This window comes from Streptomyces roseus, assembly GCF_001044425.1.
Lineage (GTDB): Bacteria > Actinomycetota > Actinomycetes > Streptomycetales > Streptomycetaceae > Streptomyces > Streptomyces roseus.
The window spans coordinates 1-55,645 of the sequence record NZ_LFML01000046.1; the positions used below are offsets into that span (position 1 = coordinate 1).

Consider the following 55,645-nt stretch of genomic DNA (forward strand, 5'->3'; position numbering starts at 1 on the left):
CAGCCGCCGTCGCTCGCGCAGTCGACCGTGTCGAACGAGCCTTCGGCCAGGGGCTTCCACGTCCTGCCGGCGTCCGTCGTCACGTCCGTGCCCGTCGGGCCGACCGCCAGGGCCGCGGTGCGCAGGTGCGGGAGCCAGGCCGCGCCCGAGCGGTACGCCGGGGGCGGGGTGGACGCGGGACGCCAGGTGCGGCCCGCGTCCGCCGATACGGCGGCGGCCCGCGGGGAGGCCTCGCCGGTGCGGTAGTCGCCGCCGACCGCCAGCCCCGTCGTACGGTCGCGGAAGGCCAGGGCGAAGACCCCCTTGGCCGGGTCGCCCGCCGGGATGCCCGACTCGGCGACCCGCCAGGTGCGGCCGCGGTCCGGCGAGTGCAGGATCCGGCCGGCCGCGCCGCCGCCCGTGGCCAGCCAGACGTCGCGCGGCCCCGCACTGACCAGGCACTGGCCGCTGGCCGCGAACCCCGCCTCGCCCGCCAGGGCGTCCGGCATCCCCGTGCGCGGCAGCACCGCCCAGTTCCGGCCGCCGTCGTCCGTCGACAGGATCCGGAACTTGCCGTCCACCGGGTCGCTCACCGCCAGGCCGTGCCGGGGGTCGAAGAAGGTGAGGCAGTCGTAGAACGCCCGCGGGTCGGGGTTGCGGAAGGTCTCGGCCCAGGTGGCGCCGCCGTCCTCGGTGCGCAGCACCCGCGAGGCCGCGCCCTCCCCGATGGACAGGGCCACCGCGTGCCGTGCGTCGAAGGCCTCGATGTCGCGCAGTTCCAGGCCCTCCGCGACGGCGCCCGGCGGTGAGACGTCGCGCCAGCTGCGGCCGCCGTCCACCGTGCGCAGCACGGTGCCCTTGGTGCCTGCCACCCAGGCCGTGGACCGGCTGACCGCCGCGAGCCCGCGGAACCGGGCGTCCTTCCCGGTGTCCTTCAGGGCCCAGCCCGCGCCCCGTAACGCCTGCGCGTCCGAATTGTCCTGCGCGTGCGCGGGGGCGGCGAGCAGGCCCACCGCCAGAGCCGCCGCGCACGTGCCAACTCCCAGAAGTCTCATGGCGCCGGAAGCTAATGCACGCCGGATTCGGCGTCCAGGGTGCGTCCGTGCCGCCGCGTTCCTACGCTGTGGCCATGCCATCCAGGGAACCCAAGGCCTACGAAGGCAAGCGCATCACCGTCACTTACGACACCGGGCGGTGTCTGCACGCCGCCGAATGCGTGGGCGGGCTCCCCGAGGTGTTCGACTCGGGGAAGCGCCCGTGGGTACAGCCGGACGGCGCCGAGCCGGAGCGCGTCGCCGAGGTGATCCGCCGGTGCCCCTCGGGTGCGCTGCAGTACCGGCCCGCCGGGGACGGGCCGGCCGAGGAGCCGGACCGGCCGACGACGGTCGTGCGCTCGTCCGCCGGGCAGCTCGTGATGCGCGGCGATCTGCGGGTGGCGACCCCCGACGGGACCTTCCGGAGGGAGACCAGGGCGATGCTTTGCGCTTGTGGAGTGAGCGGGAACCAGCCGTTTTGCGACCACTCCGGGGCATGCGGCCGCGACTGACAGCCCTTCGCTCACCCGACTCCCGCCGTCACTCTGTGCGATCAAACGGACGCGTTCCAGCCAATCGGTGACACAGCTCACGTCAGTTCGCATGCACGGATTTGCCGATTCCGGCGTCTATCCGGTTGTCGGGCTTCACCCCATGCCCGGCAGCAGATCCGCCGCAAGGGAGCGAGCCTTGATCACCGTTATCGAGCAGGCCGTGCAGGCCCGTCTGGTCGCCACCGCCCCGAAGGTCGAGACCGTGCCCGTCACGCTCTGCTACGACCGTGCGGATCCCTTCGCCGTGCGCATGGCCTTCCCCGCTCCCGCCACCCTGGAGGGCGTGGAGGTTTCGTGGACCTTCGCCCGCGAGCTCCTGGAATCGGGGCTGGACCGCCCGACGGGGTGGGGTGACGTGCGGGTGCGCCCGTACGACGTCGACCGGACCACGATCGAGTTCCACGCGCCCGAGGGAGTGGCGATCGTGCTGATGCTGACGGTCGAGCTGCACCGGTTCCTGGAGCGGGCCGCGACGATCGTGCCGCCGGGCCTGGAGCACCTGTACCTCGACATGGACCACAGCCTGGCCGAGCTGATGCGCGACCCGCGCTGAGACCGGTCCGCCACCCGTCCCGGCGCCCGCCCCCCGGGGCCGCTCCGTACCCGCACCCGCGGCCGCATTTAAATCGTTTGCGGGCGGCTCCCGGCCGCCCGTAGCTTCGTAGACGCCCCATTGCCGTCGAAACGGAGCAGGACGTTGCTCTTCTGAGGTCCGAGACACCGACCGATCCCGCCGTACCGACCCGTTCCGCGTCGGATCCGACCGTCGGCTGTCTCCCCGCGTTGCACGCACACTCACGCAACCTGGAGGCCTCCATGAGCCACGCCCCTGCATTCATCACCTGTTCCGCCCTGTCCTTCGACTGGCCCGACGGGACCCCCGTCTTCGACGACTTCCACTGGGCCGTCGGCCCCGGCCGTACCGGCCTCATCGGCCTCAACGGCTGCGGGAAGTCCACCCTGCTCAAGCTGATCGCCGGTGAACTGACCCCGACCGACGGGCAGTTGTCCGTAGCCGGCACCGTCGGGTACCTCCCGCAGAGCGTCACCCTCGACACCGCCCTGCGCGTGGACGAGGCGCTCGGCATCCACACCGCCCGCGCCGCCCTGCACGCCATCGAGGCGGGCGAGGCGAGCGAGGCGAACTTCGCCGCGGTCGGCGACGACTGGGACGTCGAGGAGCGGGCCCTGGCCACCCTCGACGAGCTCGGCCTCGCCCGGATCGGCCTGGACCGCACGGTCGGCGAACTGTCGGGCGGCGAGTGCGTGTTGCTGCGCCTGGCCGCGCTGCTGCTCGCCCGCCCCGACGTCCTGCTGCTCGACGAGCCGACGAACAACCTGGACCTGCGGGCCCGACGCCGCCTGTACGCGGCGGTCGAGTCCTGGTCCGGGGTCCTCCTCCTGGTCAGCCACGACCGGGAGCTGCTGGAGCGGGTCGACCAGATCGCCGACCTGCACGACGGCGAAGTCCGCTGGTACGGGGGCAACTTCTCGGCGTACGAGGAACAGCTGGCCGCCGAGCAGGACGCGGCCGAGCGGATGGTCCGGGTCGCGGAGGCCGACGTGCAGCGGCAGAAGCGGGAACTGTCCGACGCCCACATGAAGTTGGCGCGGCGCAAGCGGTACGGCCAGAAGATGAACGACTCGAAGCGCGAGCCGAAGATCGTCATGGGCGCCCGCAAGCGCGCGGCCCAGGAGTCGGCCGGCAAGCACCGGATCCTGCACACCGAGAAGCTGGCCCAGGCGAAGGAGCGGCTGGACCAGGCGGCGGAGGCGGTGCGTGACGACGACGAGATCCGGATCAAGCTGCCGGCCACGCAGGTCCCGCCGGGCCGCCGGGTCCTGACCTTGAGCGACGTCCACCTGGCGTACGGGGCCCGGGTCGCGGGCGAGTGGGAGCTGCGCGGTCCGGAGCGGATCGCACTGGTGGGCCGCAACGGCTCGGGCAAGACGACCCTGCTGCGCACGATCGCGGGGGCGCTCCCGCCGGTGTCCGGTGAGGCGATCACGCACGTGCCGACGCGGTTCCTGCCGCAGCGGCTGGACGTGCTCGACGAGAGCCGGTCGGTGGTGGAGAACGTGGCCCGGTTCGCCCCGCAGGCCTCGAACAACCTGGTCCGGGCGCGGCTCGCGCACTTCCTGTTCCGGGGCGCCCGGGCGGACCGGCCGGCCGGCACCCTGTCGGGCGGCGAGCGGTTCCGGGCGGCCCTGGCGGCGCTGCTGCTGGCGGAGCCGGCTCCGCAGCTGCTGATGCTGGACGAGCCGACGAACAACCTGGACCTGGCGAGCGTCCGGCAGCTCACGCAGGCGCTGGAGTCGTACGAGGGCGCCCTGCTGGTGGCCAGCCACGACGTGCCGTTCCTGGAGTCGGTGGGGATCACCCGCTGGCTGCTGCTGGACGGCGAGCTGAAGGCGACGACGGCCGAGGAGGTGCGCGAGGCCCTCTGGCACGAGTGAGCCCGGGCGGGTCCGCCGCGCGGTCGTCGGCCGGCCGGCGCCGAAGGGGCGGCCGACTCCGCAGCCGTAATGCCCGTCTTGGCGGTGACCGACGTCAAGGCGGGTGTCACGGGCCACCTGCCGGGGCGACTTTTGCTCCGCCGGGCGCTTCACGCGCGCCCTCAAACTGCGCAGATAACCGGACGTAACCGGTCATATGAACGCCTGGGGCTTGGCTGGCTCTCACGCTCCGCTTAACCTACGGGTTCGTAGGCTACGGAACCGTAGGTATTTCGCTTTGTCCTCAGGAGCACCCGTGACACTCACCTCTCCCCACCTCGGCAGCTCGGAGGCGTGGACCGACGCCAAGCTGCTGTACGCGCTGGAAGAGGTGGTCGAGAAGGAACTCAACCGCCATCTGAAGGTCACCAAGGACTGGATGCCCCACGAGTACGTCCCGTGGAGCGACGGCCGGAACTTCCCTGGCTTCTTCGAGGACGGCGAGGCCTGGGACCCGCAGCAGTCCAAGGTCACCGACATCGGCAAGATCGCGCTGGTCGTGAACCTGCTGACCGAGGACAACCTCCCCAGCTACCACCACGAGATCGCCACGCTCTTCGGCCGCAACGGCGCCTGGGGCACGTGGGTGCACCGCTGGACGGCCGAGGAGGGCCGCCACGGCATCGTGATGCGCGACTACCTGCTGGCCTCGCGCGCCGTGGACCCGGACAAGCTGGAAGCGTTCCGCATGCAGCACATGTCGGAGGGGTTCGAGTCCGACAACCGGCACTCGATGCTGCACTCCGTGGCGTACGTGGCCTTCCAGGAACTGGCGACCCGCATCTCGCACCGCAACACCGGCCACCAGTCCGGTGACCCGGTCTGCGACCGGATGCTGGCCCGCATCGCGCAGGACGAGAACCTGCACATGATCTTCTACCGCAACCTGCTGGGTGCGGCCTTCGAGATCGCCCCGGACCTGACGATGCAGGCCGTGCGGGACGTCGTGGTCAACTTCCGGATGCCCGGACACGGCATGCCCGGCTTCGAGCGGATGGCCGCGCAGATGGCGATCGGCGGGGTCTACAACCTGCGGATCCACCACGACGACGTGCTGAGCCCGGTGATCCGCTTCCTGAAGATCATGGACATCGACGGTCTAGGCCCCGAGGGACAGCAGGCCCAGGAGGAGCTCGGGCTCTTCATGGGCGGCCTGGACTCCGAGGCCCGCAAGTTCGACGAGCGGCTGGCCGCCCGCGCGGCGCGCATCGCGGCCCGCAAGGCCTGACCGGCACGACGGGCCTGACCGGCCCTACCGGCACGCAACGCCTCGAACCCTGGCATGGCCCCCGCCCTGCCAGGGTTTCGCGTTGTCGTACGTGGGTGGCCCGGCGGCGCCGGGCCCGGTCAGCCGCGCGGGCGCAGCGCGAGGCGCTCGGACTCCGAGAGGCCGCCCCAGACACCGAAGCGCTCGTCGTTGGCCAGGGCGTACTCCAGGCATGCCGCGCGGCCCTCGCACGCCCCGCACAGCCGCTTGGCGTCCCGCAGGGAGGAGCCGGGCTCCGGGAAGAAGAAGCCGGGGCCCGTCTGGGCGCAGAGGGCGAGGTCGTACCAGGCGGGCGCGGCGGTGGTGGAGGTGTTCATCGACATGCCGCAGATCCTCACCGCCGCCGATGGACGTCCGATCAACGCCTGATCAACACCGGGCTCCTCAGGACCGGTACGGGCTCCTCAGACCCCCGGTGCCGCGGCGCTGGCGATGACGGCGAACCGGGCGCCGTAGGGGTCGGCCAGCTTCGCGAAACGGCCCACGCCCTCCATGAAGACCGGCGACAAGCGGACCTTGCCGCCCGACTCCTCCGCAGCGGCCGCCGTCACATCGCAGTCGGCGACCTCGAAGTACGGTGTCCAGTAGGGGCGTTCGGCGTCCTCCACCGGATCGCTCCCGATCGGGACGATGCCGCCGAAGGCCGCCTCGTCCGGCGTGCCCGCGGCCTTGACCGCGGTGTACGAGCCGCCCTCGAAGGGCATCTCGACGATCTCCCAGCCGAAGACCGCCCCGTAGAAGGACGCGGCCGCCCGCACATCGCCCGTGTAGAGCTCGGTCCAGCACAGGGTGCCGACCTCGGTCACGGCGCCCAGCCCCTCGATCCTGCCCGGCTGCCAGATCGAGAACGTGACTCCCGCGGGGTCGGCGAAGATCGCCATCCGGCCGAGGCCCATGACGTCCCGGGGCGCGACGGCGACCGTGCCGCCCGCCGCGACCACGGCGGCCGCGGTGGCGTCCGCGTCGGAGCTGCGGAAGTACAGCGTCCACGCCGACCGGACTTCGCCCGGTGCGACGGCCATGGCGCCCGCCACCGTCCTGCCGCCGAGCTGGAACATCGCGTATCCGCCGACTTCCTCGCCGCCCGGCCGGTAGTCCCAGCCGAACAGTGCGGTGTAGAACCCGGCGGCGCCGTCGAGGTGGGGCGTGCCGAGGTCGACCCAGTTCGGGGAGCCGTCCTTGTAGTCCGTGGTGAGCATGACCCGTACTCCTTCCGTCCTCCCTGCGGGCACGGCACCCGCCGCCGGCCGCGCGCTCAGCCCTCGCCCTTCGCGTCCTCGCCCTTCGCGTCCTCGCCCGTGCCCTTGCCGTCCTCGTGCTTCGCCCGGCTCGGCTGGACGCGCTTGGGCTCGCCGGGCATCTTCGGATAGTCCGGCGGGTACGGCATGTCGCCGAGGCCGTGGTCGTGTTCGTGGCGCTCGGCCAGTTCGAGGGCGGCGTCCAGGGTGAAGGCGTGCTCGTCCATGTCCGCGTGCAGGTCTCCGAGCTCCGCGTACCGCGCCGGCATCGTGGTGATGTCGAAGTCCCGGGGCTCGGCGGAGTCGATCTCGTCCCAGCGCAGCGGGGCCGAGACCGGGGCGTGCGGGCGCGGGCGGACGGAGTACGCGGAGGCGATCGTGCGGTCGCGGGCCGTTTGGTTGTAGTCGACGAAGATCCGCTCGCCGCGCTCCTCCTTCCACCACGCCGTGGTCACCTTGCCGGGCATCCGCTGTTCCAGTTCGCGGCCGATCGCGATCGCGCAGCGCCGGACCTCGGTGAACGTCCAGCGCGGCTCGATCGGGACGAAGACGTGCAGACCCCGGCCGCCCGAGGTCTTGGGCCAGCCGCGCAGCCCGAGGTCCTCCAGTACGTCGCGCAGCTCGTGGGCGCAGATCACCGCGTGGTGGTAGTCGGTGCCCGGCTGCGGGTCCAGGTCGATGCGCAGTTCGTCGGGGCGGTCGGTGTCCTCGCGCCGCACCGGCCAGGGGTGGAAGGTCAGGCAGCCCAGGTTGGCGGCCCACAGCACCGCGGCCGGTTCGGTCGGGCAGATCTCGTCGGCCGTGCGCCCGCTGGGGAACTCGATGTGGGCGGTCGGGATCCAGTCGGGCAGGTTCTTCGGGGCGCGCTTTTGGAAGAAGGACTCGCCCTCCACCCCTTCGGGGTAGCGCTCCAGGGTGGTGGGCCGGTTGCGCAGGGCCCGCGTGATCCCGTCGGCCACGGACAGGTAGTACCGCGCCACGTCCAGCTTGGTCAGGCCCCGCTCGGGGAAGTAGACCTTGTCCGGGCTGGACAGCCGCACGGTCCTCCCGCCCGCTTCCAGCTCGATGGCATTCCCGGATGCACCCATGTGCGCCACGGTAGGCGGCCCCCGCCAGGTGCGCATACCGGGCGACCGGGGACGTACCGCCGCAGAATCTAAGACATGGATCTGCCCGTGATGCCGCCCGTGAAGCCGATGCTCGCCAAATCGGTGTCCAAGATCCCTCCGGGTATGCAGTACGAGGCCAAATGGGACGGCTTCCGCGCGATCGTGCACCGCGACGGCGACGAGGTGGAGATCGGCAGCCGCACCGGGAAGAGCCTGAGCCGCTACTTCCCCGAGCTGGTGACCGCCCTGAAGGAGAACCTGCCGGCCCGCTGCGTCGTGGACGGCGAGATCATCATCGTTCACGGCGGGCGACTGGACTTCGACCGCCTGACCGAGCGCATCCATCCCGCGCGGTCCCGTGTCGACATGCTGGCCCAGAAGACCCCCGCCAGCTTCGTCGCCTTCGATCTGCTCGCGCTCGGGGGCGAAGCCTTCCTCGACACCCCGCTCGCCGACCGCCGCACCGCCCTCACCGACGCCCTGTCCACTGCCCGGCCCCCCGTTCATCTCGCGCCCGCGACCACCGACCCCGCGCTCGCGCAGGACTGGTTCGAGCGGTTCGAAGGCGCCGGGCTCGACGGGGTGATCGCCAAACCGCTCGATCTGCCCTACCGGCCCGATGCCCGCCTCATGTTCAAGATCAAGCACGAGCGTACGGCGGACGTCGTCATCGCGGGTTTCCGTTTCCACAAGAGCGGTCCGATTGTCGGATCGCTGCTCCTGGGCCTGCACGACGCCCACGGCGCCCTCCAGCACGTCGGGGTCTGCGCCGCCTTCCCGATGAAGCGCCGGGCCGAGCTGGTGGAGGAACTCGCGCCCCTGCGGATGGACGACCCGACCGGGCATCCGTGGGCCGCCTGGGCCGAGGAGTCCGCGCACGAGAGCGCCCGGCTGCCCGGCGCCCAGAGCCGCTGGACCGGCAAGAAGGACCTCTCCTGGGTCCCGCTGCGCCCCGAGCGCGTCTGCGAGGTGGCGTACGACCACATGGAGGGCGACCGCTTCCGGCACACCGCCCAGTTCCGCCGCTGGCGGCCCGACCGCGATCCGCAGAGCTGTACGTACGCCCAACTGGAGGAGGTCGTCGGCTACGACCTCGCCGAGGTGCTCGGCGAGGTCGCGGGGTCGGGGTCGTAGACCAGCCGCTCCCACTCCTGCCGGTCCGGCCCCACCGCGTGCGGCGCGTACCCGGGCCGGGCCGCCAGCCAGCGCTCCACCCGCGCCCGCACCCGCGGGTCCGCGTACGCCCGCTCCGGCGGTTCCACCAGGTGCCGCACGCGGGCCCGGGCCCGCATCACCTCGGGGTCCTCCAGCGCGCACTCGAACAGCGCGGCCACCGCGCGCGCCGAATCCCCGCGCCCCGCCCGCGTCGCGAACCGCTCCCCGATGGCCGCGTCGGCCACCACCTGGAAGTCGAACCAGGGCTTCAGGGTCCGTACGGCCCACGCGTGGTACGCGGCGGCGAACCGCACCGCCCCCGGATCCTGGTGCGCCGTACGGGCCACCCTGCACGCGGCCCACAGCGCCAGCGAGATGCCCTGCCCCAGCGTCGGGTTGGTGTGCGTGAGCGCGTCCCCGATCGGCACCAGACCCGTGGCCACCGGCCCCCGCTCGTCGACCAGCGCGCTCCACCGGTTGTCCAGGCCGCCCGCGGCCAGCACCCCGGACAGCGGTTCGGCGCCCAGCTCCAGCCAGGCCGCACCGGGCGGAAAGGCCCGCGCGGCGGCCTCGAACACGGCGGGGTCGCGCAGCGCGGCGCGGGTGGTGTCCCGGGTGTGGACGAACAGGGTCACCGCGAACACCCGGTTGTCGGCCGGGAAGACGGCGCACCCCGCGAAGGCGTTGCCGGTCACCGCCCACGGCCGGCGGGGCCCCTCCTCCCTCCCCTCCGGCAGCCGGTACCAGCGGCAGAAGTACGCCAGCCCCGTCCGGTGCCGTTCCACCACCGCCGGCCGGCAGCCCGCAGCGGGCAGCAGGCGCTCGACGCCCCCGCGCCGCCCGCCCGCGTCCACGACCAGGTCCCCCGCGTACGCACCGGCCGGCGTGGTCACGCCCCTCACCCGTACGGCGGAGCCCCGCGGTTCGGCCACCAGCCCGGTCACCGGCTCGCCGTGGCGCATGACGGCCCCCGGCTCGGCGCGCAGCGCCGTGGTCAGGGCGCTCTCCAGGACGATGCGCCGGGCCTGGAGCATGACCAGGTCCTCGTCGCCGGGCTGCGCGGGCGGGCGTACGTCGAACCAGTCCAGCTCGTGCCGCTCGCGGGCTCCGAGCCGCAGCATCTCCGCGTGGACGTCGGGCAGTTCCCGCCGCAGGACGGTGCGGGCCGCGCCCAGCAGGGCGTGCGGTTGCGCGGCCTGCGGGACGCCCGGCCGGTGCCAGCCGAAGAAGTCCCGGTCGAGCGCGGCTCCGGGGGCGCGCCCATCGCGTTCGAAGAGCTCGGCGGTGTGCCCGTACCGCGCCGCGAGCAGCGCGGTCGCCAGCCCCGCGACACCTCCGCCGATGACCAGCACGTGTGCCATTGCGAGCCCCCCGGGCCTCTGAGCCGACGAACGGTACGAAGATCAGACTTGTCCAGAGCCTGCACGATCCCGTCCCGGCCGAAACCCGCACATCCGTCCGACGGACCAGGCCATCCGCGCCGGCGCGGGATCCGGGCAGTGATCCCGCGGCCTGCCGACCGGGCCGCGCACCGCAGACGGTTCGGCCGTCCCGACGGCAGGCGAGCGACCTGATGCGACGTCAGCGCGCTGTGGTTCGGCGGTGGATCGGCCTGTGCGGGTTCAGGGGAGTTTGGCGGCCAGGACGTCGATCTTCTGGATGTCGGGGGCGTCGGCGAGCAGGGTGGGGGCGATGTCCATGAGCGCGGCGGCGATCTTGCCGTTCAGGTGGGCCTCGCGCCCGGCTTCGTCCTTGAAGGTGTCGAAGACCCCGAAGCTCGTCGGGCCGAGCCGGAACGAGTACCAGGTCACGGTCTGGGATTCCTGCCGGGCCAGTTCCAGAGCGCTCTCCAGGAGTTCCTGGACCTGGGCGGCGTGCTCGGGCTTGGCCTCGATACGGGCCAGAAGACCGGTGTTGATCATGGATTCTCCAGAGGTCGGGCCGACCGGGGTTCATCGGTCGGGCTGTGAGAGGAGGAGGCCGTTTGCCGTGAAAGGCCGTGGAGCGTCTGCTGCGTTACCCGCCCAGCCAAGGGGTGGTTTCCACCCGGGCCTCGGCTTCCACGCTGGTCGGGACGGGCCTTTCCGGGAAATGCCACTCCGACGGCGGCATGGCCCGCGATTCCGGTCGGCGCCACCGTCGCCCTCACAGCCCGACCGGCTCTGCTCCGTCCGGGTGAATCGACTGCTCTTCCCGGCGTCGTGGCAGGTGACCGCCTCGCGGCGGTCGACTGCGCCGGCAGCGGCAACGACAGCGGCAGCGGGCCTTCGGAGGGATGTCCGCCCGAGATGCACAGGTGCGGGCAGGTGACTAGCCTGGGCAGGAGAGAACCGCAACTGCGGTGATTCAGCGCCTGCGGTATGCGCTACCGCGCAGCTCTCGTATCAAGTGCGAACCAGCCCATGAGGTCCGCGGCCGAAGGCCGCGTCGACGGCGGAGTTGCACTTGGCGCACCCATGCGGGCGTGCGCTTGCCCCGCAGACATCCCTGTGCGAGGCGGCATCGACTGTGTGCCGCTGTGCGGCACGACGTCAAGAAGGGATTTTCCATGAAGGCAATGAGAGCGAAGAGGCTCTTCGCGGTGTCCGCCATCGGTGTTCTGATGGCCGGCGGCGCCGCCGTCGGTGCGGCCGGTACGGCATCGGCCGCGACTCCCACCCAGTCGGTCGCCTACGTCAGCCACGGCGGCTGGGACCACGACGACGACAACGGCTACAACCACGGCTGGTACGACGACGACGATGACTCCGGATGGAACGGAGGCTATGACGACGGCTGCTGACGCAGCCCGGACCAGGGGCGGGCTGCGCATCGCCGCACCGCGATGACAGCCCGGTTCCTCTCAGCCTCGTCTGAACGCCCCCTGAGTTCCGCCCGAGCCGGCGGCGCGGTGGGCTTCGAGGGCCCGCAAGCCCTCCTCCTCGATCAGGTCGCCGTTGATCGCCACGGCCGCCCGCACCCCGGCCGCGGCCGCCCCGGCCAACTGCTCCATGGGCGCGGCCACGTTCCCGGCCGCCCAGACCCCCCGCAGCGCGGTGGCCCCGGTCACCGGGTCCGCCTCCAGGCAGGTGCCGATCTCCGCTCCGGACCGCTCCACCGTGGCCACGGGCAGCCCCAGGCTCGTCGCCACCCCGGCGCGGGCGGTGAAGCGCGGGCCGACCACGAGGGCCGTGCACGCCACGCGCGCGCCACCGGCCAGGGTCACCCCGGCCAGCCGGTCGCCGGTGACCTCCAGGCCGGTCACCTCACCCTCCGCCACCGCGACGCCGAGCGCGGACAGCAGCTCCCGCTCCTCCCCGGCGAGCGGCCGGGTGTGGGTCAGCAGGGTCACGCGGTCGGTCCAGTTGCGCCACATCTGCGCCTGGTGCACGGCGAACGGACCGGTGGCCAGCACCGCGACCGGCTCGTCGCGCACCTCCCAGCCGTGGCAGTACGGGCAGTGCAGCACGTCCCGCCCCCAGCGCTCCCGCAGCCCCGGCAGCTCCGGCAGCTCGTCGACCAGCCCGGTGGCGATCAGCAGCCGTCCGGCCCGTACGACGGAGCCGTCGGCGCACCGGACGGCGAAGCCGCCGCCGGGCAGCCGGTCGGCGGCGAGCGCGGTGCCGGCCGGCCCGGAACGGATCCGGCCCCCGTACCCGGTGACCTCGGCCCGCCCCAGGGCCAGCAGTTCCGCCGGGCTCGCCCCGTCCCGGCCCAGGTAGCCGTGCAGATGGGCGGCGGGGGCGTTGCGGGGGCTGCCGGAGTCGAGCACCAGAACGGAACGACGGGCCCGGGCCAGGGTCAGCGCCCCGGCGAGTCCTGCGGTCCCGCCGCCCACGACCACCACGTCGTAGGAGGCCGACGGCGTGTTGTCCTTCGCGGTGTCCATACCGCCGAGGGTGTGGTCGGCCCGACCGGCTTGACAAACTCCGTTGCCGAACCGGCAAATGGAACGATGATCACACCCCATGACCGGCCCGGACGCCCGGCCCGGGCCGTCCCCCAGCCCAACGCCGTCGTCGGCGTCGGCCTCGTCGTCACCGACGCCGACGGGCGGGTGCTCCTCGGCGAGGCCCACGACGGCCGCTGGGAGCTGCCCGGCGGCAAGGTCGACCCCGGGGAGAGCTTCGAGCAGGCCGCCGCCCGCGAACTGGCCGAGGAGACGGATCTGCGGGCCGCTCCCGAGGACATCCGGATCCTGACCGTCCAGCTCTCACCGGAGGCGGGGATGACCCGCCTGACCGCGGGGGCCGTGACCGGCGCCGCCGAAGGCACCCCGAAGGTCACCGAGCCGCACAAGATCCTGCGCTGGCAGTGGTTCGCCCCGGAGGCGATCCCGCACTCCCTCTACGCACCCTCCGTGACGGTCCTGCGCGCCTGGCGCCCCGAGCTCGGGCCGACCCTGCCGCCCGTCCCCTCGTACGACTACCCGGCGCCGTGATGCCGTCGCCGGGCGCCGCCGGCCTGCTGTGACATCTCCCACCCCCTCTTGCCACATCAAGGAAGGCATACCTAAGTTCGTAGGTATGGACCCCTTCCGCCCCACACCCCCCACCGGTCCCGGAACCCCCGAGCTCGTCGACTTCACCGTCGACCTCACCGCTCAGGAGGTCCTGCGGAGGGCCCAGGTCATGGCCGCCCTCGGCCCGGACTGGGACCCGATCGAGGTTCTGCGCGGTGAGGAGGCGGCGTACGACCTGCTGTACTCCGGCCTCGACGCCGAGCAGCAGCGCATCCACGACGCCCTCGTCGAGGCCGGCGTACTCGCCCCGCGCGGGGACGGCCATGCTGCCGCTTGATCCGCAGGCGGACCCCGGCCGACGCGCCTGGGTGGCCTGCCCGAGCTGCGACGACGCCCGCGGCTGCGCGCCGTGCGAGGAGCGGCGCAGCTGCTCGGCGCACTGGCGCTACCTGCTCACCAACACCGGCAGCCTGCTGCACCTGCAGTGCCCGTCCTGCACCCACGTCTGGGTGCACGAGAGCGGCTTCGGCGCCACGCGCTCGCTGTGGAGCCGCGTCACCAGCGGCCGCGCGGCCGGACGCTGAGCGGCCCGGCGGCGGTCACACCCCCGCCGGGGTCTTCTGCCCGAAGTAGCCCTCGCCCAGGTCCTCCGCCAGCAGCCGCTTGGCGATCGCGTCGGCCGCCGCCCGCAGTTCCTCGCTCCGCGGCCGGCCGCGGTCCTTCTCCAGCTGGTCGCCGAGCCAGTCCCCCCACGCCCTGGACAGGGTCGCCGCCTCCCGCCGCCCCGCCGGGGTGAGAGTGAAGAAGGCGCCCTCGCGGGTCACGTACCCCTCCTGCTCCATCCGGTCGAAGACCGGCACCAGGACCTCGGGCGGCAGGGCGCGGCGCGAGGCGATGAGCCCGAGGCCGGCGTGGCCGACCGTCCGGGTCATGATCTCCACCTGCATCACCGCCCACGCACCCGCGATGTCCAGCCGGGTGTCGGAGTCGTTCACGATCGCCCGCGCCGTCTGCGGGCCCATGTTCCGTACGAGCTTGCCGACCGCCAGCTCCAGCAGTTTGGCCGAGTCCCCGGAGGCCGAGGCCGGTGAGGCGAAGCCGTCGCCCATGTCCGTCGAGGCCGCGCGGGCGGAGTCCCGCAGGGGGACCTGCTTGAGGAAGAGCGCGACGACGAAGCCGATCGCGGCCACCGGCACGGTCCACAGGAAGACGGTGTGCAGGGCCTGCGTGTACGCCTCGACGACGGGCGCGGCCGCCGCCGGGTCGAGGCCGTGCACCCCCTGCGGGCTCTGGGCGGTCTTCGCCAGCTGCGCCGGATCGGTCCCGGTCGCCCGGGCTGCCTCCGCCACCGCCTTCTCCAGTTCGGGGGCGAGGGTGTTGGCGTAGATCGTCCCGAACACGGCGGTGCCGAACGAGCTGCCGAGCGTACGGAAGAACGTGACACCCGATGTGGCCGTGCCGAGGTCGGCGTAGTCCACGGTGTTCTGCACGGCGATCGTCAGGACCTGCATGCACAGGCCGATCCCGGCACCGAGCACGAACATGTACAGCGATTCCAGCCAGGCACCGGTCTGGGAGCCCATCCGCGACAGCAGGTACAGCCCGATGCCCATCACCAGGGATCCGACGATGGGGAAGATCCGGTAGCGCCCGGTCTTGCTGGTCACGTTCCCGCTGAAGACGGACGCGATCAGCAGGCCGATCACCAGCGGCAGGGTCCGTACGCCCGAGACCGTGGCCGAATCCCCGTCCACGAACTGCAGGTACGTCGGCAGGAAGGTCATCGCGCCGAGCATGGCGAAGCCGACCACGAAGCTGAGCACCGAGCAGACGGTGAAGACCGGGTTGCGGAACAGCCGCATCGGCAGCATCGGTTCCGCCGCCCGCGTCTCGACCAGGCAGAACAGGGCGAGGGCGACGACGCCGAGCACGAAGAGCCCGATGATCGTCGCCGAACCCCAGGCGTACTCGTTCCCGCCCCAGCTGGTCGCGAGGATCAGGGCGCTGGAGCCCACCGCGACCAGGGCGATGCCGAGGTAGTCGATCCGGGTGCCGCCGGCCGCCCGTACCGAGGGGATCGTCCGGGCCGCCGCGACCACCACCAGGATCGCGATCGGGACGTTCACGTAGAACGCCCAGCGCCAGCTGAGGTGGTCGGTGAACAGGCCGCCGAGCAGCGGTCCGATGACCGTCGCCACCCCGAAGACGGCGCCGATCGCGCCCTGGTACTTGCCGCGTTCGCGCAGCGGGACCACGTCGGCGATCAGGGCCATGGAGGTGACCATGAGCCCGCCGGCGCCGATGCCCTGGACGCCCCGCCACAGGATCAGCAGGGACATGTTGCTCGCCAGGCCGCACAGGAACGAGCCGGTGATGAAGATGATCGCCGAGATCTGGAAGATGAGTTTCCGGCCGAACAGGTCGCCGAACTTGCCCACCAGCACCGTCGCGACCGTCTCCGCGAGCAGGTACGAGGTCACCACCCAGGACATGTGCTCCCCGCCGCCCAGATCCGCCACGATCGTGGGCAGCGCGGTGCCGACGATCGTCTGGTCCAGGGCCGCGAGCAGCACCCCGAGCATGATCGTCCCGAAGACGACGTTGCGCCGCCGCCGGTCGAGCACGGGAGGCGCCGGGGTGGGGGCTGCGGCCTCGGCGGGGGCAGTGGTCACATCTCGCACTCTCACAGCGCCCCCGCCCCGCCGCATGCGCACTGGGCCGTACGGGCGACCCACGGGCGACCGCGTGACCCGGCCGGGCCGGGATCAGCGCAGGTGGGCGAGGCCGGGATGCGCGGCCGCGTACCCCTCCACCAGCCGCCGGGCCACCGCGACCGAGTCCACCAGCGGGTGCAGCGCGAAGGCCTTGACGGCGTCCGCGCGGGAGCCGCTCGCGGCGGCCGCGAGGACCTCCCGCTCGACCGCCTTGACGGAGGTCACCAGGCCCACCGCGTGCAGCGGCAGCGGGTCCACGGCAACCGGGTGCGCGCCGTTCGCGTCGACCAGGCAGGGCACTTCGATGACCGCCCGCGCGTCCAGCACGGACAGCACGCCGCGGTTTCGGACGTTGAGGATCAGCGTGGCCCGCTCGTCGCGCGCGATGGCCCGCATCAGCGCGAGCGCCACCTTCTCGTAGCCGCCGGACTCCAGATCGCTCGCGTCGCGCTCGCCCGTGCCGGCCGCCTCGCGGTTCTCGGCCATGTACGTGGCCTCCCGCTCGGCCCGGGTGCGGTCCCAGGCGGCCAGCGCCGCTCCGGGCGGCTGCTCCGCGCGGCCCGCCTCGGCGTAGAACCCGCGCTGCTGGTCGCGCAGGAAGGCGCCGCGGGTCTGCTCGGCCTGCGTGTACGCCCGCACGGTGTCGCGGTTGAAGTAGTAGTAGTGCAGGTACTCGTTGGGGATCGCGCCGAGCGAGCGCAGCCACTCGGCCCCGAAGAGCCGGCCCTCCTCGAAGGACTCCAGCGCCGCGGTGTCGGCCAGCAGCCGGGGCAGTTCGTCACGGCCCGCGATGCGCAGCCCGCGGACCCAGCCCAGGTGGTTGAGGCCGACGTAGTCGATCCAGGCCTCCTCGGGCCGGGCGCCCAGCAGTCGGGCGAGGCGCCGGCCGAGCCCCACGGGGGAATCGCAGATGCCGATCACCCGGTCGCCGAGCTCCTCGGCCATGGCCTCGGTGACCAGTCCGGCCGGGTTGGTGAAGTTGATGACCCAGGCCTCGGGGGCGGTACGGGCCACCCTGCGGGCGATCTCCCGGGCGACCGGCACGGTCCGCAGGCCGTACGCGATCCCGCCCGCGCCGACCGTCTCCTGGCCCAGCACGCCCTCGGCCAGCGCGACCCGCTCGTCGGCGGCCCGACCTTCGAGCCCGCCGACGCGGATGGCGGAGAAGACGAAGTCGGCCCCGCGCAGGGCCTCGTCGAGGTCGGCGGTGGCGGTGACAGCCGGGGCGTCGGGCACCCCGGAGGCGGCCGCCTGGTCGGCGAGCACCCGGGCCATGGCACCGAGCCGGGCGGGATCCTCGTCGTACAGGGTCACGTGGGAGACCCGGCCCTCGGCATGGTCGCCGAGGAGTGCGCCGTAGACGAGCGGTACCCGGAATCCGCCCCCGCCGAGGATGGTCAGCCGCACGCCCTACCGCCCTTCGCCCGCGCCACGACCGGTGCCACGATCCGTGACGTCCGGTTCCGCGACACGGGATCGACCCGTGATGGAGGCTCCAGTGTCCCCCGCCGGGCTACTGGTCCAGCGACGGCACGGCGCGCAGCCGGGGTCCCTGGTGGAGGGGTGCGGCCTCGCCGCCGGGGACCGGACCCGTCGCCGCGCCCTGCGGCATGGACAGGATCATCGTGATCCGGGTGAGGCCCATCCCGTCGAGCATCCGGCTGGATTCGGCCACGAGCCGGCAGCGTACGTGCCCCCAGCGCGGGTCCCAGTGGCGGACGGTCCGCACGGCCCCGTCGCGTTCGGCGGCGTCCGCCCCGTGGGTGCTCAGCCAGTGCGGCACCCCGTAGCGGTAGGCCGCCTCCATGAAGGGGTCGCGGGCCACCTCCTGGCGGATGCTGACGAGGCCCTCGTCCTCCGGCGCCGCGGCGAGCGCGGCGGTGAACTGGGCCAACAGGGGTACGCACCAGGACGGTTCGTGGTCCTCCAGCACGGCGGCGGCGTCCGGGTGGAACAGCACGAAGCGCAGGAAGTTGTCGTCCGGCAGCGCGGTCGGGTGGGGGCGCACCGACTGGAAGAGCTTGTCGAAGGCCGAGTTGGTGAGCGCCACGTCCCAGCGGTGGTCCACGAGGAAGCTCGGGTAGGGCACGGCCTCCATGAGCGCCGCGTAGTCGCACAGGTAGTCGCGCTGGGCGGGGTCCTGGGGCAGCCGGCTCTCCTCGGCCGCCCGCCAGGTGGGCGGCGGGTCGCGGTCGACCATGACGCGGAAGAGCCAGAAGCACTGCCGCTCGCCCATCTCCAAGGCCTCGGCCAGGGCGAGCAGTTTGCGGTCCGTCCACTCCTTGACCAGACCGCGTTCCCAGTTGCCGTAGGCGCGGACGCTGATGCGCAGCCGGGCGGCGAGGTCCTCCTGGCTCAGGCCCAGTTCCTCGCGCCGCTGGCGCAAAATCTCCTTGCGTCGCTCCGACCGCACTGCGCCACGTGCGGACTCTTCGCCCGCAAGGCGCTCCTCAACGACTCGGGCGAGTCCGTCGGACGGGCCCACCGCTGCGAGATGTGGCACCGAGAGCTCCCCCTCTTCACGGTCTGGATCTTCAATTACCTCTGGCGATCCTGCTACCGACTTCATTCGAGTGTCAACTATCGTGGCAATTCCAGCCTCCTGACAGCTCATTCCCGCCACAGCTGTGGCAAGTTCTGGCCCTGCGGCAGCTCCTCGGCTAGATTCCAAAAGCCGACCATGTGCCCGAACCGACCCCGCCGCGATCTAGGAGAACCACTGGTGACAGACGGCTTCCCGGCTCCCGTCGCGGTGGCCAACGCGCCCCTGGCAGCCACCGTCACGCGCGTCGCCGAACTCGCGGGCAAGATGGGCCGCGACCTGAACAAGGTCTTCGACCTGCGCCGCCTGTCCGAGGCCTCCGGCGTCCCCACCGACGTGATCCGGGCCCTGCTCGACGGCCGGACCGCCGTCGAACCCTGCCTGCAGACGCGCTTCCTCCAGCGCCTCGACCTGCTCCGGCGCACCCGGCTGAAACCCAACGGGCGCCGCTACACGCAGCAGGAGATCGCGGACGGCGCCGGCATGTCGCGCCAGCAGGCGGGCGCCCTGATCAACGGCGACCGCCGGCCCACCATGGAGCACTGCGACGCCATCCAGCGCTTCTTCGGCGTCCACGCCGGCTTCCTCACCGCGCACGACGCCGAAGCCCTCACCGACGCCCTCCAGCGGACCGAACAGCAGCTGCTCCAGGACTACGCGGTCCGCGCGCGCGAAACCGTACCCGCCCCGGCCGCTTCGACCGGCGATCCGCTGGCAAGACTCCTGCAGAACCACGGTGTCCGCGGCATCGCCTGGCGCGCGGCCCAACTGCCCAGCGACAAACACCGGGACAAGGTGACCGAGTGGCTGGACATGCTTCTCGAAAGCGTCAAACCGAATGAATGATGACCCGGTCGAGAGTCTGGGTCTGATCCTTGAGTCCTGATCCGGATCCGCGCCGACGGGGAGAACGGTGAGCATAGGCAGAGAGCAGCGCCGGTTGTGCGGCGAACTGGTGGCCGGGCTCCGGCTGACCGCGCCCGTGGAACCCGTGGACCTCTACGCCGCCCTCTGCGAGGGCATGAGCAAGCACCGCGGCCGCCGGGTGGACTTCCGGATGGCCTCGTTCCCGCCGGGGACGGCCAGCGGCCTGTGGCTCGACATGGCGGACCGCGATCTGGTGGTCATCGAGGAACGCACGGCACCCGACCACCAGCTGGTCATCCTGGGCCACGAGCTGTGGCACATGAAGGCCGGCCACTGCAGCCACCACGTCGACGGCGCCGCCGTCGCCGCCCGGCTGCTGTCCGACGGGGCCGACCTCGGCGAGACCGTCCGCAGCGTCGCCGCGCGCACGCGCGCCGACGTCTCGGAGGAGACCGAGGCGGAGACGTTCGGTTTACTGCTGGGCAGCAGGTGTCGGACCTGGCTCGCCGGGTCCGGGAGTCATCGGGCGCCCGCACAGCGTGATCAGTTGGCGGGCCGCATCGAGGCCTCGCTCGGATACCGGGGGCACAGGAACGACCGTTGAACGGCCAGGACTACTACATACCGGCAGCCGCCCTGGCGGTCTCACTCGCCTTCAAGCTGCCGGCGCTACGGCACAACTGGCGCGATCCGCTCCTGCGGTCGGTCTGCGCCCTGCTGGTCCTGGCCGGGTCGGTGTTCACCTTCGCCGCCCCGCCCACCATCGAAGCGGTCAACGGGTGGACCGGCGTCACCAACTTCTCCGCCCCGCTCGTCTACTGCCTGATCACCCTCTTCAGCGCCGCCTGCCTGGTCCTGATCGTGAACTGGCGCGGCGGCCCTCCCGAGGAGACCCGGCGCATCTCGCGCCGCTGGATGACCGGCTACGCCGCCGTCGTCGTGGTGCTGGTGGTCCTCTTCGCCCTCGGCGACACCCCCGTCGAACGGCTGCGGGACTTCGACACGTTCTACGCCAACACCCCGTACATCCAGCAGATGATCGCCCTCTACCTGACGGCGCACCTCGTGGCGGCCGTCGTGATGGTGGCCATGTGCTGGCGCTGGTCCCTCCAGGTGCACGGCTGGCTGCGGATCGGCCTGATGATCATCGTCTCGGGCTACGTCTTCAACCTCAGCTACGACGCCACCAAGATCTCCGCGGTCGTCGCCCGCTGGGCCGGCCACGACCTCGACGACCTGAGCACGTACGTCGCCCCGCCGCTCGCCTCCGTCGGCGCGCTGATCAGCGCGATCGGCTTCGTCCTGCCCCTGCTGTGCCAGCGGCTGTCCGACAGCTGGCAGACCTGGACGACGTACCGCCGCCTGGGCGCGCTCTGGCACGAGGTGCAGATCGGCGCCCCCGGCGGTACGCACGTCGTGCGGATGTCCTGGTGGGCCCCGGCGGAACTGCGGGTGATCCAGCGCGAGTCCGACATCCACGACGGATTCCTGCACCTCGGCCCGTACTTCGACCCGGCCCGCCGCGAGGACGCGTACGAGCGGGCCCGCGCGGCGGGGGCGGAGGAGGAGACGGCCCGGGCGGTCGCCGACGCGGCCATGGTCGCGGCCGCCGTCCAGGCCCGCTCGGCGGACCCCGAGGGCGCGGTCATCGGGGCGAGCGAGGAGAGCGTGCTCGACACCCTCGGGGGGCCGCGCGACCTCGTACGCATCTCGCACGCGCTGCGGCATTCGCCCGTGGTGGCGGCCGTCCGCCGGCATGTGGCCCTGTCGGGGAGCGGGCCGGCCTGAGCCGGCCCGCCCGGCCGGTCTGAGCCGGCCCGCCCGCGCTCCGGCGGGTCAGTGCTGGGCCGCGGCCAGCGCCACCTTCGGGAACAGGTCCTGGAACGGGCCGGCGGAGTCGATCCCCTCCCGGCCGTAAGGCGCGTCGAAGCTCCACACCATGAACAGCAGGAACACGATCAGTGCGCTGAACAGCCCCGCCAGCAGCAGCTCCCGCCCGGAACGGCGGATCTGCAGGGTGAAGATCAGCCCCACCGTGACCACCCCGCCGACCAGCAGCCCGAACCACACCACGCCCGGCAGGGTCGACTCGTCGGCCTGCATGCGCGAGTGCCGGGCGTCGTCGGCGGCCGCGATGTGGTCCAGCAGCGGCTGGTAGGCCTGCGCCTGGAGTTCGTTCGCGGGGCTCTGGTGGGTGACGTCGGTGCGCAGCTTGCCGAGCAGGTCGGCACCCTCGGCCGAGGCGCCCCGGCCCGAGGTGAGCAGCGGCCAGTCCACGGCGACGGTGTGGGAGACGTACGCGTCCACCTCGCCGCGGATGCGGTCGCGGACGGGGGCCGGGTAGACGTCGGCGCGCTGGGTGACCTCGTACAGCGACTGGGCCTCGCGGCGCACGCTGTCCTCGGCGGCGCCGCGCGCCTCCCAGACGCCGGCGATGGCCAGGCCGAGCACGATCGCGTAGACCACGCCCACCATCATCGTCATGTACTCGATGACGTCGGGGGTTTCGCTGGTGTCCTCGTCCTCCGCGACCCGGCGGTGCCGGAGCGCGGTGAAGGCGAGGACGAGGGCGCAGACGAGCGCCATGGCGACGGCCAGGACCAGCCATTCGGACACGAGGGTTCTCCCGTTGACGGTTCGGTGGATCAGGTGGATCAGGTCGACCGGTTGGATCAGGTGGACCGGGCGGAACAGGTGGCCCGGGGTGCATCAGGTGGACCGGGTGGGGCGCCGGGGATCAGCCGCGGCCGCTCTTGGAGCGCGGCCGCAGCGCGGCGGCGGCGAGGACGGCCGGGGTGGTGACGACGACCATGAGCATCACGGTGGACATCCCGCCCGGGGTGCGCCGCTCCAGGGCGATCGAGTGGTACGGGCGCACGTGGAAGGAGCCCCCGGGCGCGGCCACGGCTGCGGCCCGGGGCGGGGCGGGCGTCGTGGCCGGCGCGGGCTCCGCGACGACCGCGGGCTCCGGCGCGGGCGGCGCGGGCTCCGCCTCCCCGGCCTCGGCCTTCGCCGTCGGGGCGGGAGCCGCGGGGGCCGCGGCGCCCGGCGCCGGCCCCCGCCCCGGGTGGTGGACGGTCGGCCGCTCGGCGCCCGGCACGGGGATCCGCACCGGGGGCCGCACGGCGGGCGCCGCCGCGGCCGGGGGCACCGCGGCGGCCGGGCGCGGCTGCCCGCCGCGGACACAGACGTCGAGCCGGGCCCCGTGGCCGCGCAGGGGCTCGGGGCCCGTGCCGTCGTCCGCGACCGCCACGTGGCCGTACAGCGGGCAGAGTGCCGCCACCATGCCCGCTCCGGCGAGGTACTGCCAAGCCGTCACCGCGCGTCCTCCCGTTGTGAGGGTTTCGGCTGAAGAAACGATCACAACGGCGCTTCGATACGCCGCAGACGCGTCAAGATCCTCGACGCAGGGGCTACTTCAAGCCACCGGCGCCGAAACCGCGCAGCGCCCGCTCGTGCCATGGATGCCGCACCGGCCGCGCCCCACGGGACCGTTCACCCACCCGGCCCATGCCGCCACCGCACCCGCCGCTCCCCCGCCCCATGATCGGAGCAGTGCAGCCGCGGCTCGGCCGTGCCCGTAAGGGGACCCGGCAGGGGACCGCCCCGGACGAGAGGGAGGTTCTCGGTGACGACGCCGCCCATCGCGCCCCCGGTCCCCGAGAAGGACGACGAGGAGCCACCGCCGGCGAAGAAGTTCGCCTTCCCGAGCGCGCTGACGGTCCTGGCCCTGGTCACCGTCGCGATCTGGGCGCTGGCCTTCCTCATCCCGGCCGGGCGGTACGACCGCGACGCCGACGGCGCGCCCCTCTCCGGCACCTACCACCGGGTCGAGGGGACGCAGAGCTTCACCGACCGCCTGAACGACCTGTTCCTCTCCCCCGTCAACGGCCTGTACGGGATCCAGGACCTCAGGACCCACGAGGTCGGTCCGAGCCTGACCGGGTCCCTCTACGGCAGCGCGGGCGTGTTCCTCTTCGTCCTCGCCATGGGCGCGTTCATCACGGTCGTCTTCGCCACCGGCGCGCTCGACCGCGGCATCGCCCTCCTCGCCCACCGGCTGCGCGACCGGGGCGCGCTGCTGATCGCCGCCGTGATGCTGGCCTTCTCGGTCCTCGGCACCGTGGAGGGCTTCGCGGAGGAGACCCTCGGCTTCTACGGGCTGCTGGTGCCGATGATGCTGGCCCTGGGCTACGACCGGCTGGTCGCCGCCGGCTGCGCGATCCTGGGCGCGGGTATCGGGGTGCTGTGCTCGACGGTGAACCCCTTCGCCACCGGTGTGGCCTCCTCGGCCGCCGGCATCTCGCTGGGCGACGGCATCGCGCTGCGCTTCGCGATGTGGATGGTGCTGACCCCCGTCACGATCCTCTACGTCGTGCGGTACGCGCGGCGCGTGCAGAGGGATCCGGCGAAGTCCCTGTGCGGTTTCCTGCCGGGCGACCGGGAGCGGAAGGCGACCGGGGCGGACGTGGTGGAGCCGGAACTGACCCGCCTGCACAAGACGGTGCTGGTCCTGGTCGCCCTCGTCTTCGCCTTCATGATCTTCTCGGTGGTGCCCTGGTCCAGTGCGCTGACGGGCGAGGCGGACGCCACCCCCTACCCCTGGGAACCGGACTGGTCGTTCCCGCAGCTGGCCGCCCTGTTCATGTGCGCGGCGGTGCTGGTGGGCCTGGTGGCGCGGTTGGGGGAGGCGAAGCTCAGCTCCACGATCATCCAGGGCGCCGCCGACTTCATCTCTCCCGCGCTGGTCATCATGCTGGCGCGCGGGGTCACCGTCATCATGAACAACGCGCAGATCACGGACACGGTCCTGCACTCCATCGAGGGGGCGGTCAAGGGCACCTCCTCCGGGCTGTTCGCGGTGATCGTGTTCCTGGTGAACCTCCCGCTCGCCTTCCTGATCCCCTCCACCTCCGGCCACGCCACGCTGGCCATGCCCATCCTGGCCCCGCTCGCGGACTTCGCGGGGGTCTCACGGGCGGTGGTGGTCACGGCCTGGCAGGCGGCGAGCGGCTGGATGAACCTCTGGGTCCCGACCACGGCCGTGACGATCGGCGGCGTGGCGCTGGCCAAGGTCGGCTACGACACGTACCTGCGCTTCGTCTGGCCGCTGCTGGCCGTCCTGCTGGTCCTGATCTGCGGGTTCCTGGTTCTGGGCGCCACGATCTGACGAAGGGGCGCGACCTGTGGAGGTCGCGCCCCTTCGTACGGCCCGGGTGGGCGGGGATCAGGCGGTCTCGGTGCCGCCGAAGCGCTCGCGGTAGGACTGGAGGTCCTCCTCGGCGATGCGCGCGAAGAGCACCGGCGGCACGGTGAACGCCGTGCCGGCCGGGACCGTGTCCAGGGACCTGGCCTGCTCCGGGCTGATCCACGTCGCGGTGTCGTCGGCCAGCGCGAACGAGGAGCGCATGGTGCGCGCCGAGGCCGGGATGAAGGGTTCCGAGACCACCGAGTAGAGGTGGATCAGGTTCATGGCGGTGCGCAGGGTGAGCGCCGCGCCGTCCAGGTCGGTCTTGACCTCCAGCCAGGGCGCCTTCTCGTCGAGGTAGGCGTTGCCGGCCGACCACAGGGCGCGCAGCGCGGCCGCGGCCTTGCGGTACTGGAGGGAGTCCATGTGGCCCTCGTACTCGGCCAGCAGTCCGGCGATCTGCTCGCCCAGCTTGGCCTCGGCCTCGCCGGCCGGGCTGCCCGCCGGGACCTCGTCGCCGAACTTCTTGCGGGAGAAGGTCAGCACGCGGTTGACGAAGTTGCCGAGGGTGCCGCCGAGGTCCTTGTTGACCGTGGTGGTGAAGTGCTCCCAGGTGAAGGAGGAGTCGTCGGACTCGGGGGCGTTGGCGATGAGGAAGTAGCGCCAGAAGTCGGCGGGGAGGATCTCCAGCGCCTGGTCGGTGAAGACGCCGCGCTTCTGCGAGGTGGAGAACTTGCCGCCGTAGTACGTCAGCCAGTTGAAGGCCTTGACGTAGTCGACCTTCTTCCACGGCTCGCGGGTGCCGATCTCGGTGGCCGGGAACATCACCGTGTGGAACGGGACGTTGTCCTTGGCCATGAACTGCGTGTAGCGCACGTCCTCGGCCTCGTACCACCACGCCTTGTAGTCGCGGTCGGCCGGGGCGGCGTCCGCCCACTCCTTGGTGGAGGCGATGTACTCGATCGGCGCGTCGAACCAGACGTAGAAGACCTTGCCCTCGGCGGCCAGTTCGGGCCAGGTGTCGGCCGGTACCGGCACGCCCCAGTCCAGGTCGCGGGTGATGGCGCGGTCGTGCAGGCCCTCGGTCAGCCACTTGCGGGCGATGGAGGAGGCCAGCTGCGGCCACTCCTCCTCGTGCTCGGCCACCCAGGCCTCCACCTCGACCTGGAGCTTGGACTGGAGGAGGAAGAGGTGCTTGGTCTCGCGGACCTCCAGCTCGGTGGAGCCGGAGATCGCCGAGCGGGGCTCGATCAGGTCCGTGGGGTCCAGGACGCGGGTGCAGTTCTCGCACTGGTCGCCGCGGGCCTTGTCGTAGCCGCAGTGCGGGCAGGTGCCCTCGACGTAGCGGTCCGGCAGGAAGCGGCCGTCGACCGGCGAGTACACCTGCCGGATGGCGCGCTCCTCGATGAACCCGTTGGCCTGGAGCTGACGCGCGAAGTGCTGGGTGATCTCCCGGTTCTGCGCCGAGGAGCTGCGGCCGAAGTGGTCGAACGAGAGCTCGAAGCCGTCGTAGATCGCCTTCTGGGCGTCGTGGGCCTGCGCGCAGAACTCGGCGACCGAGAGGCCGGCCTCCTTCGCGGCGAGCTCGGCGGGGGTGCCGTGCTCGTCGGTGGCGCAGATGTACAGGACGTCGTGGCCGCGCTGGCGGAGGTACCGGGAGTACACATCCGCCGGAAGCATCGACCCGACCATGTTGCCCAGGTGCTTGATCCCGTTGATGTAGGGAAGCGCGCTGGTGATCAGGTGTCGAGCCATCCTCGGATGCTCCATTTCATCTGTGCGGTGACAACGTGCGTGACGGATTGTGATGCGGTTCATCGTATCGAACCGCCGAAAGGCCACGTGCCGCATTTTCGGGGGGTGGACGTCGGTGGGCGTAACGCAAAAGCGAGGGTGGTGACCTCTGCGTCACGGCCCTCGCCAGGGGCCCATGCTACAGCCGGAGCGGATCACCGCGGACACCGGTCCGCCGGGCGTGCGCCGGTGCACGGCGGCCCGGCTTGGCACCGGCATATGCGTACGCAAGGACCGGGCGCGCGCGTGATCGAAGTCGGTCATCCGCCGATCATCACCGAACGTAATCCCTCGACGTCTCCCTTTTGCGCTCCCCCGGTGCGCCCGCGCTGTCAGGCTGTCCGCGCACAGGGGACGAGGTGAGGTGGAACGGTGAGCGATGGCGGACCGGAGGAGCCCGGCAGGGCGGTGGGAATGCCCCTGCCCAGCCGACGGCGGCGGCCGACGCCCATGAGCCAGTGGAACCCGACGGCACGCCTGTCGTACTGGGCCTTCCACGCGGACCGGCGCCCGTCGTACATGCGCTTCGCGTACCTGCAGCTGGGGTCCGACGCGGCGGCCGAGGACGCGGTGGACGCCACCTTCGACTCGATCATGAACGAGTGGTTGCGCATGCTCCACATGGACCGGCTCGACGCCTACGCCTGGACCATCCTCAAGCAGCGCCTGGTCGACCGGCAGCAGCGGCGCGGCGCGGACGACGCCTGGCCGCCCGGTCCCTCCTCACCCCGGCCCGCCGCCCCCGAACCCATGGACATCAGCGCCTTCGAGGCCGCCCTGAGGGAGGCCCGCGCCGATCAGCAGTGCGAGGTGCTGACGGACACGATCCGCTTCTACTCCGCCGTCTCCCGGCTCGCCGAGCGCCAGCGCGACGCCGTGCTGCTGCGCTACGGGCTCCAGTGCACCCCCGGGGAGGCCGCGTCCGTGATGGGCGTGGACGAGGCCACCGTCCGCTCGCAGCTCGGCCAGGCCCACCGGCGGCTCGCGCGCCTGCTCGACGCCTCCGCCGAACCGGCCGACCCGGCGGCCCGCGCCCACCCGGCCGGCCCGGCCCACCCGGCCGCATCACCCGAGTCCGAACCCGAGTCCGAATCACCCGAGTCATGAGGCGCCGCGAGGGCAAGGAGGAACGCGGCGGCGAGGCCGGCCGCCGTTCCCTCGCCGAGTTCCTGACCCGGGCCGGCGTCCGCGACCGCTATCCGCACTACGACCTCGGCGCGGCCGAGGCCCGCCTGCTGCGCGGCTCCCGGGGACGGTCCGCCGCCTCCCCCTCCCGGCGCCGGGCCTCGTACGGGTGGAGCGATCCGGCGCGGGACATCCCGCTCGACTCCGAACGCGCCCGGCGCGACCTCAAGGCCCTCTGCCTGGCCGCCGTCTGCGCCCCGAAGGCGCAGGCACAGCTCACCGCCTTCACCGATCCGGAGGGCGGCCACTCGGACCTGGCCGGGGCCGTGGTCTTCGGCTGCCTGCTGCACCTGGCCGGGCTGCGCGAGGGCGCGCGCTTCTGGTGGCAGTTCGCCGCCGGTTCGGGACGGGCGCGCACCGCTTCGGCCGCGTACTGCCTCTTCCTCGACCACTCCCGGCGCGGCGAACACCACGACGCCCGGTTCTGGGCGCGCGAGCTGGGCCGCCGGGGCTTCCGGCCGGGCGGCCGGCGGGACCTGCGCGAGGTGCGGCTGTGCGCGCAGGCGACCGTGCTGCGGTACGTCGACCAGCTGGACGACGCCGATCTGGGCCCGGTGCCGCTGCCGAGGCCGGGGCTGCCCTCGGTGCTCGCCGCGTTCCGTCCGAAGCCGCCGGCCGCGGCGGAGCCTGAGCCGGCGGCGATCGCGGCGCGGCGGCGCAAGACCCCGGCGGCCGGTGTCGTCCGTCCGCCGGGCACGAGCGAGGCGCTGGCGCAGGCGCGGCGCGCGCTGGCCGTCGTACGGGTACTGGAACGGCATCCGCTGGGGGTGCGGGCCGCCCAGCTGCGGCGGGAGTCCGGCCTGGCCGAAGCGGAGCTGCGGCCGCTGCTGGCGATGCTGTGCGAGGAGGAGTACGCGTACCGGCCCGGCGCGGGCGTCTACGCGCGCGGGCCCGCCCTCGACCGGCTCGGCGCCCCCGGCGGAGGGGGGCTGGCGGGCCAGCTCCAGCGCACCCTGGCCCTGGCCCGCGACAGCGCGGGCGCGGCGGTGTACCTGAGCCGGTACGCCGAGGGGGAGGTCAGGATCACCCAGATGGCGGACGGGCCGGGGGCCCCGCCGGTGCGGGAGTGGGTGGACTTCAAGGCGGCCGCGCACGCCAGCGCGGTCGGCAAGTGCCTGCTGACGCAGCTCGACGCGGACCGGCGCCGCGACCACGTCGCCCGGCACCGGCCGGCCCGGCTCACCCCCCGGACGATCACCGACAGCCGGGCGCTGTTCGACGCCTTGGACGCGGTGGCTCCGGGGGCTCCGGTCTTCGACCTGCGCGAGTACTCCCCCGGCGTGGTCTGCTCGGCGGTGCCGATCGCGGCCGGGGACGCCGCGGGCAGCCTCGCGCTGTCGCTGCCCGCGCGCCACGCCCACCGGCTGCGCGAGGCGACCGGAGCCCTGCGGCGCAAGGCGGTCCCGGTGCTCCTGGCTCTGCTGCTGTCGGGGGCGATCCCGCCGGACGCACCGCCATCCCCGGACGCCGCGGATGCCCCGGACGCTGCGGATATGGCGTCCTCGCCGCGGCCCTCGCGGCTCACCCCGGAGACTTTGCGCCACCTGCGCATGCTGTTCCGCACCCCGCTGGCCCGCTCGACCGCCTCACCGGCCGACCCCCACCTGGTCAGCGACGCCGCGTCGGAGGCGGCGTACTTCTTCGACCCCCTCCCCGAGTCCGAGGAGCCCCGCCTGTCCCTCCCGGTCACCTTCGCCCCGCTGACCCCGGGCACCCTCCCCACGGCGGAGGGTCTGGTGGTTCTGGGCAGGTGAGCGCTTGAGCGCGTGAGCGCCGCCATGCCTGACCCGCCGCACCCGCCCCACTCGCCTCGGCCGGCGGTCAGGCGGGGCGGGTCAGGCGGTCCGCGCCGGAGAGGATCGCCGAGGCCAGGGCTTCCGCGGCCGGAGAGCCGCGTCCGCCGCGCAGCAGCGCGAACTCCACCGGCCCGAGCTCCGGCAACCCTGCCACCCGGACCAGCCCGGGCGGGATGAGCCCCCGGGTGTGGGCCATCACGCCGAGCCCGGCCCGGGCCGCCGCGACCAGCCCGCTCAGGCTGCCGCTCGTACAGGCGATCCGCCAGCCGCGTCCGTCCCGCTCCAGCACCTCCAGCGCCCGGGCCCGGGTGATCCCCGGCGGCGGGAAGACGATCAGCGGCACGGGCCGGTCCGGATCCACCCGCAGCCCCTCCGCCCCGATCCACACCATCCGGTCGCGCCACACCAGCCGGCCCCGCTCGTCCCCCGGCCCGCGCCGCTTGGCCAGCACGAGGTCGAGCCGCCCGGCGTCGAGCCGCTCGTGCAGCGTCCCGGACAGCTCGACCGACAGCTCCAGGTCCACCTCGGGGTGCTCGTGGCGGAAGCCCTCCAGGATCTCCGGCAGCCGGGTCAGCACGAAGTCCTCCGAGGCCCCGAACCGCAGCCGCCCGCGGAGCCGCGTCCCGGTGAAGTAGGCCGCCGCCCTCTCGTGGGCCTCCAGGATGGTCCGGGCGAAGCCCAGCAGCGCCTCGCCGTCCTCCGTCAGCTCCACGCTGTGCGTGTCCCGCAGGAAGAGCGGCCGGCCCGTCGCCTCCTCCAGCCTCCGCACGTGCTGGCTGACCGTGGACTGCCGCACGCCCAGCCGGCCCGCGGCCTGCGTGAAGCTCAGCGTCTGCGCCACGGTGAGGAACGTGCGCAGCTGCACCGGGTCGTACATGGCTCCCATGCCTCCCATGGTGGCACCGTCATCACGCAACGAGATGACAGTCAGTGCGGTGTGCGGGTTTCCCGATGACCGGCCCACCCGTGACGATGAGGGGGCCCCAGCCGCGCCACCCACCACCCACCGACCCACCGACCCACCGACCGGAGAGCTCCGTACATGCGCCGCCCGCAGACACCCGCCCGGCTGCCCCTGGACCCGTGGGTCCTGGCCCTGCTCGCCACCGTGGGCCTCGCCGCCCTGCTCCCGGCGCGCGGTCCGGCCGCCTCCGTCGCCGAGGCGGCGTCCACCGGGGCCGTCGTCCTGCTCTTCTTCCTCTACGGCGCCCGGCTCTCCACCCGGGAGGCGCTGGACGGCCTGCGCCACTGGCGGCTCCACCTCACCGTGCTGGCCTGCACCTTCGTGCTCTTCCCGCTGCTCGGCCTGGCCGCCCGCGGCCTCGTCCCCACGCTGCTTTCGCCCTCGCTCGCGAGCGGACTGCTCTTCATGTGCCTGGTCCCCTCGACCATCCAGTCCTCGATCGCCTTCACCTCGATCGCCCGCGGCAACGTGCCCGCCGCGATCTGCGCGGGCTCCTTCTCCAGCCTCGCCGGGATCGTCCTCACCCCCCTCCTCGCCGCCGTCCTGCTGGGCGCGAGCGCGGGCGGCTTCTCCCCCGACTCGCTCCTGAGGATCGCCCTCCAGCTCCTGCTGCCGTTCCTGCTGGGGCAGGCGCTGCGCCGCTGGGTCGGCGGCTTCCTGGTCCGCAACAAGAGGGTCCTCGGGTACGTCGACCGCGGCTCGATCCTGCTCGTCGTCTACACCGCCTTCGGCGCGGGCATGGTCGCCGGGGTCTGGCACCAGGTCAGCGCCGCGCGGCTGGGCGCGCTGATGGCGGTGGAGGCCGTACTGCTGGCCGTCATGCTGCTGGTCAGCTGGTACGGGGCGAAGCGGCTCGGGTTCGGCCGGGCGGACCGGATCGCGATCCAGTTCGCGGGGTCGAAGAAGAGCCTCGCGGCCGGACTGCCCATGGCCGGCGTGCTGTTCGGGGCCCAGGCGAGCCTCGCGGTGCTGCCGCTGATGCTGTTCCACCAGATGCAGCTGATGGTGTGCGCGGTGCTGGCGCGCCGCCGGGCCGGGGACTCCGAGCCGCGGGCGGGCGCCGAACTGCCCGCCGGGCATGTGGTGGAGGTCTCGTCGGCGCTCCAACACCCGGCGCCGCAGGGCCGGTAACGTGCGTCGGTGACCTGGATACGCCCGCTCGCCGCCCACGCCGAACGCCCCTGCACCCTGGTGGTCTGCCGCGGCTGCTGCTGCGGTGACCCGCGCAAGAACCCCGGCTCGGACCACGCCGGCCAGCTGGCCCGGCTGCGGGAGGCCGCGGCGGCGTCGGAGGGCCGGCTGGCCGTCCGTACGAGCGACTGCCTCGGACCGTGCGCGCAGGCCAACGTGATCGTGGTGCAGCCCACCACCGAGGCCCGCCGCCGGGGCGCCCGGGCGGCCTGGTTCGGCTGGGCATTGGACGACACCGCGACCGACGAGGTCATCGCGTGGGCCCAGTCGGGCGGTCCGGGCGTCACGCCGGTCCCGGCGACCTTGGACCTCCACCGCATCGACCCGCCCAAGCCCGAGGCCGGGACCAAGTCCGCGGCGAAGGCCAAGGGCCGCGGGCGGCGGAGCCGCTGACCCGCTGACCTGCGGCTCGGGCGCCGGTGCCGCAGACCGCGCCGGGCGGACCGCTACAGCGTGATCCGGTCCTCTCCCGCGTAGATGTTCATGTTCGGCCCGCGCAGGAAGCCGACCAGTGTCAGCTCCGACTCCACGGCCAGGTCCACGGCCAGCGAGGACGGGGCCGAGACGGCGGCCAGGACCGGTACGCCCGCCATCACCGCCTTCTGCGCCAGCTCGAACGAGGCCCGGCCCGACACCAGCAGGACCGAGCCCTCCAGCGGCAGGCGCCCCGCCTGGAGCGCCCGGCCCACGATCTTGTCCACGGCATTGTGCCGGCCGACGTCCTCCCGTACGTCCAGCAGGTCCCCCTCCGGCGAGAACAGCCCCGCCGCGTGCAGCCCGCCGGTGCTGTCGAACACCTTCTGCGCCGCCCGGAGCCGATCGGGCAGCTCGCCGAGGAGCCGCGCGGGGATCCGCAGGGTGTCCTCGGCCGCGCTCCGCCGGTTCGGGAAGCGGGTCGCCGTGCGCACCGCGTCCAGGCTGGCCTTTCCGCAGAGGCCGCAGGAGGAGGTGGTGTAGACGTTGCGTTCGAGCGTGATGTCGGGCACGGGGACCCCGGGGGCGAGCTGCACGTTGACCACGTTGTAGGTGTTGGAGCCGTCCTCCGCGGCCCCCTCGCAGTAGGTCACGGCCCGTACGTCCGAGGCGGCGCCGATCACGCCCTCGCTCACGAGGAAGCCCACCGCCAGCGCGAAATCGTCGCCGGGGGTGCGCATCGTGATGGCCAGCGGCTTGCCGTTCAGCCGAATCTCCAGCGGCTCCTCGGCGACCAGCGTGTCGGGGCGGACCCCGGCCGCCCCGTTGCGCACCCGAATGACGCGACGGCGCTCGGTGACCCGTCCCATGGTGATCAGCCCGCCCGCTCTCTCTGTTCTCGTCGCGCACTCCTTCGTGCGGTTGACGAGCCCATTCTCGCGGATCGCCGCCGCACGGCGCTCCCGGCAGGAAGATCCTCCGGAATCTCCAAATTAAGGGGCGGTAATCCTGTTGGGTCACGTGCACCTGTACCCACCGGTAGCAGGTCAAGCTGGGTGATCCTGACTTCCGCAGCAAGGGGGAACCCCGCCCATGACCGGTTCACGCGTGGTGGCGCTAGGGCACTACCAGCCCGCGAAAGTGATCACCAACGAGGACCTCGCGGCGATGGTCGACACCAACGACGAGTGGATCCGCTCCCGGGTCGGCATCAAGACCCGGCACATGGCGGGCCCCGACGAACCGGTGGACGAGCTGGCCTTCCACGCCGCGGGCAAGGCCCTGGCCGGCGCCGGCCTGACCCCCGACGACATCGACCTCGTCCTGGTGGCCACCTCCACCGCGATCGACCGCTCGCCCAACATGGCCGCGCGTGTCGCGGCCAAGCTCGGCATGGGCGGCAGCCCTGCCGTCATGGACCTCAACGTCGTCTGTTCGGGCTTCACCCACGCCCTGGCCACCGCCGACCACGCGATCCGGGCCGGTTCGGCCACCCGCGCCCTGGTCATCGGCGCCGACAAGATGACCGAGATCACCGACTGGACCGACCGCACCACCTGCGTGCTGACCGGCGACGGCGCGGGCGCGGCCGTGGTCGAGGCCTGTGAGGATCCGGGCATCGGCCCGGTCCTGTGGGGTTCGGTCCCGGAGATGGGCCACGCGGTCCGCATCGAGGGCTCCCCGCCGGTCTTCGCGCAGGAGGGCCAGTCCGTCTACCGCTGGACCACCAGCCGGCTCCCGGCGCTCGCGCGCAAGGTGTGCGAGAAGGCCGGGATCACTCCCGAGGAGCTGGCCGCCGTCGTCCTGCACCAGGCGAACCTGCGGATCATCGAGCCGCTCGCCGCCAAGATCGGCGCCGTGAACGCGGTCGTCGCCCGCGATGTCGTGGACTCCGGCAACACCTCGGCCGCCAGCATCCCGATGGCGCTGTCCAAGCTGGTCCAGCGCGGAGAGGTCCCCACCGGCGCCCCGGTCCTCCTCTTCGGCTTCGGCGGCAACCTCTCGTACGCGGGCCAGGTCATCCGCTGCCCGTGACCGCGGCCCGGCACCCCGGGGTCCAGCGGACCTCGGCGCCGAGCGCCCCGAGGAGGACGACGACCAGCGCCACCAGCTGCCAGAGCCCGGCGACACCCGTGCCCACCGGGACGGTCGCCAGGACGAGCACCAGCGCCGCGAGCCGGAACCGGGCCGGCCCGATCCCGAGCACGGCCCGGAAGGCCAGATCGCCGGCGAGGTAGACGGCCACCCCGCCGGCGAGGGCGAACGCGGGCCCGGTGTGGAGGTGCTCGCCCAGGTGGCCGATGGTCTTCTTGACGCCTGCCGCGAAGGCGGCGATCCCGAGCAGCATGGGCAGGAAGGCGTAGTAGTACGCGAGCATCGCCAGTTTGAACCGCTTCTCCGGGGCGGTCTCGGCGAAGACCTCCTCGGCCCGGCCCTCGTCGCGCACGAAGTACATCCACCACAGCGCCGACGCGACGGCCAGCGCGAGGAAGGCGCCGCCGGCGATGCCCGCGGACAGCGGCAGCGAGCCGGTGCCGATGCCGATCGCGATGACGGACTCGCCGAAGACGATGATCAGCAGCAGCCCGTGCCGCTCGACGAGGTGCTCGGCGCTCATGCCGCCGAGCTGGTCGCTGACGGTCGTCACCCCCTCGTCGGGCTCCGCCCGGCTCGCCGCGGCCCGCTGCACCAGCTGGGGCACGACGAACTGGATCAGGAGGGCGAGCGCCCACAGCGCCCACGCGGGCGGCCCGTCGAAGAAACCGGCGGCCAGCACGGCCAGCGCGCACAGCACGTTGGGCAGGGCGAACCACAGCACGCCGGACCCGTGCGCCTGTGTGTAGAGCGCGCTGTGCACGAGGACGACGAACAGGTACCCGAGCCCGAACGCCACCCCGCCGGCACCGAAGGCCGTCGGCACCGCCAGCGCGCAGACCAGGAACGCTCCCATGGCCAGGATCAGCAGCACCCTGCGCACGGTCCGGTCGGGAGGCACCTGGTTGGTCAGGTGCGCGTAGCCGCCGTACATCCAGAAGAGCACGGTGAAGATCACCAGTACCTGGCCGGCGCCCCGGAAGCTGATGTCGTCCGCGAGCAGCACCGTCAGCTGGGTGATGGTGAAGACGAAGACGAGGTCGAAGAAGAGCTCCAACGTGCTGACGCGGTGCGGTGTTTCCATGCGCGACTCCCCCTGGATGCGAACGTGCGGCGCTCATCCGACCGCCTCGCGGCCCCCGGTGTCCAGCGGGTATCGGCATCCGGGTGCCCTCGGGGACGTACGACCTGAGGCGTACGCGGATCCCGCCCGGCGGAAGGACGCGCGGCCGCCGGTCGGGGGCGCAGGATGAGGGCACGCCGTCAGCCGCCGAGGGAAGCGAAAGCCCCATGATCCGCAGGTCCGTCATCCTGATCATCGCCGCAGTCGTCTCGGCCGTGGGGCTCGCGGTCGTCGTCGCCCTCCCGGCGGCGGCGGACCGGTACGGCAACCGCCACCAGGAGTCGGACGCGTACGCGACGGGAGCCGAGGCGAAGTCGGCCCGGGCCTCGGTGCCGCGCTGGCTGGCGGACGAGGCGGACTCGGTGCGGTACTCGATGCGGACGACCGGTGGTGACCGCCTGCTGAAGGCGACCCTGCCGGACGAGCGGCTCCCGGTCGGGTGCACGGCCGAACCGCGGCCGCAGGCGCCGGAGGTCGCGCTCAAGGAGGACTGGTTCCCGGCGGACGCCCGGGGGAAGGCCACCGCCCGCTGCGGGCTCTACTACGCCTACATGGACGGCGCCACCCTCTACGCCTGGCAGGACAACGACGACTGGCTGCGGGCCGAGCGCGGCGAACCGGCCCCCTGACGCGCGAGACGCGGGGTCTCGCCGACGCCCCGGGGACATGCGTGCAGGTCAGCGCGCGGCCCGGCTCGAAATACCTGGTCGGAGGCGCGCCGATCCTTTGCTATTGTTGTCCTTGTCGCCGCGGGAAACCGGGGCCGACCACCTGGTCCGGGTGGCGGAATGGCAGACGCGCTAGCTTGAGGTGCTAGTGCCCTTTATCGGGCGTGGGGGTTCAAGTCCCCCCTCGGACACCAGCAGGAACCCCACTTCGGTGGGGTTCTTTTGCGTTTCCGGCTCCTGTCCGCGGGGGCGGATCCGGCGGTACGGCATCATGGGCGCACGGGGTCGGAGGGGAAACAACGTGTCGCACGACGGGCCGGGCAGCAGCATCGTGATCGCCGGGCGGTACCGACTGGAGAAGCGGTTGGGCCGAGGCGGCATGGGGACCGTCTGGCGGGCCGGCGACGAACTCCTCGGCCGTCCCGTCGCCGTCAAGGAACTCCACGTCGACGGGGGCGCGGAGACCAAGGGCGCCCTGCGGGAGGCGCGGACCGTCGCGCAGGTCCGGCATCCGCACGTGGTGGTGGTGCACGACGTTGTGGAGCACGACGGGCGCCCCCACATCGTCATGGAACTCGTCGAGGGCGGCTCGCTGGCCGACCGGCTCGGCGCCGAGGGCCCGCTGGGGCCCGCCGAGACCGCGCGGACGGGACTGGCCCTGCTCGGCGCCCTGCGCGCGGCGCACGCCCGCGGGGTACTGCACCGGGACGTGAAGCCGGCCAACGTGCTCCTGGAAGCGGACACCGGGCGGGTGGTCCTCACGGACTTCGGCATCGCGAGCGTCGCCGGCGCCACCACCGTCAGCGAGACCGGCGCGTTCGTCGGCTCGCCCGAGTACACCTCGCCGGAGCGCATGCAGGGCGCCGCCGCCGGACCCGAATCCGATCTGTGGTCGCTCGGCGTCCTGATGTGCGCGGCGCTCAGCGGGAAGTCGCCGTTCCACCGCGATTCGCTCGGCGGGGTGCTGCACGCCGTCGTGTTCGCCGAGTTCCGGCCGCCGGCGCAGGCCGGGCCGCTGGCCCCGGTCATCCGCGGCCTGCTGGAGCGCGTCCCGGAGCGGCGGATGGACGCGGCGGAGGCCGAGCGGCTGCTGTCGGCGTACCTGAGCACCGGTAGGGTCCCCGCCCTGGCCGACCGCGGGCCCGGGCCGGATCCGCGGCCCGCGCCAGGGGCCGGGACCGGGACCGGAACCGCGGGTCCCGGCGCGGACGGGGGCGCGGGCGCGAGCGGCCCCGGCTACTCCCCGACCGAGCACGTCGCCCGACCGTCCGGCGCGCCGGCGCGCCGGACCCGGCCGGCCTTGCGGGCCGGGCTGATCGCGGCGCTGTTCGCCGCCGTGGTCGCCGGGGCCGTGGCCGTCACCACGCAGCTCGGCGAGCGGTCGCCGGACGCGGCACGGCGGCCGCCGCAGACCACCGCGTCCGCTGCGGGCCGGGCCACCACTCCTTCCCTCTCCCCCTCCCCCGCCGACGCCAAGCCCGCCCGTACCACGTCGGCGCCCGCGGCCGCGGCCGCCAAGCCCGCGCCCCCCGGGTACCGCTCGGTGTCCGACGCCGAGGGCTTCAGCCTCGCCGTACCGAACGGCTTCCAGCGCAGCACCGACGACCAGCGCGTCTTCTACGTGTCCCCGGACGGGGCCTTCCGCATCGGCGTCAAGGCGAAGCCCGCGGGAGCCGAGGGGCCGGTCACCGTGATGCGGCTCTCGCACGCGAACGGCCCGGCCACCAACCCGGGCTACCGCGACGGCACGGTCGTACCGACCACGCACAACGGACTGCCCGCCGCCCTGTGGGAGTTCACCTGGGACGGCTTCACCGCCGCCGAGGGCGCCCGGCACACCTTCGACGTCTGCTGGCAGGAGGACGGGCACATGTACGACCTCTGGGTGTCCGCGCCCACCGGCCGACTCGCGGAGGCGCGCAGCCACTTCGACGCGGCACTGGACTCCTTCGCTCCGCAGGGCCCGGTGGGGACCTTCGCCCCGGACGCGCCCTGATCCGAGAGGCACGGCCCTGCCGGACGCGCGCCGCCCCCTCCCGCCCCCGCGCGGGATCGGGGCGGCGTTCGGCGTTTCCGGGGCCGCGGACCGGGGAGTTTCCCTTCCGCCGGGCCTCCGCGACCGCCTGGGGAGGTCTTGTGCAGGTCTTCGCTCGGTGATCAACCCCCGTGAGGTGTGGGGTAGCGTCGCCGCGCTGCGCGGAGAGGAGCGGGGCATGCGCGAGATCACCGTCCCACCGGTCGTGGTTGCGGCGCCCGTCGGCGGGCTCGCCGACGCCGTGTTCCACCATGCCCAGGAGGATCCCGGCCGGGTGGTGCTGGGCCGCAAGAGCGACGGGGTGTGGGCGGACGTGACCTCCGCGGAGTTCGCCGCCGAGGTGCTCGCGCTGGCGAAGGGACTGCTGGCCCAGGGGGTCCGGTTCGGGGAACGGGTGGCCGTCATGTCCCGGACCCGCTACGAGTGGACCCTGTTCGACTTCGCCCTGTGGGCGATCGGCGCCCAGCCCGTGCCGGTCTACCCGACCTCCTCCGTGGAGCAGGTGCACTGGATCCTGCAGGACTCCGACTGCACCGCCTGCGTCGTCGAGGACGAGGACCAGGCCATGACCGTCGGGTCCGTCATCGAGCGGCTGCCGCACCTGCGGCGGCTGTGGCAGCTGGACGCCGGAGCCGTCGACGCGCTCGTCGCGGACGGCCGCGGGGTCGCGGAGGACCTGGTGCACCGGCACCGGGCGGCGGTCACGCCCGACGCCGTCGCCACCGTCATCTACACCTCGGGGACCACCGGGCGTCCCAAGGGGTGCGTGCTGACGCACGGCAATTTCATGTACGAGGCCGACACGATGGTGGCCCGCTGGGAGTCGGTCTTCCAGGCCGGGCCCGGGGAGCAGCCCTCCACCCTGCTGTTCCTGCCCCTCGCGCACGTCTTCGGGCGGATGGTGGAGGTGGCGGCCGTACGGGCGCGGGTGAAGCTCGGCCACCAGCCGGTGCTGGCGGCGGCCGAGTTGCTGCCGGACCTCGCCGCCTTCCGGCCGACGTTCGTGCTGGGGGTTCCGTACGTCTTCGAGAAGGTCTTCGCGGCGGCCCGCCGCAAGGCCGAGGCGGAGGGCCGTACGGGCCCCTTCGACCGTGCGGTCGAGACGGCCGTGCGGTACGCGGAAGCGCGCGAGCAGAAGGCGTTCGGGACCGGGCCGGGCCCGTCGGCCGGGCTGCGCATGGAGCACCAACTGTTCGAGAGGCTGGTGTACGGGAAGGTCCGCGAGGCGATGGGCGGCCGGGTGCGGCACGCCATGTCGGGCGGGTCGGCGATGTCGCGCCGCCTCGGGCTGTTCTTCGACGGGGCCGGCATCACGGTGTTCGAGGGCTACGGCCTGACCGAGTCCTGCGCGGCGGCCACCGCGAACCCGCCGGGCGCGACGAAGTACGGCACGGTGGGCCGGCCGATCCCGGGCAGTACGGTGCACATCGCCGAGGACGGGGAGGTGTGGCTGCACGGGGACCACGTGTTCTCCGGGTACCTGAACGACCCGCGCTCCACGGAGGCGGTGCTGCGCGACGGCTGGCTCGCGACGGGGGACCTGGGGCGCCTCGACGAGGACGGGTACCTCACGATCACCGGGCGCAAGAAGGAGATCCTGGTGACCTCCAACGGCAAGAGCGTGTCCCCGACCGCGCTGGAGGAGCGGGTGCGCTCGCATCCGCTGGTCGCGCAGTGCGTGCTGGTCGGCAACGACCGGCCGTACGTGGCCGCCCTGCTCACGCTGGACATGGAGGGGATCGCGCACTGGCTGTCGATGCGCGGGCGCCCGCAGCTGCCGGCGGCGCACCTGGTCCACGACCCGGATCTGACGGCGGAGGTGCGGCGGGCGGTGGTGGCCGCGAACACGCTGGTGTCACAGGCCGAGGCGATCCGCACCTTCCGGGTCCTGGCGGAGCAGTTCACCGAGGAACGGGGGCTGCTGACGCCCTCGCTGAAGCTGAAGCGGCGGGCGATCGAGAAGGCGTACGCGCAGGAGGTGGCGGCCCTCTACCAGCCCTGACGAGCCGCTCCACCAGCCCGGACGGGCCCGTCCGGGGGTATCTGACGCACCGTCATTGCAGCCTGCCCAATAAATTGACGAGTCGTCAGGTCGCCCAGAGAATGCGGGGATTCCGACCGGAGGGGATCCCACACATGCTGCGACCGATCCGCGCCCTGGCCGCCGCGGCGGCGGCGCTCGCGCTCGTCTCCGAACACCGGCCGCGGGACCCCGACCGGGGGCGGATGCTGCTCGACGGGGTGGACATCACCCGCCGCTCCCCGGTCTGGCGGGCCCGCCACGGGATGCGCCGGACGTTCCAGCGGCAGCAGTTGTTCGGGCAGCTCAGCGTGGCCGAGAACCTGCTGGTCGCGCAGGAGTGGCGCGGCGGCGGGGGCGGGTTCGCCGCCGACCTCGCCGGGTCCCCCGCGCGCCGCCGCCGGGAGCGGGAGCGGCGCGAGCGGGGCGAGCGCGTGCTCGCCGACTGCGGGGTCGGCGCGCTGGGCGCCTCGTACGCGGGCGGCCTGCCGGTCGGCCAGGCCCGCATGGCCGAGCCGGCCCGGGCGGTGGCCGATCCGCCGCGCGTACTGCTGCTGGACGAGCCCGCGTCGGGTCTGTCGGCGGCCGAGCGGGAGCGGCTCGCGGCGGTCGTGCGCCGGCTGGCCGGGGAGGAGGGGTGCGCGGTACTGCTGGTGGAGCACGACGTGGCCTTCGTGATGGACCTCTGTACGCGGGTGGTGGTCCTGGACCTCGGCGCGGTCCTCGCCTCGGGCGCGCCCGCCGTCATCAGGGCCGATCCGCGGGTCCGCGAGGCCCATCCGGGCGCGTCCTGACGGTGTGTCCGGTCCGGGCGGGCCGCCTCGGCGGGAATACCCTCGCCAAGGCGGCCGGTTTCCGCCGCCGTCACCCCGTATCCAGGCCCCCGACGAAGGAACCGCACCCGACGTGAACGAAGTCCCCGCCATCCGGCTCAACAACGGCACGCTCATGCCCCAGCTCGGGTACGGCGTCTTCCAGGTCCCGGACTCCGAGGCCGCGCACGCCGTGGGGGCGGCGCTGGAGGCGGGGTACCGGAGCATCGACACGGCGGCCGCCTACCGCAACGAGAGGGGTACCGGCCGGGCGATCGCCGCATCCGGGGTGCCGCGCGAGGAGCTCTTCGTCACCACCAAACTGTGGAACGACCGCTCACGGACCTGGCGGCGCGAGGACGTGCTGGGCGCGCTCGACGACTCCCTAGGCAAGCTGGGCCTGGACCACCTGGACCTGTACCTGATCCACTGGCCGCGCCCGATGCGCGACGACTTCCTCACCATCTGGAAGACCTTCGAGGAGATCGCGGAGAGCGGCCGCGCCCGCGCCGTCGGCGTCTCGAACTTCCGCCCCGCCGATCTGGAACGGCTCGGCGCCGAGAGCCCCCTGGTCCCGGCCGTGAACCAGATCGAACTGCACCCGCTCTTCCCGCAGCCCGAGCTGCGCGCCGTGCACGCGACGCTGGGGATCGCCACGGAGGCCTGGTCCCCGCTCGGCCAGGGCAAGGAGCTCCTGACGCTCCCGGCCGTCACCGAGGTCGCGGACCGGCACGGGCGCTCCCCCGCACAGGTGGTGCTGCGCTGGCACCTGCAGAGGGGCAACGTCGTGATCCCGAAGTCGGTGACCCCGTCGCGGATCCGCGAGAACCTGGACGTGTTCGGTTTCGAGCTGGACGCCGCCGACCTCGCCGCGCTGGACGCGCTGGGACGGGGCCCGTCGGCCGGGCGGATCGGGCCGGACCCGGCCGTCTTCGACGCCTGAGCCACGAATGAGCCCGCCCGACGGGGTCCACCGGGTGGGCCCGGGGCGCCGTCGCCCGCCGCCCGCCCCCACCGCCGGCCGCCCGGCGCAGTGGGGGCGCCTCGAACCCCGCTGCGGGTGACCGCCGTCAGCGCGCCCCGTGGGAGGGGGCGAGGGCCTCGACGCGTTCGGCGAGCGCGAAGTCGGCGCCTGTGACGGCGTCGCCCGCGCTGTGCGTGTTCACGGACACCCGGACCGTGTCGTAGCCGAGGGTCACGTCGGAGTGGTGGTTCAACTCGTCCTGGACACCGGCGATGTGGACGACGAGCGCACTCGCCGCGAAGTGCGTGCCCAGCCGGTAGGTGCGCACGATCCGGTCGTCCTCGAAGGCCCAGCCGGGGAGTTCCCGCAGCCGGTCCTCGATCTCCTTCTGCGAAAGCGGCTCGTTCGCCATCGGCATGCTCCTTCACCGTCCGGTCCGGAATCGTTTCCGACGTGGGGTCAAGGTTCCCACAGCGCACGCCGCGGGGAGCGTGTCGCGCCGTGGTGCGTGCGGGTTCTTCCACGCCTTCCGGGGGAACACCCCGCCGGACGAACGGATGGACACCCCCTATCCTCGCGGGCATGACCTCCACCCCGTCCGTCGGAGCCCTGCTGCGCACCTGGCGGGAGCGGCGCGGCATCAGCCAGCTGGAGCTGGCGGGCCGCGCCGACTCCTCGTCCCGGCACATCAGCTTCATCGAAACCGGCCGGTCCCGGCCGAGCAAGGAGATGGTCCTGCGGCTCGCGGACCACCTCGACGTGCCGGTCCGCGAGCGCAACACGCTGCTGCTGGCGGCGGGTTACGCCCCGCACTACGCGCAGACCCCGCTGGACGATCCCTCGATGGGGACGCTGCGCGAGGGCCTGGAGCGGTTGCTGACCGGCTACGAGCCGTATCCGGCCCTGGTCGTGGACGCCGTGTACGACGTCGTCGCCGCCAACCGCGGCATCGCGATGCTGCTCGACGGGCTGCCCGAGCACCTGCTGCTCCCGCCGCTGAACGCCATGCGCATCACCTTGCACCCGCAGGGCCTGGCCCCGCGGATCCGCAACCTCGGGGAGTGGCGCGGGCATCTGCTGGCCCAGATGGAGCGGCAGATCGCGCTGTCCCGCTCGGAGCCGCTGCGCGCGCTGTACGAGGAGGTGTCCGGGTATCCGGTGGACACCGGGCCGCAGCTCGCCGAGCCCGGGGCCGGGGCCGCGGAGGGCGTCGCGTACATCGCGCTGCCGCTGCTGATCGAACACGAGGGGCACCTGCTGTCGTTCGTGTCCTCGATCGCGACGTTCAACACCCCGATGGACGTGACCGTCGCCGAGCTGGCCGTCGAGACGCTGCTGCCGGCCGACGCGGCGACGGCGAAGTTCCTGCACTCAGCGGGCCTGTGAGGCGGACTGCCGCATCGCCAGCCACTGGACGTACGCGAAGCCGGCGACGACGAGGGCCTGGACCGGGATCCACACGAGGCCGGCGGTGGTGGGGGCGTCCCAGAGGAGGAGCGAGACGATGCTGAGCGCCGCCCAGGCCCCGTTGGCCGCGACCACGAACGTCACGGCGGGGACCGGCGGCCGGCGGCGCGAGGCGAGCCCGCCGACACCGGCGCCGTAGAGGGTCAGGAACAGGCCGAGTTCGAGCAGGGTGGCCTGCCCGACGCCGAGCAGCCGGCCGAGCGGGGCGCTGAGGGCGGCGTACGCGAGGCCGTTCCCGGCCGTGACCACGCAGTCCAGGGCGAGGAAGCGGCGTAGCGCGGTCTGCGGGACGGGGGTACGAGCGATGCTGCCGAGCAGGGTCGCGGACATGACGGATCGGCCTCCATGACGGGTCGGTCGGTGGCGAACGGTCGCGGTCCGGGACACGGACGCGGTGGCGCACGCCGTGCGAGCTCGCGGTCGAACGCGCTGGTGGGACGGGCCCCGAGGCCGAGTGCGCGGACTCGGGACCCGATGCCCCCACTCTCCCCGCCGCCCCCGCCGGGGTCGATTACCCGCGAGGTCATGCCCGTGGAGCGGGGCGAGGGGCGGGGCGAGGGGTGCCAACTTTCTTTGAGCCACATCGCAAGAAACGTTGGGGTTCTCCTGTCTCGGTGCCGGGCGGAGGGCTACGCTGCTGACAGCCGAAGCTCTCGAACGTCCTCTCGACATACGGAGAACCACACGGTGCCAGCCGCCGACCGAGCCGACCTGGGCCGTGCCTGGGCCCGCGTGGCGGCGTTGGCCGAGCGGAGCGGCCGGGATCCGGCCGCGGTCCTGTGCCCGGAGCGGCTGAGCCGCCTGTGCGGGGTCGAACCGGCGCTCGTCCCGCAGGTCGTGGCGGGGACCGCGCCCGAACTTCCGCTGTGCCTGCGGGTCCACCGGCGCTTCCTGCGGCTGCGGGCCACCCGCCGTGACAAGCACGGCCGGGAGTGGCCGCTGGCCGCCATCGCGGAGGACTTCCAGGCGCCGGGCGCCTCCCTGGGCCCGCTCAACGCGGGCACCGGGCTGCCCCGGCTGGGCCATGCGGCGGGCGTGCAGCGGTTCTTCGGGGTCTACGCCGGCTTCCTCCTGGCCGACAGCCAGAGCGCGGTGGAGCACGCCCTCGCCGCCACCGGCGCCGGCGCCCCGGCGGACCTCGGGCACCTCTCGTACCTGACGGGCATGGAGCCGTGCGACATCCGGCTCACCCTCGACGGGGCTCCGCCCCGGCTGCCGCTCAAGGAGCAGGTCCGCCGGCGCTTCGAGCACCTGCGGCGCACCCGGCTGCGCGCGGACGGCCAGGTCCACTCCCTGGCCGCCATCGCCCGGTCCTTCTGCGCCTCGGGCCAGTCCCTGACCCGCCTCGCGCACGGCGAGGGGCTGCCCAACCTCGCGGCGGCAGCCGGGATCCAGCGCTTCTACGGGGTCGATGGCGGCTTCCTGCTGGCCGACGACACCGAGGCGCTCACCACCGCCCTCGCCGGCATCGAACAGGAGCTGGAAACCGCCGGCCCCCGCACGGAAAACCCGATGCTGGCCGTCCTGCGGGCGCACGATGTACGCAGCATCGTCGCGCGGGCCGGGCGGCTCTCCCCGGCGGGCTGGAAGTCCCTGGCCGGCCACCTGGACGACCTGCTGGCCCGCGAGGGCCAGCTGACGCGCGAGGGCACGGGCCGCGTGGCGGTGCCGGACGACCGGAAGGCTGCCGAGGGGGGAGCGCCATGAGGACCACACGCACCATGCGGAAACTCGGCGGGGATCTGCTGGCGGAGGCGCGCCTGGCGCGGCCGGCCGATGCCGCCGGGATCATCGGGGGCCTGTGCGCCGCGTACGGCCGCCGGCGCGGCGGGCGGCCGGTGGAGTTCCGCTTCGCCAAGTTCCCGCCCGACACGGCCAGCGGACTCTGGCTGGAGATGGAGCAGCGCGACCTGCTCGTCATCGAGGAGCGCACCCGCCCCGAGCACCAGCTCGTCATCGCCTGCCACGAGTTATGGCACCTGGAGGAAGGCACCTGTGACAGCCACGGCCCGGGCATGGCCGTGGCGGCCCGGCTCACGGGAGCCCGGGGCGGCCTCGCGGAGCTGCTGCACTCGGAGACCGGACTGGGCAGCGTGGTCCGGCAGGCGGCCGCTCGCGCCGACCGGGAGGATCCGGCGGAGATCCGGGCCGAGACCTTCGGCCTGTACCTCGGCCAAGTCCTCAAGGCGTACCTTCCGGGGCCCCGCGAGGAGCGGTCCCCCGAGGCGATCGAGCGCATCAAGTCCTCGCTCGGCTGGGGCCGTTGAGTGCACGCCCCCGCGGCGTACCGATGACGCCCCGGTGACCGGCCCCCCTCCCGACGCACCTCACGCGCGCCGCTGCCCCCGCACGGCCCCGACAGAGAGCTCCACGATGACCCAGTCCTCCCCGCCCCGCCACGCCGTCGTCATCGGCGGCAGCATGGCCGGCCTGCTCGCGGCGGCCGTGCTCGCCGAGCACGCGACGGTCACGATCATCGACGCCGACACGCTGCCCGACAGCCCGGCGCCGCGGCGCGGGCTCCCGCAGGCCCGGCACGTCCACGTCATGTGGTCGGGCGGGGCGCGCGCCATCGAGGAGATACTCCCGGGCGTCACCGACGCGTGGACGGCGGCGGGCGCGATCCGCCGCAGCCTGCCCACCGACCTGGTCACCATGACCGCCCAGGGCTGGATCCCGCGCTGCGGGGAGAAGCAGTTCAACATCTCGTGCAGCCGCGACCTCCTCGACGCGGTGGTCCGCGCCCGGGTGACCGGCCTGCCGGGCGTCAGCACCCTCCAGCAGAGCCGCGTACGGGCCCTGGAGGGCACGGCGGCCCGCATCACCGGCGTCCGCGTCGACACCCCGCAGGAACAGAACCGGCTGGTGGGCGCCGACCTGGTGGTCGACGCGAGCGGACGCGGTTCGCGGGCCCGGTCCTGGCTCCAGCAGCTGGGGGTCGGCGGGATCAGACAGGCCCAGGTCGACTCCGGCCTGGTGTACGCGACACGGATCTTCGAAGCCCCGGCCGGGGCGCACGAGATGGGCTTCCCGATCGTCAACGTGCAGTCCGATCCCCGGGTGTACGTACCCGGCCAGACCGCGACGATCGTCCCCATCGAGAACGGCCAGTGGCAGGCCACCCTGTCCGGCACCCGCGGCGGCCAGCCCACCGGCGACCCCGAGCTGTTCATCCCGTTCGCCAAGGGGCTGCGCGACCCGATCGTCGGCGAGCTCCTCGTCGGCCGCAAGCCCCTCACCGACATAGCCGTCACCCAGGGCACCGCCAACCGCCGGGTCTACTTCGAGAAGGCGGACCTGCCCGACGGGTTCTTCGCCGTCGGCGACTCCGTCGCCACCTTCAACCCGCTGTACGGGCAGGGGATGACGGTCGCCGCGCAGGGGCTGCTGGCCGTACGGGCCCTGCTGCGCACCCAGGGCCTCGCCCACCCCTCCTTCGGCCGCGAGGCACAGCGCGCGCTCGTCCCCCAGGTGGCCACCGCCTGGGAGCTCGCCACCTCGCAGGACATCCTGTACCCGGGGGCCACCGGCATGAAGCCGCGGGCCGGTACCGGGCTGCTCAACTCGTACGTCAGCCGGCTGATGACCGGGGCCACCACGCGGGAGGCGCTGACCGCCGCGTTCCTCCAGGTCGTCACCATGAGCAGCACGCCCGCGTACTGGCTGCGCCCCTCGGTGGTCTGGCACGTGCTGCGCGCCTCCGACCAGGGTGCGCTGAAAGCGCCGCCGCTGACCGCGGCGGAGCGCCGCGTCGCGGGGCTCGACCAGGGCTCTGGGCCGGTCGATCCCGTGGGCCCCGTCGGCCAGGCGCGATGAGCGACGGTCTCATCCTCTACGTGCCCGGGTCGGTCATGATCCTGGCGCTGCTGATCAAGGCGCCGACCCTGCGCCGGGGCTGGGACCAGCCGCTCATGCGGGCGGTGTGCACCCTGCTCGTCGTCGGCTGCATGGTCATGTTCCTGGCGGCGCCGCCGACGATCTCCGCGGTCAACCGGCTCACCGGGATCGTCAACTTCTCCGCGCCGCTGGTGTACAGCGTGCTGACCGCGTTCTCCGGCTCGTGCATCGTCCTGGTCCTGCAGTGGGGCGGGGGCCCGCCGGCGGTCGTACGGCGGGCGACCCGGCTGACGGTGGCCGTGTTCGGCGCCGTCACCCTGCTCATCGTCGTCCTGTTCGCGATCGGTGACGCGCCCGTGGAGCGGCTGCGCGACCTGGACACGTACTACGCCAACACGCCCTGGCTGCGCGAGATGATCGTCTGCTACCTGCTCGCGCACACCGTGGGCAGTTCGACGCTCACCCTGCTGTGCTGGAAGTGGCTGCTGCGCGTACGCCCCTCGCTGCGCCCGCTGCGCACCGGGCTGGCCCTGATCGTGCTCGGCGGGGTGCTGGACCTGGGCTACCTCGTGGCGAAGTGGACGGCGGTGGGCGCCCGCTGGGCGGGCCGCGACTGGGACGGGCTGTCCACGTACGCGGCCCCGCCGTTCGCCTCCGCCGCGGCCCTGATGGTGGGCTCGGGGTTCATCGTGCCGCTGGTCGGCGGCTCGGCTGCCTGGCGGGACTTCAGCCGGTACCGGCTGCTGCATCCGCTGTGGAAGGCGCTGCGCGGCTTCGCCGCGTCGAGCGTGACGACGGTGCCGCTGACCTGGTGGTCGCCGATCGGGATCCGGCTGATCCACCGCGAATCGGTGATCGACGACGGGATCCTGGCGCTGGCCTGCTGGTTCGATCCGGCCGTACGGGAAGCGGCGTACGAGGCCGCCCTCGGTCAGGGCCTGTGCGCGTCGCGGGCCTCGCTCGTGGCGGACGCGGCCATGCTCGCCTCGGCTTGCCGGCGCCGGGAGGCGGCGGCCGCCGCCGAGGCCGCCGACCGCGCGGCCGCGGCCGACCAGGGGCTGCCCGAGCCGTACCGGCTGGATTCCCGGCCGCTGGCCGCCCTGGCCCGGGAGTTCCGCACCTCGCCGATCGTGGCGGCCGCGCGGAGGGATCCGGCCCCGATCTGAGCACCCCGGCAGGGCGCCCGGCGGGGCCGGTGGTCCGGCCTCAGCCCACGAGGGCGTCCTCGGGCTCGGGATTGCGGGCGAGCCAGGCCCCGTACGCCCGCACCCGCCGCCAGTGCTGGAGCTGGTCGAGGGCGAAGGCGGCCCGCGGGGAGGCCGCCGGGCGCGGCTCCAGGCCGCGGGCCATCCGGTGCAGCTGGAACCGTACGAAGGCCAGCAGCCCCGCCCCGGCCAGGTCCCGGTCCTTCCACCCGAGCGGCTCCACGGTCACGCGGACGTCCTCCCCGGCGCGCCAGCGGGCCGGCAGGTCGGGGCGGAACGCGAGCGCGGAGGCGAGCCCGACGACGGAGACCCCGCGCGCCAGGACCTTGCGCGCGGTCTCCTGGCGGGCTATCCCGCCGGTCAGCATCAGCGGCATCGTGGCCGCGTCCAGGAACTCCTCGGCGAAGGAGAGGAAGTACGCCTCCCGTTCGAGGGTCCGCAGATCGGCGGTGCGGCCCAGGGTGGCGGGGCTCTCGACGCTGCCGCCGGACAGTTCGACCAGGTCGACGCCGAGGCCGCCCAGGGCCGCGATGACCTGCGCGGCGTCCCCCGTGTCGAACCCGCCGCGCTGGAAGTCGGCGGTGTTGAGCTTGACGCCGACCGCGAAGCCGGGGGCGACCTGCGCGCGGACCGCCCGGACGACCTCCGTCAGCAGCCGCACCCGGTTCTCCGGGCTGCCGCCCCAGCGGTCGGTGCGCCGGTTGACCAGCGGGGAGAGGAACTGGCTGATCAGATAGCCGTGGGCGGCGTGGATCTGCACCCCGTCGAAGCCGGCCGCCTCCGCCCGCCGGGCGGTGACCGCGAACCGGGCGACGGTGGCCTCGATGTCGGCCTCGGTCATCGCGGTGGGGCGGGCGAAGCGCTTGGTGTGCTTGCCGAGGCTGACCCCGATGTCGGAGGGCGCCCAGGCCGTTCCGGGCATCTCGGAGCCGACCTGCCGGCCCGGGTGGTTGATCTGCATCCAGACCCGGCCGCCGCCCTCGGACGCGGCCTCGGCCCAGCGGCGGAAGGGATCGAGCGGGGAGCGGGCGTCGAGGACGATGGTGCCCGGGGCGGTCAGCGCCCGGCGGTCGACCATCACGTTCCCGGTGATCAGGAGACCGGCGCCGCCGCGCGCCCAGCGGCGGTAGAGGTGCTCGATGCGCTCGTCGGGCAGCTGGCCGGCTCCGGCGAGGCTCTCCTCCATGGCCGCCTTCGCCAGGCGGTTCGGCAAGGTGGCGCCGCCCGGCAGCTCCAGTGGCGTGAAAAGGTCCATCGGCAGTTCCCCCCAGGAAACATGTTGCACGTGTCATCCCGCGCCCCGGCGCAAAGATACCGCCCGCTCCCCGGCGCCCGTCAGGCTCCGTACGCAAGTATCCGGACACCCACCGGAACGCGGAACGCCCCGGGCCGAGGGCCCGGGGCGCGTGCGTACGGGGAGTCCCCGCGGGGCGATCAGAGGTCCGCGAGCTCCAGACCGGCCTGGGCGGCGGCGGCCCGCACGGTCTGCTCCAGCAGGACGGCGATGGTCATCGGGCCGACGCCGCCGGGGACCGGGGTGATCAGCGAGGCGCGGGCGGCGGCCGACTCGAAGTGGACGTCGCCGACGTTGCCCTCGTTGTAGCCCGCGTCCAGGACGACGGCGCCGGGCTTGATGTCCTCGCCGCGGATGAATTCGGCCTTGCCCACGGCGGCGACCAGCACGTCGGCCTGGCGCACGATCGAGGGGAGGTCCACGGTGCGGGAGTGGCAGTAGGTGACGGTGGCGTTCTGCTCCAGCAGCAGCATGCCGGCCGGCTTGCCCAGGATGGCGCTGCGGCCGACGACCACCGCGTGCTTGCCGGTCAGGTCCACGTCGTACTCGGCGAGGAGGCGCATGATGCCGCCGGGGGTGCAGGAGACGAAGCCCGGCAGTCCGAAGCCCATGGCGGCGAAGGAGTGCATGGTGACGCCGTCGACGTCCTTGCCCGGGGCGATGGCCTCGAAGGCGGCGCGCTCGTCGATGTGGTGCGGGACCGGGTGCTGGAGCAGGATGCCGCTGATCTGCGGGTCCTCGGACAGGGCGGTCAGGGCGGCGACGAGCTCCTGCGTCGTCGTGGATGCCGGCAGCTCGACGTGGCGGGAGGTGATCCCGGCCTTGGCGCAGCGGTTCTGCTTCATCTTCACGTACGTCACGGACGCCGGGTCCTCGCCGACCAGGACGGTCGCGAGGCAGGGGGCGGTACCAGTGCGCTCGGTGATCTTCGCCGCGAGGGCGGCGGTCTGCTCGGAGATGCGGCGGGCGAGGGCGGTGCCGTCCATCAGCCGGGCGGTTCCCGCGGCGGTGGTGGCGTTGGCGGTCTGGGCAGTCGTCACGGGGGCTCCTGGGCGTCGCTGCGGATCGCGGTGCGCGGATGCGCGTGTCGCGGGGTTCGCGGTTCGCCCAGGCGCGCGGCAGGAGGCGTACGTGCGGACATACGCCGGGCCGCTCCCCGGTGGTGATCCACCCGAACGCCAGTCACGGCCCGCCTCCACTCTAATGGACCCCGCCCGGGTGTGCGGTGGTGCGCGGCGGCTCCCGCTCCACGGGATCCGGTCAAACCGGTGGATCACCGGCGCCGCTCCTGGGACGATCGAGACATGACGCGTACTTTCGACCACCTCGTCGCCGAGGCCGAGTCCGTTTCGGTGGATGGATGGGACTTCTCCTGGCTCGACGGGCGGGCCACCGAGCAGCGCCCCTCCTGGGGCTACCAGCGCCTGCTCGGCGAGCGCCTCGCCCGGGTCCGCTCCGCCCTCGACATCCAGACGGGCGGTGGGGAGGTGCTCGCCGGTGCCGGGCCGCTGCCCCCGCTGACGGCGGCGACCGAGTCCTGGCCGCCCAACATCGAGAAGGCGACGCGGCTCCTGCACCCGCTGGGCGCGGTGGTCGTCGCGGACGCCGACGAGCCGCCGCTGCCGTTCGGCGACGCGGCCTTCGAGCTGGTCGCGAGCCGCCACCCGGTGACCATCTGGTGGGAGGAGATCGCCCGGGTCCTGCGCCCGGGCGGAACGTACCTGTCGCAGCAGGTCGGGCCGGCTAGCGTCTTCGAGCTGGTCGAGTACTTCCTCGGACCCCAGCCGGAGGAGGTCCGGCGCGGCCGCCACCCCGACGACGCCGTCTCGGACGCCGCCAAGGCCGGACTCGAAGTGGTGGATCTGCGCTCCGAAAGACTGCGTACGGAGTTCCACGACATCGGAGCCGTGATCTACTTTCTCCGGAAGGTGATCTGGATGGTGCCCGGCTTCACGGTCGGGCAGTACCGGGACCGGTTGCGCGAGCTCCACGAACAGATCGAACGTGAGGGCCCGTTCGTGGCGCACACGGCCCGTTTCCTCATCGAGGCCCGCAAACCGGGCTGACGGAGAAAAGGGGGCGCGGGCGCGGACGGATCCACGGCCGAATGGTTGCGCGCCCACAGCGTGGCGCAGGTCACTCAATTCAGCGCGTAACGAATCGACTCGGGCATGCGATGAACCGACAGGTGTCCTCGCGCGGCCCCGGAATACAGACCCCCCTCGGGCCTGTTTCCCGAGTCCGCGCGATGATGTCCCGCCCACTCCCTATCTGTTCGCAACGAGAGGCTCCTTGTGTCGCTCAGCCCGTCCCGTACGTTCCCTCCGGAGATCGCCGAATCGGAGGCCCTCGTCACGCTCGTCGAGCGCGGCCGCGAGCAGGGTCACATCAACGGTGACGATGTGCGCCAGGCCTTCGAGGCCGGCCGCATCCCGGTGGACCAGTGGAAGCGGGTCCTGCGCAGCCTGAACCAGGTCCTGGACGAGGAGGGTGTGGCGCTGCACGTCAGCGCCGCCCCCGCCACGAAGGCCGCCGCGAAGAAGCCCCGCAAGGCGGCCGCCGCACCTGCCCGCACCGTGACCAAGAAGGCGGCCGCCGCGCCGCGCCCCATCGGTGCGCGCAAGGCCTCGGCCACCAGCGCGGCCCCCGCCACCGCGGCGGCGATATCCGCTTCGCCGGCCGCGGCCACCGAGGACGAGGTGGCGGCCGACGCCGTCGCCGAGCCGAAGAAGCGGGCGGTCAAGAAGACCGCCGCCAAGAAGACCGCGGTGAAGAAGACCGCCGCCGCGGCCAAGAAGACCAGCGCCAAGGACTCCGACGAGGGCGAGACCCCGGCCGCCGAGGGTGAGGACTGGGCCGCCGAGGACCTCGTCGACGAGGTCGAGGAGGAGGCCCCCAAGGCCGGCGGCACCCAGGGCTTCGTGCTGTCCGACGACGACGAGGACGACGCCCCGGCCCAGACGGTCATGGTGGCCGGCGCCACCGCCGACCCCGTCAAGGACTACCTGAAGCTGATCGGCAAGGTGCCGCTCCTCAACGCCGAGCAGGAGGTCGAGCTCGCCAAGCGCATCGAGGCGGGTCTCTTCTCCGAGTACAAGCTCGAAGAGGAGGAGGACCACAAGCCCGCGTTCAAGCGCGAGCTGGAGATCCTCGTCGAGGACGGCCGCCGCGCCAAGAACCACCTGCTGGAGGCCAACCTCCGCCTCGTGGTCTCGCTGGCCAAGCGCTACACCGGCCGCGGCATGCTCTTCCTGGACCTGATCCAGGAGGGCAACGTCGGTCTGATCCGCGCCGTGGAGAAGTTCGACTACACCAAGGGCTTCAAGTTCTCCACGTACGCGACCTGGTGGATCCGGCAGGCGATCACGCGCGCCATGGCCGACCAGTCGCGCACCATCCGCATCCCCGTCCACATGGTCGAGATCATCAACAAGCTGGCGCGCGTGCAGCGCCAGATGCTCCAGGACCTCGGCCGGGAGCCCACTCCGGAGGAGCTGGGCAAGGAACTCGACATGACCCCCGAGAAGGTCATCGAGGTCCAGAAGTACGGCCGCGAGCCGATCTCCCTGCACACCCCTCTGGGTGAGGAGGGCGACAGCGAGTTCGGTGACCTCATCGAGGACTCCGAGGCGGTCGTGCCGGCCGACGCGGTGTCGTTCACCTTCCTCCAGGAGCAGCTCCAGTCGATCCTCGGGACGCTCTCGGAGCGTGAGGCGGGCGTCGTCTCGATGCGTTACGGCCTGAACGACGGCCAGCCGAAGACCCTGGACGAGATCGGCCGCGTGTACGGGGTCACCCGTGAGCGCATCCGCCAGATCGAGTCCAAGACCATGTCGAAGCTGCGCCACCCGTCGCGTTCGCAGGTGCTGCGCGACTACCTCGACTAAACCGTCCGCCGGGCCGTCCGCGCCCCGCAGGCCTGTCACAAGACCGGCCCGCGGGGCGCGGGTGCTTTCCTCAGTTCTCCAGGAGATGTTTGAGCATCTCCTCGTCGCGCGGCATCTCCTTGCGGGCGTGCGGCTTGACCACGAGCGGGGCGATGACCCTGCCGATGCCGTGGCCCTCGAAGTCGAGGTCCAGGGTCAGGCGCGAGCGCTTGCCGCCGTCGAGGGGCTCGATGGTGCCCCGCACGTCGCCGCGCACCGGTCCGCCGATGCCCCGGACGTGCCAGCTGCGCGGCCGGTCGAGCTCCGTGACCTGCATGGTCATCGGAAACTCCCGTCGGCCCAGGCGCCGGGTGACGACGGTCTTCGATCCGACGTGGAGGGGTGTGCCCTGGAGCGGGCGCGCCGAGACGGCGCTGTCCTGCCACTCCGGCAGGCGCGTCGGGTCCGTCACGTAGTCGAAGACGTCCTCGGGAGTGCGGGAGATGTCGATGCTCTTCCTGATCGCGGACATGGCGACCCCTTACTGCCCCCTGCCGGCCTCTCCTTCCACGCTACCGCGCAGGTCAGGCGGTGTCCCGCTGCTCGGCCCGCTGCTTGCGCGCGCTCATCGCGGCGTAGACGAGGACGCCGGCGAACAGGAACAGGACGCCCTGGTAGACGGCCGCGTAGCCGGAGCCGGCGACCAGCCACATCGAGAAGGCGAACGCCAGGGCGGCCAGGATCCCGTCGCGGACGAGGCGGCCCCGGTGGACGCGCTCGGCCTGCCCGGAGAGCAGGAAGTACATCTGCGCGGCGGTGGCGAGCAGGTACGGGACGGTCGCCGTGAAGGTGGTGACCAGGACGAGGATCTCGAAGACCCCGTCCGAGCCGACCGTGTAGTTGTAGATCGTCAGGCCGGAGGCCAAGGCGACGGTGACGAGCACGCCGACCACCGGGACGCCCCGCCTCTTCATCGCGAAGACCTGGGGGAAGAGCCCGTCGCGGGCGGCGGCGTACGGGGTCTGCGCGCTGAGCAGCGTCCAGCCGTTGAGGGCGCCGAGCATCGAGATCACGGCCGCGCAGGCGACCAGGGTGCCGCCCCACGTACCGCCGAACATGGCGTTGACGGCGTCGGTGAAGGGGGCCTCGGAGGCGACCAGCCGGTCGTGCGGGACCAGGCCGAAGACGGAGAGCGTGCCCAGCAGGTAGACCACGGCCGCGCCGGCGGCGCCGAGGATCGTCGCCCGGCCGACGTTGCGGGCGGGGTCGCGGACCTCTCCCGCGCTGACGGCGGCCGACTCCACGCCGAGGTAGCTGAACAGCAGGATCGCCGCGGCCGCGGACACCGCGCCGACGGGGCTCTGGCCGGTGGCCTGGAAAGGGCCGAGGTTCGCCGGGTCGAAGAAGAACAGCCCGCCGACGGCGACCAGCAGCAGCGGGGCGAACTTCAGTACGGTGGAGACCAGTTGGACGGCGCCGACGTACCGGGTCCCGGCCAGGTTGGCGAGCGCCGGGAGCCACTGCACGGTGAGGGGTGCCAGGCACATCGCCGCCTTGTGCTCCCCGATGGCCGGGAAGAGCACGGACAGGTAGCCGACCGCCGCGACCGCGAGGGCCGCGTTCGAGACCCAGGCGGTGATCCAGTAGCTCCAGGCCGCGAGGAACCCGGCGAAGTCGCCGAACGCGGCGCGGGCGTAGACGTATGGGCCGCCGGTCTGCGGGAGCCGCCGCGCGAGCCGGCCGAAGACCAGGGCGAGGGCGATCGCGCCGGCGGTGAGCACGCCGAAGGCGACCAGGCTGATCGTGCCGAAGGGTGCCACCGAGGCGGGCAGCAGGAAGATCCCGCCGCCGATGATGTTGCCCATGACCAGGCAGGTCGCGATCGGCAGGCCGAACCGCCGGGCGTGGGGGTCGCGGCCCTGCTCCGGGGGTGCGGCGGTCTCGGTGGGCAGGGCTGCGGTGCTGGTCATTGGTGGTGCGCCTCGGAATGTCTCACATGCTGGGCAGGGTCAACACATGGTTGACCAGCGCGCGGACGGCGCAAAATCAGCGGATTTCGTCCCGCGCGGACACCCCTGCGGAAGGAAGGCTTCCGCTCTTTCCGTCCCGGGGCCGGTGTTCCTCCACCGGCTCCCCCGGGGGGTCCGCCCTCAGCGCGCTCTCCGGCGCGGTTACCGGCACCTGCGGGCCGTCCGCCTCCCGCAGCCAGCGCCGCAGCACCTCGTGGACGGCCTCCGCGCCCACCAGGTCCGGCTCAGGCTCCGACAGCTCCGCCGGCCACATCAGGAACGCACGGCTCTGCTCCCCGCCCAGGCCTCCGTGCGAGCCGATC

General features: G+C 73.1%; 52 protein-coding genes, 1 tRNA gene, 1 pseudogene and 1 riboswitch (1 of these 55 cut by a window edge). Of the genes and pseudogenes, 31 read left to right on the forward strand and 23 right to left on the reverse strand.

The window, feature by feature from the left end; all coding sequences use genetic code 11:
* Positions 1-1,034 (reverse strand): WD40/YVTN/BNR-like repeat-containing protein (locus ACS04_RS11925; protein ID WP_048476596.1); only part of this gene is annotated, 1,034 nt, incomplete at its 3' end.
* A 74-nt stretch (positions 1,035-1,108) separates the two neighbouring features.
* Between ACS04_RS11925 and ACS04_RS11930 the strand changes: the two genes are divergently transcribed.
* From ACS04_RS11930 to ACS04_RS11945, 4 genes are all read left to right on the forward strand, one after another.
* The gene (locus tag ACS04_RS11930) at positions 1,109-1,525 is read left to right on the forward strand and encodes a (4Fe-4S)-binding protein (RefSeq protein ID WP_048476597.1); all 417 of its coding nucleotides are present in this window, start codon (positions 1,109-1,111) and stop codon (positions 1,523-1,525) included.
* Between the two features lie 142 nt (positions 1,526-1,667).
* Positions 1,668-2,120 (forward strand): spore wall synthesis regulator SsgD, encoded by a 453-nt coding sequence (gene ssgD, locus ACS04_RS11935; RefSeq protein ID WP_398024769.1) that lies wholly within the window; start codon positions 1,668-1,670, stop codon positions 2,118-2,120.
* Positions 2,121-2,383: 263 nt separating this feature from the next.
* The gene (locus ACS04_RS11940; RefSeq protein WP_048476533.1) at positions 2,384-4,024 is read left to right on the forward strand and encodes an ABC-F family ATP-binding cassette domain-containing protein; all 1,641 of its coding nucleotides are present in this window, start codon (positions 2,384-2,386) and stop codon (positions 4,022-4,024) included.
* 295 nt (positions 4,025-4,319) lie between these two features.
* Complete coding sequence (locus ACS04_RS11945) at positions 4,320-5,291, forward strand: acyl-ACP desaturase (protein ID WP_048476534.1); 972 nt, start codon at positions 4,320-4,322, stop codon at positions 5,289-5,291.
* Between the two features lie 119 nt (positions 5,292-5,410).
* Here ACS04_RS11945 and ACS04_RS11950 read toward each other — a convergent pair whose 3' ends face one another.
* The 3 genes from ACS04_RS11950 to ligD all read right to left on the reverse strand — a co-directional run bounded on the left by ACS04_RS11950 (position 5,411) and on the right by ligD (position 7,656).
* Positions 5,411-5,653 carry a WhiB family transcriptional regulator gene (locus tag ACS04_RS11950; RefSeq protein WP_048476535.1) on the reverse strand — a complete coding sequence of 81 codons (243 nt, stop codon included), beginning with the start codon at positions 5,651-5,653 and terminating at the stop codon, positions 5,411-5,413.
* Positions 5,654-5,734: 81 nt separating this feature from the next.
* The gene (locus ACS04_RS11955; RefSeq protein WP_048476536.1) at positions 5,735-6,529 is read right to left on the reverse strand and encodes a VOC family protein; all 795 of its coding nucleotides are present in this window, start codon (positions 6,527-6,529) and stop codon (positions 5,735-5,737) included.
* Positions 6,530-6,585: 56 nt separating this feature from the next.
* Positions 6,586-7,656, reverse strand: coding sequence for a non-homologous end-joining DNA ligase (gene ligD, locus ACS04_RS11960; RefSeq protein WP_048476537.1), 1,071 nt, complete (start codon positions 7,654-7,656; stop codon positions 6,586-6,588).
* A 75-nt stretch (positions 7,657-7,731) separates the two neighbouring features.
* Between ligD and ACS04_RS11965 the strand changes: the two genes are divergently transcribed.
* Entirely contained in the window at positions 7,732-8,811 is a 1,080-nt protein-coding gene (locus tag ACS04_RS11965) for an ATP-dependent DNA ligase (RefSeq protein ID WP_048476538.1), read from the forward strand.
* Here ACS04_RS11965 and ACS04_RS11970 read toward each other — a convergent pair.
* A complete protein-coding gene (locus ACS04_RS11970; RefSeq protein ID WP_048476539.1) occupies positions 8,763-10,193 on the reverse strand; it encodes an NAD(P)-binding protein in 1,431 nt (476 codons plus the stop codon). The genes ACS04_RS11965 and ACS04_RS11970 overlap by 49 nt on opposite strands.
* A 261-nt stretch (positions 10,194-10,454) precedes the next feature.
* The gene (locus ACS04_RS11975) at positions 10,455-10,754 is read right to left on the reverse strand and encodes a putative quinol monooxygenase (protein WP_048476540.1); all 300 of its coding nucleotides are present in this window, start codon (positions 10,752-10,754) and stop codon (positions 10,455-10,457) included.
* A gap of 626 nt (positions 10,755-11,380) precedes the next feature.
* On the opposite strand from ACS04_RS11975, the gene ACS04_RS11980 reads away from it, so the two are divergent.
* The gene (locus ACS04_RS11980) at positions 11,381-11,614 is read left to right on the forward strand and encodes a hypothetical protein (protein ID WP_209441684.1); all 234 of its coding nucleotides are present in this window, start codon (positions 11,381-11,383) and stop codon (positions 11,612-11,614) included.
* Positions 11,615-11,674: 60 nt separating this feature from the next.
* Here ACS04_RS11980 and ACS04_RS11985 read toward each other — a convergent pair whose 3' ends face one another.
* The gene (locus ACS04_RS11985; protein ID WP_048476542.1) at positions 11,675-12,700 is read right to left on the reverse strand and encodes an NAD(P)/FAD-dependent oxidoreductase; all 1,026 of its coding nucleotides are present in this window, start codon (positions 12,698-12,700) and stop codon (positions 11,675-11,677) included.
* A 66-nt stretch (positions 12,701-12,766) separates the two neighbouring features.
* On the opposite strand from ACS04_RS11985, the gene ACS04_RS11990 reads away from it, so the two are divergent.
* The 3 genes from ACS04_RS11990 to ACS04_RS12000 all read left to right on the forward strand — a co-directional run bounded on the left by ACS04_RS11990 (position 12,767) and on the right by ACS04_RS12000 (position 13,857).
* A complete protein-coding gene (locus tag ACS04_RS11990; RefSeq protein WP_048476543.1) occupies positions 12,767-13,252 on the forward strand; it encodes a nucleotide triphosphate diphosphatase NUDT15 in 486 nt (161 codons plus the stop codon).
* An 85-nt stretch (positions 13,253-13,337) separates the two neighbouring features.
* A complete protein-coding gene (locus ACS04_RS11995; RefSeq protein ID WP_048476544.1) occupies positions 13,338-13,610 on the forward strand; it encodes a DUF6400 family protein in 273 nt (90 codons plus the stop codon).
* The gene (locus tag ACS04_RS12000; protein WP_048476545.1) at positions 13,597-13,857 is read left to right on the forward strand and encodes a hypothetical protein; all 261 of its coding nucleotides are present in this window, start codon (positions 13,597-13,599) and stop codon (positions 13,855-13,857) included. Before ACS04_RS11995 ends, ACS04_RS12000 begins: the two co-directional genes overlap by 14 nt.
* Before the next feature lie 15 nt (positions 13,858-13,872).
* Here the strand turns inward: ACS04_RS12000 and ACS04_RS12005 are convergent, their stop codons facing one another.
* The 3 genes from ACS04_RS12005 to ACS04_RS12015 form a co-directional block, all read right to left on the reverse strand.
* Positions 13,873-15,981: a DHA2 family efflux MFS transporter permease subunit gene (locus tag ACS04_RS12005; protein WP_107438588.1), complete on the reverse strand. Its 2,109-nt coding sequence runs from the start codon at positions 15,979-15,981 to the stop codon at positions 13,873-13,875.
* 57 nt (positions 15,982-16,038) lie between these two features.
* Positions 16,039-17,394, reverse strand: a complete 1,356-nt coding sequence (locus ACS04_RS12010; RefSeq protein ID WP_048476547.1) for a 6-phospho-beta-glucosidase — start codon at positions 17,392-17,394, stop codon at positions 16,039-16,041.
* Between the two features lie 106 nt (positions 17,395-17,500).
* A complete protein-coding gene (locus tag ACS04_RS12015; protein ID WP_053080751.1) occupies positions 17,501-18,373 on the reverse strand; it encodes a helix-turn-helix domain-containing protein in 873 nt (290 codons plus the stop codon).
* A 336-nt stretch (positions 18,374-18,709) separates the two neighbouring features.
* On the opposite strand from ACS04_RS12015, the gene ACS04_RS12020 reads away from it, so the two are divergent.
* The 3 genes from ACS04_RS12020 to ACS04_RS12030 all read left to right on the forward strand — a co-directional run bounded on the left by ACS04_RS12020 (position 18,710) and on the right by ACS04_RS12030 (position 21,184).
* Entirely contained in the window at positions 18,710-19,375 is a 666-nt protein-coding gene (locus ACS04_RS12020) for a helix-turn-helix domain-containing protein (protein WP_048476548.1), read from the forward strand.
* 67 nt (positions 19,376-19,442) lie between these two features.
* Positions 19,443-20,000, forward strand: coding sequence for a hypothetical protein (locus ACS04_RS12025; protein WP_048476549.1), 558 nt, complete (start codon positions 19,443-19,445; stop codon positions 19,998-20,000).
* The gene (locus ACS04_RS12030) at positions 19,997-21,184 is read left to right on the forward strand and encodes an MAB_1171c family putative transporter (RefSeq protein ID WP_048476550.1); all 1,188 of its coding nucleotides are present in this window, start codon (positions 19,997-19,999) and stop codon (positions 21,182-21,184) included. The genes ACS04_RS12025 and ACS04_RS12030 overlap by 4 nt, the downstream gene beginning before the upstream one ends.
* Before the next feature lie 48 nt (positions 21,185-21,232).
* On the opposite strand, the gene ACS04_RS12035 is transcribed toward ACS04_RS12030, so the two are convergent.
* Complete coding sequence (locus tag ACS04_RS12035) at positions 21,233-22,012, reverse strand: bestrophin-like domain (protein ID WP_048476551.1); 780 nt, start codon at positions 22,010-22,012, stop codon at positions 21,233-21,235.
* A gap of 121 nt (positions 22,013-22,133) precedes the next feature.
* Positions 22,134-22,715, reverse strand: coding sequence for a hypothetical protein (locus ACS04_RS35265; RefSeq protein WP_053080752.1), 582 nt, complete (start codon positions 22,713-22,715; stop codon positions 22,134-22,136).
* Positions 22,716-23,024: 309 nt separating this feature from the next.
* Between ACS04_RS35265 and ACS04_RS12045 the strand changes: the two genes are divergently transcribed.
* Positions 23,025-24,566 (forward strand): YfcC family protein, encoded by a 1,542-nt coding sequence (locus tag ACS04_RS12045; RefSeq protein WP_078864678.1) that lies wholly within the window; start codon positions 23,025-23,027, stop codon positions 24,564-24,566.
* A gap of 57 nt (positions 24,567-24,623) precedes the next feature.
* Here the strand turns inward: ACS04_RS12045 and metG are convergent, their stop codons facing one another.
* Positions 24,624-26,339, reverse strand: a complete 1,716-nt coding sequence (gene metG, locus ACS04_RS12050) for a methionine--tRNA ligase (protein WP_048476552.1) — start codon at positions 26,337-26,339, stop codon at positions 24,624-24,626.
* A 489-nt stretch (positions 26,340-26,828) separates the two neighbouring features.
* Here metG and ACS04_RS12055 point away from each other — a divergent pair, with 489 nt between their 5' ends.
* Entirely contained in the window at positions 26,829-27,485 is a 657-nt protein-coding gene (locus ACS04_RS12055) for a sigma-70 family RNA polymerase sigma factor (protein ID WP_245236371.1), read from the forward strand.
* A 785-nt stretch (positions 27,486-28,270) separates the two neighbouring features.
* Positions 28,271-28,990 (forward strand): annotated as a pseudogene (locus ACS04_RS39250) (IclR family transcriptional regulator domain-containing protein); the annotation flags it as partial.
* Positions 28,991-29,384: 394 nt separating this feature from the next.
* On the opposite strand, the gene ACS04_RS12065 reads toward ACS04_RS39250, so the two are convergent.
* Positions 29,385-30,236, reverse strand: a complete 852-nt coding sequence (locus ACS04_RS12065; RefSeq protein ID WP_048476553.1) for a LysR family transcriptional regulator — start codon at positions 30,234-30,236, stop codon at positions 29,385-29,387.
* A gap of 165 nt (positions 30,237-30,401) precedes the next feature.
* On the opposite strand from ACS04_RS12065, the gene ACS04_RS12070 reads away from it, so the two are divergent.
* Together ACS04_RS12070 and ACS04_RS12075 are read left to right on the forward strand one after the other, a co-directional pair.
* The gene (locus ACS04_RS12070) at positions 30,402-31,454 is read left to right on the forward strand and encodes a bile acid:sodium symporter family protein (protein ID WP_048476554.1); all 1,053 of its coding nucleotides are present in this window, start codon (positions 30,402-30,404) and stop codon (positions 31,452-31,454) included.
* 9 nt (positions 31,455-31,463) lie between these two features.
* Positions 31,464-31,907 carry a (2Fe-2S) ferredoxin domain-containing protein gene (locus ACS04_RS12075; protein ID WP_209441685.1) on the forward strand — a complete coding sequence of 148 codons (444 nt, stop codon included), beginning with the start codon at positions 31,464-31,466 and terminating at the stop codon, positions 31,905-31,907.
* 53 nt (positions 31,908-31,960) lie between these two features.
* On the opposite strand, the gene fdhD is transcribed toward ACS04_RS12075, so the two are convergent.
* Complete coding sequence (fdhD, locus tag ACS04_RS12080) at positions 31,961-32,797, reverse strand: formate dehydrogenase accessory sulfurtransferase FdhD (RefSeq protein WP_048476555.1); 837 nt, start codon at positions 32,795-32,797, stop codon at positions 31,961-31,963.
* 223 nt (positions 32,798-33,020) lie between these two features.
* Here fdhD and ACS04_RS12085 point away from each other — a divergent pair, with 223 nt between their 5' ends.
* Positions 33,021-33,962 carry a beta-ketoacyl-ACP synthase III gene (locus tag ACS04_RS12085; protein WP_048476556.1) on the forward strand — a complete coding sequence of 314 codons (942 nt, stop codon included), beginning with the start codon at positions 33,021-33,023 and terminating at the stop codon, positions 33,960-33,962.
* Here ACS04_RS12085 and ACS04_RS12090 read toward each other — a convergent pair.
* The gene (locus tag ACS04_RS12090; protein ID WP_048476557.1) at positions 33,946-35,106 is read right to left on the reverse strand and encodes a low temperature requirement protein A; all 1,161 of its coding nucleotides are present in this window, start codon (positions 35,104-35,106) and stop codon (positions 33,946-33,948) included. The two genes, ACS04_RS12085 and ACS04_RS12090, sit on opposite strands and share 17 nt — an antisense overlap.
* A gap of 206 nt (positions 35,107-35,312) precedes the next feature.
* Between ACS04_RS12090 and ACS04_RS12095 the strand changes: the two genes are divergently transcribed.
* The 6 genes from ACS04_RS12095 (at position 35,313) to ACS04_RS12120 (ending at position 41,623) form a co-directional block, all read left to right on the forward strand.
* A complete protein-coding gene (locus tag ACS04_RS12095; protein ID WP_048476558.1) occupies positions 35,313-35,774 on the forward strand; it encodes a hypothetical protein in 462 nt (153 codons plus the stop codon).
* A gap of 145 nt (positions 35,775-35,919) precedes the next feature.
* A tRNA-Leu gene (locus ACS04_RS12100) sits at positions 35,920-36,007 on the forward strand.
* Positions 36,008-36,084: 77 nt separating this feature from the next.
* The gene (locus tag ACS04_RS12105; protein WP_048476559.1) at positions 36,085-37,809 is read left to right on the forward strand and encodes a serine/threonine-protein kinase; all 1,725 of its coding nucleotides are present in this window, start codon (positions 36,085-36,087) and stop codon (positions 37,807-37,809) included.
* A gap of 217 nt (positions 37,810-38,026) precedes the next feature.
* On the forward strand, positions 38,027-39,850 hold the full coding sequence (locus ACS04_RS12110; RefSeq protein ID WP_048476560.1) for an AMP-dependent synthetase/ligase: 1,824 nt from the start codon (positions 38,027-38,029) through the stop codon (positions 39,848-39,850).
* A gap of 134 nt (positions 39,851-39,984) precedes the next feature.
* Positions 39,985-40,662, forward strand: coding sequence for an ABC transporter ATP-binding protein (locus ACS04_RS12115; protein WP_245236372.1), 678 nt, complete (start codon positions 39,985-39,987; stop codon positions 40,660-40,662).
* Positions 40,663-40,774: 112 nt separating this feature from the next.
* Complete coding sequence (locus tag ACS04_RS12120; RefSeq protein ID WP_048476561.1) at positions 40,775-41,623, forward strand: aldo/keto reductase; 849 nt, start codon at positions 40,775-40,777, stop codon at positions 41,621-41,623.
* A 127-nt stretch (positions 41,624-41,750) separates the two neighbouring features.
* On the opposite strand, the gene ACS04_RS12125 is transcribed toward ACS04_RS12120, so the two are convergent.
* Positions 41,751-42,056: a 4a-hydroxytetrahydrobiopterin dehydratase gene (locus ACS04_RS12125; RefSeq protein ID WP_048476562.1), complete on the reverse strand. Its 306-nt coding sequence runs from the start codon at positions 42,054-42,056 to the stop codon at positions 41,751-41,753.
* Positions 42,057-42,226: 170 nt separating this feature from the next.
* Between ACS04_RS12125 and ACS04_RS12130 the strand changes: the two genes are divergently transcribed.
* Positions 42,227-43,030 (forward strand): helix-turn-helix domain-containing protein, encoded by an 804-nt coding sequence (locus tag ACS04_RS12130; protein WP_048476563.1) that lies wholly within the window; start codon positions 42,227-42,229, stop codon positions 43,028-43,030.
* Here ACS04_RS12130 and ACS04_RS12135 read toward each other — a convergent pair.
* The gene (locus tag ACS04_RS12135; protein WP_048476564.1) at positions 43,016-43,441 is read right to left on the reverse strand and encodes a hypothetical protein; all 426 of its coding nucleotides are present in this window, start codon (positions 43,439-43,441) and stop codon (positions 43,016-43,018) included. The genes ACS04_RS12130 and ACS04_RS12135 overlap by 15 nt on opposite strands.
* Positions 43,442-43,798: 357 nt before the next feature.
* Here ACS04_RS12135 and ACS04_RS12140 point away from each other — a divergent pair, with 357 nt between their 5' ends.
* The 4 genes from ACS04_RS12140 (at position 43,799) to ACS04_RS12155 (ending at position 48,114) form a co-directional block, all read left to right on the forward strand.
* A complete protein-coding gene (locus ACS04_RS12140; protein WP_048476565.1) occupies positions 43,799-44,818 on the forward strand; it encodes a hypothetical protein in 1,020 nt (339 codons plus the stop codon).
* Positions 44,815-45,378 carry a toxin-antitoxin system, toxin component gene (locus ACS04_RS12145; RefSeq protein WP_245236373.1) on the forward strand — a complete coding sequence of 188 codons (564 nt, stop codon included), beginning with the start codon at positions 44,815-44,817 and terminating at the stop codon, positions 45,376-45,378. Before ACS04_RS12140 ends, ACS04_RS12145 begins: the two co-directional genes overlap by 4 nt.
* A 106-nt stretch (positions 45,379-45,484) precedes the next feature.
* Positions 45,485-46,927: an NAD(P)/FAD-dependent oxidoreductase gene (locus ACS04_RS12150; RefSeq protein WP_048476567.1), complete on the forward strand. Its 1,443-nt coding sequence runs from the start codon at positions 45,485-45,487 to the stop codon at positions 46,925-46,927.
* Positions 46,924-48,114, forward strand: a complete 1,191-nt coding sequence (locus ACS04_RS12155; RefSeq protein ID WP_048476568.1) for an MAB_1171c family putative transporter — start codon at positions 46,924-46,926, stop codon at positions 48,112-48,114. The genes ACS04_RS12150 and ACS04_RS12155 overlap by 4 nt, the downstream gene beginning before the upstream one ends.
* A gap of 40 nt (positions 48,115-48,154) precedes the next feature.
* Here ACS04_RS12155 and ACS04_RS12160 read toward each other — a convergent pair whose 3' ends face one another.
* Both ACS04_RS12160 and ACS04_RS12165 read right to left on the reverse strand, forming a co-directional pair.
* Entirely contained in the window at positions 48,155-49,408 is a 1,254-nt protein-coding gene (locus tag ACS04_RS12160) for an NADH:flavin oxidoreductase/NADH oxidase family protein (RefSeq protein ID WP_048476569.1), read from the reverse strand.
* 179 nt (positions 49,409-49,587) lie between these two features.
* Positions 49,588-50,433 (reverse strand): bifunctional 5,10-methylenetetrahydrofolate dehydrogenase/5,10-methenyltetrahydrofolate cyclohydrolase, encoded by an 846-nt coding sequence (locus tag ACS04_RS12165; protein WP_048476605.1) that lies wholly within the window; start codon positions 50,431-50,433, stop codon positions 49,588-49,590.
* Between the two features lie 112 nt (positions 50,434-50,545).
* A riboswitch (ZMP/ZTP riboswitch) is annotated at positions 50,546-50,643 on the reverse strand.
* A 108-nt stretch (positions 50,644-50,751) separates the two neighbouring features.
* Between ACS04_RS12165 and ACS04_RS12170 the strand changes: the two genes are divergently transcribed.
* Positions 50,752-51,513, forward strand: a complete 762-nt coding sequence (locus tag ACS04_RS12170; RefSeq protein WP_048476570.1) for a class I SAM-dependent methyltransferase — start codon at positions 50,752-50,754, stop codon at positions 51,511-51,513.
* 228 nt (positions 51,514-51,741) lie between these two features.
* On the forward strand, positions 51,742-53,334 hold the full coding sequence (locus ACS04_RS12175; RefSeq protein ID WP_048476571.1) for an RNA polymerase sigma factor: 1,593 nt from the start codon (positions 51,742-51,744) through the stop codon (positions 53,332-53,334).
* A 70-nt stretch (positions 53,335-53,404) separates the two neighbouring features.
* Here the strand turns inward: ACS04_RS12175 and ACS04_RS12180 are convergent, their stop codons facing one another.
* From ACS04_RS12180 to ACS04_RS12190, 3 genes are all read right to left on the reverse strand, one after another.
* Positions 53,405-53,845, reverse strand: a complete 441-nt coding sequence (locus tag ACS04_RS12180) for an SRPBCC family protein (RefSeq protein WP_048476572.1) — start codon at positions 53,843-53,845, stop codon at positions 53,405-53,407.
* A gap of 52 nt (positions 53,846-53,897) precedes the next feature.
* A complete protein-coding gene (locus ACS04_RS12185) occupies positions 53,898-55,283 on the reverse strand; it encodes an amino acid permease (protein ID WP_078864687.1) in 1,386 nt (461 codons plus the stop codon).
* A gap of 76 nt (positions 55,284-55,359) precedes the next feature.
* Positions 55,360-55,645: the end of a phage holin family protein gene (locus tag ACS04_RS12190; protein WP_048476573.1), read on the reverse strand. 1,856 nt of this gene lie beyond the right edge of the window; 286 of the gene's 2,142 nt are visible here — the last part of the coding sequence; its start codon lies off the right edge, out of view; the stop codon is at positions 55,360-55,362.

Bases quoted from the DNA above. Each gene is read 5' to 3' on its own strand.
- ligD (WP_048476537.1), bottom strand. From the start codon at position 7,656: ATGGGTGCATCCGGGAATGCCATCGAGCTGGAAGCGGGCGGGAGGACC.
- ACS04_RS12110 (WP_048476560.1), top strand. From the start codon at position 38,027: ATGCGCGAGATCACCGTCCCACCGGTCGTGGTTGCGGCGCCCGTCGGC.
- ACS04_RS11980 (WP_209441684.1), top strand. From the start codon at position 11,381: ATGAAGGCAATGAGAGCGAAGAGGCTCTTCGCGGTGTCCGCCATCGGT.
- ACS04_RS12180 (WP_048476572.1), bottom strand. From the start codon at position 53,845: ATGTCCGCGATCAGGAAGAGCATCGACATCTCCCGCACTCCCGAGGAC.
- metG (WP_048476552.1), bottom strand. From the start codon at position 26,339: ATGGCTCGACACCTGATCACCAGCGCGCTTCCCTACATCAACGGGATC.
- ACS04_RS12170 (WP_048476570.1), top strand. From the start codon at position 50,752: ATGACGCGTACTTTCGACCACCTCGTCGCCGAGGCCGAGTCCGTTTCG.
- ACS04_RS12055 (WP_245236371.1), top strand. From the start codon at position 26,829: ATGAGCCAGTGGAACCCGACGGCACGCCTGTCGTACTGGGCCTTCCAC.
- ACS04_RS12130 (WP_048476563.1), top strand. From the start codon at position 42,227: ATGACCTCCACCCCGTCCGTCGGAGCCCTGCTGCGCACCTGGCGGGAG.
- ACS04_RS11990 (WP_048476543.1), top strand. From the start codon at position 12,767: ATGATCACACCCCATGACCGGCCCGGACGCCCGGCCCGGGCCGTCCCC.
- ssgD (WP_398024769.1), top strand. From the start codon at position 1,668: ATGCCCGGCAGCAGATCCGCCGCAAGGGAGCGAGCCTTGATCACCGTT.
- ACS04_RS11975 (WP_048476540.1), bottom strand. From the start codon at position 10,754: ATGATCAACACCGGTCTTCTGGCCCGTATCGAGGCCAAGCCCGAGCAC.
- ACS04_RS12000 (WP_048476545.1), top strand. From the start codon at position 13,597: ATGCTGCCGCTTGATCCGCAGGCGGACCCCGGCCGACGCGCCTGGGTG.
- ACS04_RS11985 (WP_048476542.1), bottom strand. From the start codon at position 12,700: ATGGACACCGCGAAGGACAACACGCCGTCGGCCTCCTACGACGTGGTG.
- ACS04_RS12160 (WP_048476569.1), bottom strand. From the start codon at position 49,408: ATGGACCTTTTCACGCCACTGGAGCTGCCGGGCGGCGCCACCTTGCCG.
- ACS04_RS11970 (WP_048476539.1), bottom strand. From the start codon at position 10,193: ATGGCACACGTGCTGGTCATCGGCGGAGGTGTCGCGGGGCTGGCGACC.
- ACS04_RS11955 (WP_048476536.1), bottom strand. From the start codon at position 6,529: ATGCTCACCACGGACTACAAGGACGGCTCCCCGAACTGGGTCGACCTC.
- ACS04_RS12070 (WP_048476554.1), top strand. From the start codon at position 30,402: ATGCGCCGCCCGCAGACACCCGCCCGGCTGCCCCTGGACCCGTGGGTC.
- ACS04_RS12005 (WP_107438588.1), bottom strand. From the start codon at position 15,981: ATGCGGCGGGGCGGGGGCGCTGTGAGAGTGCGAGATGTGACCACTGCC.
- ACS04_RS12095 (WP_048476558.1), top strand. From the start codon at position 35,313: ATGATCCGCAGGTCCGTCATCCTGATCATCGCCGCAGTCGTCTCGGCC.
- ACS04_RS12115 (WP_245236372.1), top strand. From the start codon at position 39,985: ATGCTGCGACCGATCCGCGCCCTGGCCGCCGCGGCGGCGGCGCTCGCG.
- ACS04_RS12185 (WP_078864687.1), bottom strand. From the start codon at position 55,283: ATGACCAGCACCGCAGCCCTGCCCACCGAGACCGCCGCACCCCCGGAG.
- ACS04_RS12135 (WP_048476564.1), bottom strand. From the start codon at position 43,441: ATGTCCGCGACCCTGCTCGGCAGCATCGCTCGTACCCCCGTCCCGCAG.
- ACS04_RS12125 (WP_048476562.1), bottom strand. From the start codon at position 42,056: ATGGCGAACGAGCCGCTTTCGCAGAAGGAGATCGAGGACCGGCTGCGG.
- ACS04_RS11965 (WP_048476538.1), top strand. From the start codon at position 7,732: ATGGATCTGCCCGTGATGCCGCCCGTGAAGCCGATGCTCGCCAAATCG.
- ACS04_RS11940 (WP_048476533.1), top strand. From the start codon at position 2,384: ATGAGCCACGCCCCTGCATTCATCACCTGTTCCGCCCTGTCCTTCGAC.
- fdhD (WP_048476555.1), bottom strand. From the start codon at position 32,797: ATGGGACGGGTCACCGAGCGCCGTCGCGTCATTCGGGTGCGCAACGGG.
- ACS04_RS11950 (WP_048476535.1), bottom strand. From the start codon at position 5,653: ATGTCGATGAACACCTCCACCACCGCCGCGCCCGCCTGGTACGACCTC.
- ACS04_RS11995 (WP_048476544.1), top strand. From the start codon at position 13,338: ATGGACCCCTTCCGCCCCACACCCCCCACCGGTCCCGGAACCCCCGAG.
- ACS04_RS12085 (WP_048476556.1), top strand. From the start codon at position 33,021: ATGACCGGTTCACGCGTGGTGGCGCTAGGGCACTACCAGCCCGCGAAA.
- ACS04_RS12090 (WP_048476557.1), bottom strand. From the start codon at position 35,106: ATGGAAACACCGCACCGCGTCAGCACGTTGGAGCTCTTCTTCGACCTC.
- ACS04_RS12155 (WP_048476568.1), top strand. From the start codon at position 46,924: ATGAGCGACGGTCTCATCCTCTACGTGCCCGGGTCGGTCATGATCCTG.
- ACS04_RS12145 (WP_245236373.1), top strand. From the start codon at position 44,815: ATGAGGACCACACGCACCATGCGGAAACTCGGCGGGGATCTGCTGGCG.
- ACS04_RS12150 (WP_048476567.1), top strand. From the start codon at position 45,485: ATGACCCAGTCCTCCCCGCCCCGCCACGCCGTCGTCATCGGCGGCAGC.
- ACS04_RS12065 (WP_048476553.1), bottom strand. From the start codon at position 30,236: ATGTACGACCCGGTGCAGCTGCGCACGTTCCTCACCGTGGCGCAGACG.
- ACS04_RS12165 (WP_048476605.1), bottom strand. From the start codon at position 50,433: ATGGACGGCACCGCCCTCGCCCGCCGCATCTCCGAGCAGACCGCCGCC.
- ACS04_RS12105 (WP_048476559.1), top strand. From the start codon at position 36,085: ATGGGCGCACGGGGTCGGAGGGGAAACAACGTGTCGCACGACGGGCCG.
- ACS04_RS11930 (WP_048476597.1), top strand. From the start codon at position 1,109: ATGCCATCCAGGGAACCCAAGGCCTACGAAGGCAAGCGCATCACCGTC.